Source organism: Synergistaceae bacterium (assembly GCA_012521675.1).
In the GTDB taxonomy this organism is placed as follows: domain Bacteria; phylum Synergistota; class Synergistia; order Synergistales; family Aminobacteriaceae; genus JAAYLU01.
Genome location: JAAYLU010000016.1, coordinates 1 through 45,900, shown reverse-complemented (window position 1 = coordinate 45,900; position 45,900 = coordinate 1). Strand labels below are relative to the sequence as shown.

Annotated in this window: 39 protein-coding genes and 1 riboswitch; of the genes, 7 read left to right on the top strand and 32 right to left on the bottom strand. The window is 63.1% G+C overall.

Annotated elements, in window-relative coordinates:
- The 3 genes from GX181_02010 to GX181_02000 all read left to right on the top strand — a co-directional run.
- A partial coding sequence (locus GX181_02010; protein ID NLM70721.1) for a 4Fe-4S binding protein occupies nt 1-865 on the top strand: 865 nt, incomplete at its 5' end.
- 22 nt (nt 866-887) lie between these two features.
- Nucleotides 888-4,196 carry an FAD-dependent oxidoreductase gene (locus GX181_02005; protein NLM70720.1) on the top strand — a complete coding sequence of 1,103 codons (3,309 nt, stop codon included), beginning with the start codon at nt 888-890 and terminating at the stop codon, nt 4,194-4,196.
- Nucleotides 4,197-4,350: 154 nt separating this feature from the next.
- Nucleotides 4,351-5,532: an ABC transporter substrate-binding protein gene (locus GX181_02000; protein ID NLM70719.1), complete on the top strand. Its 1,182-nt coding sequence runs from the start codon at nt 4,351-4,353 to the stop codon at nt 5,530-5,532.
- 52 nt (nt 5,533-5,584) lie between these two features.
- On the opposite strand, the gene GX181_01995 is transcribed toward GX181_02000, so the two are convergent.
- The 12 genes from GX181_01995 to miaB form a co-directional block, all read right to left on the bottom strand.
- Entirely contained in the window at nt 5,585-7,150 is a 1,566-nt protein-coding gene (locus tag GX181_01995; GenBank protein ID NLM70718.1) for an FAD-dependent oxidoreductase, read from the bottom strand.
- An 82-nt stretch (nt 7,151-7,232) separates the two neighbouring features.
- Nucleotides 7,233-9,314 (bottom strand): elongation factor G, encoded by a 2,082-nt coding sequence (fusA, locus tag GX181_01990; protein NLM70717.1) that lies wholly within the window; start codon nt 9,312-9,314, stop codon nt 7,233-7,235.
- 99 nt (nt 9,315-9,413) lie between these two features.
- Nucleotides 9,414-10,898, bottom strand: coding sequence for an Asp-tRNA(Asn)/Glu-tRNA(Gln) amidotransferase subunit GatB (gene gatB, locus GX181_01985; GenBank protein ID NLM70716.1), 1,485 nt, complete (start codon nt 10,896-10,898; stop codon nt 9,414-9,416).
- A 2-nt stretch (nt 10,899-10,900) separates the two neighbouring features.
- Nucleotides 10,901-12,319 (bottom strand): Asp-tRNA(Asn)/Glu-tRNA(Gln) amidotransferase subunit GatA, encoded by a 1,419-nt coding sequence (gatA, locus tag GX181_01980; protein NLM70715.1) that lies wholly within the window; start codon nt 12,317-12,319, stop codon nt 10,901-10,903.
- A 2-nt stretch (nt 12,320-12,321) separates the two neighbouring features.
- Nucleotides 12,322-12,636 carry a hypothetical protein gene (locus tag GX181_01975; protein ID NLM70714.1) on the bottom strand — a complete coding sequence of 105 codons (315 nt, stop codon included), beginning with the start codon at nt 12,634-12,636 and terminating at the stop codon, nt 12,322-12,324.
- Nucleotides 12,637-12,682: 46 nt separating this feature from the next.
- A complete protein-coding gene (gene ligA, locus GX181_01970) occupies nt 12,683-14,707 on the bottom strand; it encodes an NAD-dependent DNA ligase LigA (GenBank protein NLM70713.1) in 2,025 nt (674 codons plus the stop codon).
- Between the two features lie 7 nt (nt 14,708-14,714).
- A complete protein-coding gene (lysS, locus tag GX181_01965; protein NLM70712.1) occupies nt 14,715-16,289 on the bottom strand; it encodes a lysine--tRNA ligase in 1,575 nt (524 codons plus the stop codon).
- Nucleotides 16,273-17,301, bottom strand: coding sequence for a tRNA-dihydrouridine synthase family protein (locus GX181_01960; protein ID NLM70711.1), 1,029 nt, complete (start codon nt 17,299-17,301; stop codon nt 16,273-16,275). The genes lysS and GX181_01960 overlap by 17 nt, the downstream gene beginning before the upstream one ends.
- The gene (locus tag GX181_01955; protein ID NLM70710.1) at nt 17,298-18,065 is read right to left on the bottom strand and encodes a type III pantothenate kinase; all 768 of its coding nucleotides are present in this window, start codon (nt 18,063-18,065) and stop codon (nt 17,298-17,300) included. The genes GX181_01960 and GX181_01955 overlap by 4 nt, the downstream gene beginning before the upstream one ends.
- A 60-nt stretch (nt 18,066-18,125) precedes the next feature.
- Nucleotides 18,126-19,613, bottom strand: coding sequence for a ComEC/Rec2 family competence protein (locus tag GX181_01950; GenBank protein ID NLM70709.1), 1,488 nt, complete (start codon nt 19,611-19,613; stop codon nt 18,126-18,128).
- Nucleotides 19,610-20,314, bottom strand: coding sequence for a ComEA family DNA-binding protein (locus tag GX181_01945; protein NLM70708.1), 705 nt, complete (start codon nt 20,312-20,314; stop codon nt 19,610-19,612). Before GX181_01945 ends, GX181_01950 begins: the two co-directional genes overlap by 4 nt.
- A gap of 11 nt (nt 20,315-20,325) precedes the next feature.
- Complete coding sequence (gene miaB, locus GX181_01940) at nt 20,326-21,672, bottom strand: tRNA (N6-isopentenyl adenosine(37)-C2)-methylthiotransferase MiaB (GenBank protein ID NLM70707.1); 1,347 nt, start codon at nt 21,670-21,672, stop codon at nt 20,326-20,328.
- Between the two features lie 109 nt (nt 21,673-21,781).
- Between miaB and GX181_01935 the strand changes: the two genes are divergently transcribed.
- Entirely contained in the window at nt 21,782-22,246 is a 465-nt protein-coding gene (locus tag GX181_01935; protein ID NLM70706.1) for a hypothetical protein, read from the top strand.
- A gap of 52 nt (nt 22,247-22,298) precedes the next feature.
- Here the strand turns inward: GX181_01935 and GX181_01930 are convergent, their stop codons facing one another.
- The 14 genes from GX181_01930 to GX181_01865 all read right to left on the bottom strand — a co-directional run bounded on the left by GX181_01930 (nt 22,299) and on the right by GX181_01865 (nt 37,439).
- Nucleotides 22,299-22,460, bottom strand: coding sequence for a rubredoxin (locus tag GX181_01930; protein NLM70705.1), 162 nt, complete (start codon nt 22,458-22,460; stop codon nt 22,299-22,301).
- A 76-nt stretch (nt 22,461-22,536) separates the two neighbouring features.
- Nucleotides 22,537-23,643 (bottom strand): M24 family metallopeptidase, encoded by a 1,107-nt coding sequence (locus GX181_01925; protein ID NLM70704.1) that lies wholly within the window; start codon nt 23,641-23,643, stop codon nt 22,537-22,539.
- On the bottom strand, nt 23,640-24,230 hold the full coding sequence (locus tag GX181_01920) for an epoxyqueuosine reductase QueH (GenBank protein ID NLM70703.1): 591 nt from the start codon (nt 24,228-24,230) through the stop codon (nt 23,640-23,642). Before GX181_01920 ends, GX181_01925 begins: the two co-directional genes overlap by 4 nt.
- Before the next feature lie 34 nt (nt 24,231-24,264).
- Nucleotides 24,265-26,208, bottom strand: a complete 1,944-nt coding sequence (locus GX181_01915) for a transketolase (protein NLM70702.1) — start codon at nt 26,206-26,208, stop codon at nt 24,265-24,267.
- Nucleotides 26,209-26,215: 7 nt separating this feature from the next.
- Nucleotides 26,216-27,328, bottom strand: a complete 1,113-nt coding sequence (gene alr, locus GX181_01910) for an alanine racemase (GenBank protein NLM70701.1) — start codon at nt 27,326-27,328, stop codon at nt 26,216-26,218.
- A 78-nt stretch (nt 27,329-27,406) separates the two neighbouring features.
- On the bottom strand, nt 27,407-28,801 hold the full coding sequence (locus tag GX181_01905; protein ID NLM70700.1) for a sodium:alanine symporter family protein: 1,395 nt from the start codon (nt 28,799-28,801) through the stop codon (nt 27,407-27,409).
- Between the two features lie 239 nt (nt 28,802-29,040).
- Nucleotides 29,041-30,189 (bottom strand): glycine reductase, encoded by a 1,149-nt coding sequence (locus GX181_01900; GenBank protein ID NLM70699.1) that lies wholly within the window; start codon nt 30,187-30,189, stop codon nt 29,041-29,043.
- 15 nt (nt 30,190-30,204) lie between these two features.
- A complete protein-coding gene (locus GX181_01895) occupies nt 30,205-31,737 on the bottom strand; it encodes a glycine reductase (GenBank protein NLM70698.1) in 1,533 nt (510 codons plus the stop codon).
- Nucleotides 31,738-31,806: 69 nt separating this feature from the next.
- Complete coding sequence (gene grdB / locus GX181_01890) at nt 31,807-33,117, bottom strand: glycine reductase complex selenoprotein B (protein ID NLM70697.1); 1,311 nt, start codon at nt 33,115-33,117, stop codon at nt 31,807-31,809.
- 14 nt (nt 33,118-33,131) lie between these two features.
- Complete coding sequence (locus tag GX181_01885) at nt 33,132-33,608, bottom strand: glycine/sarcosine/betaine reductase complex selenoprotein A (protein ID NLM70696.1); 477 nt, start codon at nt 33,606-33,608, stop codon at nt 33,132-33,134.
- Nucleotides 33,609-33,673: 65 nt separating this feature from the next.
- Complete coding sequence (locus GX181_01880; protein NLM70695.1) at nt 33,674-34,960, bottom strand: beta-aspartyl-peptidase; 1,287 nt, start codon at nt 34,958-34,960, stop codon at nt 33,674-33,676.
- 34 nt (nt 34,961-34,994) lie between these two features.
- Complete coding sequence (locus GX181_01875; protein NLM70694.1) at nt 34,995-35,315, bottom strand: thioredoxin; 321 nt, start codon at nt 35,313-35,315, stop codon at nt 34,995-34,997.
- Nucleotides 35,316-35,355: 40 nt separating this feature from the next.
- Nucleotides 35,356-35,748: a GrdX protein gene (locus GX181_01870; GenBank protein ID NLM70693.1), complete on the bottom strand. Its 393-nt coding sequence runs from the start codon at nt 35,746-35,748 to the stop codon at nt 35,356-35,358.
- Nucleotides 35,749-35,839: 91 nt separating this feature from the next.
- Nucleotides 35,840-35,945, bottom strand: a riboswitch (glycine riboswitch).
- Between the two features lie 171 nt (nt 35,946-36,116).
- Nucleotides 36,117-37,439: a sodium-dependent transporter gene (locus GX181_01865; protein ID NLM70692.1), complete on the bottom strand. Its 1,323-nt coding sequence runs from the start codon at nt 37,437-37,439 to the stop codon at nt 36,117-36,119.
- Nucleotides 37,440-37,651: 212 nt separating this feature from the next.
- Here GX181_01865 and GX181_01860 point away from each other — a divergent pair, with 212 nt between their 5' ends.
- The 3 genes from GX181_01860 to hypE are packed head-to-tail and all read left to right on the top strand — an operon-like array spanning nt 37,652 to nt 39,962.
- On the top strand, nt 37,652-37,906 hold the full coding sequence (locus tag GX181_01860; protein NLM70691.1) for a HypC/HybG/HupF family hydrogenase formation chaperone: 255 nt from the start codon (nt 37,652-37,654) through the stop codon (nt 37,904-37,906).
- Nucleotides 37,903-38,982, top strand: coding sequence for a hydrogenase formation protein HypD (gene hypD, locus GX181_01855; GenBank protein NLM70690.1), 1,080 nt, complete (start codon nt 37,903-37,905; stop codon nt 38,980-38,982). Before GX181_01860 ends, hypD begins: the two co-directional genes overlap by 4 nt.
- Nucleotides 38,973-39,962 carry a hydrogenase expression/formation protein HypE gene (gene hypE, locus GX181_01850; GenBank protein ID NLM70689.1) on the top strand — a complete coding sequence of 330 codons (990 nt, stop codon included), beginning with the start codon at nt 38,973-38,975 and terminating at the stop codon, nt 39,960-39,962. The genes hypD and hypE overlap by 10 nt, the downstream gene beginning before the upstream one ends.
- A gap of 71 nt (nt 39,963-40,033) precedes the next feature.
- Here hypE and GX181_01845 read toward each other — a convergent pair whose 3' ends face one another.
- The 6 genes from GX181_01845 to GX181_01820 all read right to left on the bottom strand — a co-directional run bounded on the left by GX181_01845 (nt 40,034) and on the right by GX181_01820 (nt 45,821).
- On the bottom strand, nt 40,034-40,813 hold the full coding sequence (locus GX181_01845) for a TIGR00282 family metallophosphoesterase (GenBank protein ID NLM70688.1): 780 nt from the start codon (nt 40,811-40,813) through the stop codon (nt 40,034-40,036).
- 5 nt (nt 40,814-40,818) lie between these two features.
- A complete protein-coding gene (rny, locus tag GX181_01840; protein NLM70687.1) occupies nt 40,819-42,339 on the bottom strand; it encodes a ribonuclease Y in 1,521 nt (506 codons plus the stop codon).
- A 127-nt stretch (nt 42,340-42,466) separates the two neighbouring features.
- Nucleotides 42,467-42,904, bottom strand: coding sequence for a RecX family transcriptional regulator (locus GX181_01835; GenBank protein NLM70686.1), 438 nt, complete (start codon nt 42,902-42,904; stop codon nt 42,467-42,469).
- Nucleotides 42,888-44,960, bottom strand: coding sequence for an ATP-dependent DNA helicase RecG (recG, locus tag GX181_01830; GenBank protein ID NLM70685.1), 2,073 nt, complete (start codon nt 44,958-44,960; stop codon nt 42,888-42,890). Before recG ends, GX181_01835 begins: the two co-directional genes overlap by 17 nt.
- The gene (locus GX181_01825) at nt 44,957-45,451 is read right to left on the bottom strand and encodes a DivIVA domain-containing protein (GenBank protein ID NLM70684.1); all 495 of its coding nucleotides are present in this window, start codon (nt 45,449-45,451) and stop codon (nt 44,957-44,959) included. The genes recG and GX181_01825 overlap by 4 nt, the downstream gene beginning before the upstream one ends.
- A complete protein-coding gene (locus tag GX181_01820; protein NLM70683.1) occupies nt 45,444-45,821 on the bottom strand; it encodes a cell division protein SepF in 378 nt (125 codons plus the stop codon). The genes GX181_01825 and GX181_01820 overlap by 8 nt, the downstream gene beginning before the upstream one ends.
- Between the last annotated feature and the right edge of the window lie 79 nt (nt 45,822-45,900).

Sequence of the window (45,900 nt, the reverse complement as noted above, 5' to 3'; positions counted from 1 at the left end):
TTCCGGACTATGGGGCCGTCCGACCAACATAAACAACGTCGAGACCTGGGCCAACATCCCCCGGATAGTCGTCAACGGCGGCGAGTGGTACTCGTCGATGGGCACGGACAGGTCGAAGGGCACCAAGGTATTCGCCCTCACGGGCAAGGTGAGGCAGACCGGACTTGTCGAAGTGCCGATGGGCATCACGCTGCGCGAGATCATATACGAAATAGGCGGAGGCATACCCGACGACAGGGAATTCAAGGCGGTTCAGATAGGAGGACCAAGCGGCGGCTGTCTGACAGCCGACCACCTGGACACCCCGGTGAGCTACGAGTCCCTTACCGCTCTCGGTGCGATCATGGGCTCGGGGGGCCTCGTCGTCATGGACGATACCAACTGCATGGTGGACGTGGCCAAGTTCTTCCTCTCCTTCGTCCAGGAGGAGTCGTGCGGAAAGTGCCCCTTCTGCCGAATAGGCACGAAGAGGATGCTGGAGATCCTGGAGCGCATCACCGAGGGAAAGGGCGTCATGGAGGACTTGGACGCACTCTACGACCTGGCCCTCCAGGTAAAGGAGGGGTCGCTGTGCGGACTGGGACAGACAGCGCCCAACCCGGTGCTTACAACCTTGAAGTACTTCCGCGACGAGTACGAGGCGCACATCAGGGACAAGAAATGCCCTGCCAAGGTGTGCACGAACCTCATCCACTACGTCATAGACCCGGCGGTGTGCATCGGCTGCACCCTCTGCGCCAGGAACTGCCCGGTCTCCTGCATCGACGGGGCGCCGAAGAAGCCCCACGTGATCGACGACGAGAAGTGCATCAGGTGCGGCCAGTGCAAGAAGGTCTGCCCCGTGGGCGCTATTTCTGTGGAATAAGCGGCAGGAGGATTCGGCTGACATGAAGAAGAATATAAAAGTTACTCTAAACGGAAAGACCGTATACGGATACAAGGGGCAGCGCATCCTCGACCTGTGCGCCGAGTGCGGCATCGAGGTCCCGACCCTCTGCTACGACCCACACCTGAGTCTTCACGGAGGGTGCTCCGTATGCCTGGTGGAGGTCGAAGGAGCGAGGACCCTGCTGAGGGCCTGCGCCAATACTATAACCCCGGGCATGGTGATAAAAACCGATACACAGCGCGCCATCAGCGCCAGGCGCACGGCACTTGAACTGCTGCTCTCGGACCACGTGGGAGACTGCCGTCCCCCCTGCACCCTGGCCTGCCCGGGCCAGGGCAACGTGCAGGGCTACGTCAACCTGGCGGCCCAGGGAAAGTACGGCGAGTCGCTGGACGCGCTGCACCATCACGTCACACTCCCCTCCTGCATAGGGCGGGTCTGCCCCGCGCCGTGCGAGGAGGTCTGCCGCAGGCGTTTCGTGGACGACGCGCCCGTCTCCATCAGGGAGATAAAGCGCTTCGTCGGCGACTGGGGGATTGACAACGGCAGGATGGGCTTTGTGCCGGAGATCAAGGAGAACGGCAAACGAGTCGCGATTGTGGGCGGCGGCCCCGCAGGTGTATCCGCGGCCTACTATCTGAGGCTCAAGGGGTACAGGCCGGTGATCTTCGAGAAGGAGAAGCTGCTCGGCGGTATGATGCGCTACGGCATCCCCGACTACCGGCTGCCGCAGAAGATCCTGCAGACGGAGATAGACTGGCTGCTCTCCCACGGCATTGAAGTTCGTGCCGGGACGGCCCTGGGGAGGGACGTGACGCTGGACGAGCTGCGAAGGGACTTCGACGGTGTCATCCTTGCGATGGGGTGCTGGAGGTCCTCGCCGATGAGAGTATCGGGAGAGGAGCTCGACGGGGTCGTCGGCGGCATCGACTTCCTCTACAAGGTCAAAACCGACCCCGAAGTGAAGGTCGGCGCGAGGGTCGTGGTCGTTGGAGGCGGCAACACAGCTATGGATGCCGCCCGTTCGGCGAAACGCCTGGGTGCGGAGAAGGTCTCCGTGCTCTACCGTCGCTCGCGCGAGGAGATGCCCGCCGAGGAGATAGAGATAGTCGAAGCGGACGAGGAGGGAGTCGAGTTCATCTTCCTCGCGGCCCCTAAGACCATCGAGGGTTCCGGAAGGGTCGAGCGAATTCTCTGCGAGAAGATGGAGCTCGGCGAGCCGGACGCCTCCGGCAGGAGAAGCCCCGTGCCCACGGGCGAGACCTTCGTGCTTGAGGCCGATATGGTCATCGCCGCCATAGGCCAGGGCATAGACTTCACCGGACTGCCCTCCGACATTCACGACGGCAGAAGGATGAAGGTGGGCAAGGACTACGACACAGCGCTTCCGGGAGTGTTCGTCTGCGGCGACCAGCAGACCGGGCCCAAGATAGCGATAGAGGCCATCGGCAACGGCCACTGGGCGGCCGACTCGCTAGACCACTATCTGGCGCACGGAAAGCCGAAGAAACCCTTCTTCTACGACATAGTGCGCGAGGACTTGGGTCCCGAGGACTTCGCCCACATTGTCCGTTCCGTGCAGGAGGAGGTTCCGCATGTCCCGGGCGAGACCCGGCTAAAGATGAAGTTCGACGAGTACAGCGTCGGACTCTCCGAGGAGCAGACTTTGCGCGACGCCAACCGCTGCATGGAGTGCGGATGCCCGGACGTCTTCGAGTGCAAGCTGAGGGAGTACGCCATAACCCACGAGGTCCATCCGGAGAAGCTCGCGGGGGAGCATATCGAGAAGATCGAGGACGCGAACCCCTACTACGCGCGCAACCTGGACAAGTGCATCCTGTGCGCCAAGTGCGTGAGGGCGTGCGACGAGGTGGCGGGGTTCCACGCGATAGACTTCGCCAAGCGGGGATTCGAGTCGGTGCTGACCCCGCAGTTCTACCGCGACATGGAGGACTCCGACTGCACCTTCTGCGGCCTGTGCACACAGGTCTGCCCGGTCGGAGCTTTGATCGAGAACCGAGTCGACCGCTGGCCGCACCTGGAGGAGCCGGAGATAGTGAAGACCACCTGCCTCCTTTGCCCCGCAGGGTGCGAGCTGGAGCTCAATCTTGACCGGGGGAGGTCCCAGGTCGCGCGAGTAACCACCGACTTGGATGACCCCGAGGCGCCCACAGGTGGCAGCTGCTGCGTCAAGGGACGATACGGCTTCAAGGAGGTCGCTCTGGACGGAAACTTCGATCACGCCGTCAAGGGCGCGCCCGTGGAACCTGGCGAGGCGATCGCAGCCTTCGACGAACTGACATCGGAGGAGGAGAGTGCGTCCTTCGTGCTCGGCCCCTCCCTCACCGAGCAGGAGGTTCGGTCGATCTTAGAATACATTAAGCTGCGCGCTTCCGAAGCTCGGATCGCCATGACAGCCGACTCCGAACTTTCGCCGCACCTGAGGGAGGCGACAGGCCGCGAGGGGCTCAAGAGAGCCTCTTACTCCAGTCTCAGCGGAGTCTCGCCGGATGGAGTCTTCCGCTACGGCGAGAGCGACGCTTTCTTGCTCGTCGGCGCGAACACGGACGAGGACCAGCCGGTGCTGACATCCTGGCTCCGCAGGGCCGTGCGCCACAAGAAGAACGCGCTGGTATACGTGGGCGACACGCCAGGCCTGCTCGACAGGGGCGGCTCGCTGATACTCAGGCCGGCGGAGGGGAAGATGACGCGGGTGCTGCAGGCTCTTACTGCTGCCATCAAGGGGGAGGACGAACAGGGCTCTCGGCTTGAGGGCACCGGTGTCTCCGCGGAGCAGATAAAATCAGCCGCCAGCCGACTGTCAGGCGCGAAGAAACCGCTGACCCTGATCGGGGGGGCTGCCCCGGCGAAGGAGGCGTTCGATGCGGCGGCCTCGCTCAACGGCGAATACCTCCTCCTGTTCAAGGGAACCGGCAGCGCCTCCCTGCTCGCGGCGGGCGAGAGTATCGTCGACGCCGCCGAGCTGCGCTCGAAAGGCGAGGCACCGCTGGTCTTCCTGGGCACGACGCCAGAGGAGGCGGGCTTCGACGCCGCCGACCTCTCGGGCAGAAGGTACGCCGTAGCGGCCTCGAAGCTGACAAACCTCGCAGAGAAGGCCGATGTACTCATTCCGCTCCTCCCCTGGACGGAGAAGGACGGGGACACGGTCAACCTGGAGGGGCGGTGCCTGCCGGTGCGCAGAGGCCCTCTGGCCGAAAAGACCGGCACAAACCTCTGTGCTCTGCTGGCCGCGGCCGCCATCCCGCGCGGGGGCAGGCTCCACGCCAACCCGACGGCGACGGCGTAGGGTCAAAACAGGGCAAGAACCACGCGGGGCCGCTTAACTCAACAGCGGCTCCGCGTTTTTTCTCATTCACCGAAAGAGTGTTTGACAACGGCAGTGCGTCCGCTTAAAATTGACCGAACTTTTTCCAACACCACAAGGGGAGGTAGAGAGCTGTATGAGAAGAGTGCTGAACATTAGGGTTTTGGTGGTTGCCGCTGCATTTATGGTCTTCTTTTCCGTTGCGTCCTGCGCCGCTGTGCCGACCGGGGAGCCGATAAAGATCGGCTACCTGGCCATACTGACCGGGGACGGCTCCACGTGGGGGCAGCATGAGAAGGAGGGTGCGCAACTCGCGGTCAAGGAGTTCAACGAGGCGGGCGGGGTGCTGGGTCGCCCGCTGGAGCTCATCTGCTACGACGTGAGGGGACGGCAGGAGGACGCTATAAATGCCGCACGCAGGCTCATCTACGAGGACAAGGTCTGCGTCATCGGGGGGACGAACTACAGCGGTCTGAACCTTGCCACCGCCTCCGTGGTCGAGAACGGCAAGGTGGCCCAGATCGGGACCTCCGCGACCAACCCGACGGTCACAGTGGACCCGGAGACGAACAAAGTGCGCCCCTTTGCCTTCCGCCTCAGCTACACCGACCCCTACCAGGGCAAGGTCATGGCCGACTACTTTTTCAACAAGTTGAACATCAAGTCGGCAGCGGTCATCACCGACGTGGGGAGCGACTACTCCGAGGGGCTCAAGGAGTTCTTCGTTGAACGCTACGAGGAGTTGGGCGGCGATCTTAAGGGCATCTGGGGATTCCGCAGCGGGGATGTCGACTTCCGCGCGCTGCTGACCGAGATGAAGGCCTCCGGGGCTGAGGGGGTCGCACTACCTCTTCTGTACAAGGAGATGGGGCTCATCATGAAGCAGGCCGCCGAGCTCGACTGGACTCCCGCCTTCATCGGCGGGGACGGCTTCAGCCCGAGCATGCAGGAGATAGCGGGAGAGGCGATGGAGGGCAGCTACTGGGTCTACAACATGGACCTGCTCAACCCGCAGATGACCCTGCTGTTTTCACGCTTCGAGAAGGAGTACGGCAGGCCCGTGACCGAACCGAGCAACGTCGCCTACGCCTACGACCTGATAACCTGGGTGGCCGACGCCATCAGGAGGGCCGGCACGGACGACCCGGTCGCTGTCAGGGACGCGCTGGAGGACACGCAGGATCTGCGCCTGGTCCATTTCACCCTCACCGTGGACGAGGAGACGCACAACCCTCTGAACAAGCCGGCGGCCATGATGGTATGGAAGGACGGCAAGCTGAACTTCCTGGAGATGTGGGCGCCTCAGGACAACTTCTAGGGCACTTAAGTCAAGATACGATGGGAGCCTGCGATCAACGCAGGCTCCATTTTTATGCCTTGGCAACTACTTTGCCGTCGCAAAGCGAGACCCTGATTCGCCTCTTCCATTCCTCCCTCTCCTCAGGGAAATCGGCTCGAAAGTGAACCCCCCGGCTCTCCTCCCTGGCCAGGGCGGCCTTCGCCACAGCCCCTGCGGTCAGCTCGAGACCCCTCATCTCAAGCGCGTGCAGCCTGCCCATGGAGGAGGACAGACGCAACCTTCCGGCCGACTCGCTCCACTTATCCATCTCCGCGATGCATCTCCTGATCCCCTCTCCGTCCCTGCACGGGGAAAGCCCCCTCTGGACGATGCGCCGGAGCGCCCGCCTCGATTCGATCGGTAGGGTGCCGTCCCGGAACGAGCAAAGCGATTCCGGGGAAGAAATGTCGGAGCAAAGGGTTCCGGTGGCGGGCCCGGCCTCTTCTGCGGCGGCCCTGCCAGCGCGAAGCCCGAACACGACGATGTTCGTCAGGGCGTTTCCCCCCATGCGGCTCGCGCCGTCCACGCCCGCCGTGACCTCCCCGCAGGCGTACAGACCGGGGATGGCGCTCCTTCCGTCGCAGTCAACGGGTATTCCTCCGCAGAAGTAGTGCTGCAGCGGGCTTACCTGGACTGGAGCGGCACGCTTCTCCGGCGGAAGGTCGAACATGACCGCGACCCTGACATCGGGGTCGTTCAGGTCCTCCTCGCTCAGTTCCTCCAAGTGGAGAAGCGCCTTGCGCCCGCTCTGCACGTGCCCCGCAAGCAGAACCGCGGCCCTGTCGCGCGCGAACAGGTTCGCCTCCCTCCCCGAGGACACCCCCCAAGACGGGAAGGCCTCCCTCAAGAACTCCCTGCCGTCCTCGTCGGTCAGGGGTATGTAGTCGACCATGTTCAGCCCCACCATCCACATAGGATACCCCGGTTGATCCCATCCCATCGGGTAGAACTGGACATACTCCATGTCGACGAGGTCGAGCCCGGCCTCAAGTGCCAGTGCGTAACCGTCGCCCGTCATACGGGCCGGATTGTCGGTACGCTCGAAGATCGCGCCTCCACCGCCCGTGGCCAGCACCACCGCGGACCCCCGCAGGGAGACGACTCGCCCGCTCCTCCAGTCGACCGCCTCAACTCCCTCCACACCCCTCTCCCCTGTGAGGAGGCGAACAGCGGCATGGTACTCGAGGACATTCACCCCTTCATCGCGCGCGATCGAGGCCAGCTCACGCACCATCCCGCCGCCGCCCATTATCTCCGACGGGGCGGTGTCCCGCGCCGACGCCCTTCCCGAGCCGATATCCAATGTCACCCCCCAATCACGCAGTGTACGCAGGGACCTCTCGGACTCGTCGGCCAGGACCCTGACCATCTCCTTGTCGTTGACGAAACGCCCCGTCCGCGTGATTCGCTCGTAGTGGTCATCCGGTTTCACCTCGCCGGACGCGAGGGAGAAGAGTCCACCCGAGTAGGCGGTGCAGTTTGCGCTCTCGCAGGAGGTCTTGCACAGGAGAAGCACCTCCGCGCCACCTTTTCGCGCCGCTATCGCCGCTGTCAGACCGGCGCCCCCGGCGCCGACCACTATCACCCTTCCGCTCATGATTCTCACCCCTTTACCCTGGCAAGAGAGCCCCGCATATGCGGGGCTCTCTGTAAAACCTTTAAACGTCCCGGGAGAAGTACTACTCCTCCTCTTCCTCATCCTTGTGGGAGGCTATGACCTTCTTCGCTATCTCCGCAGGGACTTCTTCGTAGTGGTCGTACTCCATCGTGAAGGTGCCTCGGCCGGAGGTCATCGACCTGAGGATGATAGCGTAGCGGAACATCTCCGCCAGGGGAACCTGGGCCTTGACTATCTGCTGGTGTCCCTTGCTGTCTATGCCGAGGATGCGTCCGCGCCTGCCGTTGAAGTCGCCCATGACGTCGCCCAGGTATTCCTCCGGGACCATGACCTCGACGTTCATGATAGGCTCCAGCAGTATGGGGCCCGCGTCCATTATCCCCTTCCGGAACGACAGCCGCGCAGCGAGCTTGAAGGACATCTCGGAGCTGTCCACCTCGTGGTAGGAGCCGAAGTAGAGGGTGGCCTTGAAGTCCACGACCGGGAAGCCGGCCATCGGACCCTTGACCATGTTCTCGCGCAGGCCCTTCTCCACCGCCGGTATAAAGCCCTTGGGTATTGCGCCTCCGACTATGTTGTCCTCGAACTCGAAGCCGGCACCCCTCGCGATCGGAGTGTACCTTATGTGGACGTCACCGTACTGGCCGTGTCCTCCTGTCTGCTTCTTGTGCCTGCCCTGGGCCTCGGCGGTTTTGCGTATGGTCTCCCTGTACGGGACCTGGGGGGTGCTCGTGTCGAGGTCCACGCCGTAGCGCTCCTTCATCTTGGCAAGGACTATATCTATGTGCATGTCGCCCATGCCGGAGAGCACGCTGTCGTTGGTCTCGGGGTTCTTCTCGTAGCTTAGGCTGAGGTCCTCCTCCAGCGTCTTGTTGATGGCGTTGCCGAGCTTGTCCTCGTCGGCGCGGCTCTTCGCGGTTATGGCGACGCTGTAGACGGGCTTTGGGAACTCGATCGGCGGGAAGACGACCTTGGATCCCTTGACGCTCAGAGTATCGCCGATCTGCACGCTTTGCAGCTTCGGCATGGACAGTATGTCCCCGGCGACTATCTCCTTGACGTCCTTGCCCTCCTTGCCGGTCATGAACTTGAAGGAGCTGATTCGCTCGTCCTCCTGCTTGTTGACGTTGTAGATGCCATGGTCGGTCGTGAGGGATCCGGAGTTCACCCTGACGAAGGAGAGTTTGCCGACGAAGGGGTCGACCATGATCTTGAAGCAGGTGGCGGTGAATTCGGCCGAGGGATCGGCGACGATCTCGACTTCCTCGTCGCCCGATTTCGCCGGGCGCGGCCTTGCGTCGACGGGCGAGGGGAAGTACTCGACGATGAAGTCGAGCACCTGCTGCACGCCTATGTTATGCGTCGAGGCTCCCGGGAATACGGGCATCAGCTGGCGCTGGGCCATAGCCTTTCTCAGCACCGGGGCCAGCTCCTCGTCCGTGATGGTCTCGCCTTCGAGGTAGCGCATCATCATGTCGTCGTCGGCCTCGACCACGGCCTCGACCAAGGTCTCGTGGGCGGATGCCGCCGCGTCCGCCATATCGGCGGGTATGTCGCCCTCGACGAACTTGCCCGAGCCGTCCGGCTCGTAAGTGTAAGCCTTGCCGCGAAGGACGTCCACAACGCCCTTGAAGGAGACCTCCTTGCCTATGGGAAGGAGCACCGGTACGGCCTTGTCACTGTAGTCCGCCCTGATGTCCGCCAGGACCTTGTCGAAGTCCGAGTTCTCCCGGTCGAGCTTGGAGATGAAGAAGGCCACCGGAAGGCCGAACTCCTTGCCGGTGTCCCAGGCCTTGTCCGTCTGGACCTCGATGCCGCTGACTCCGTTGACGACGATCATCAATGAGTCCGCGACGCTGACCGCGGAGCGCATCTCGCCCACGAAGTCCGCGAATCCGGGGGTATCGAGCGCGAAGAGGGTCTTCTCTCCCCTCTCCATCGTGACGAGGGACGTGTTGATGGAGATCTGTCTCTTCTGCTCCTCCAGCGAGAAGTCGCTGACCGTGTTTCCGTCCTCGACCTTCCCCAGTCTGTTCGTGCCTCCGCAGTTGAAAAGCATGGCCTCCACGAGGCTGGTCTTACCAGCCCCTCCGTGGGCAGCCAAGGCGAAACTTCGAGTGTTCTCAGGCTGACGGGTTCCCATTGCCTACTACCTCCTCCGGCGTTCGATCCACCCTGCGTCCGCAGGGCAACTAGGATATCTTACTAATACCGCTGACGTTAGTCAATAAAATAATCGCGGTCATCGCTCCCTCAAGAGGGCCTCGATCATCTCCTCCACTTCCGACGATTCCGCCTGTCCCCGTGTCTCCCTCATCACGAGGCCGCACAGGAACTTCCTCTTCTTTCCCCTGGAGTCCTTGCCGCTCAGGATCTCGGCCAGCACGTCCGGGTTTTCGTCCACCACCTTGCGCACCACGGCCGCCAGCGACTCCCCGGACATCTCCCCGCCGACTCCGCACTTTTCAAGGGCCCGCTCAAGGGACGTTCCCTCCGTCATCTCCGCGTAGACTTCCTTGGCCGCCGTGGTCGAGAGTTTTCCTCCGTCCACCATGAGAACCAGCTCTCCCAGCGCACGCGGGGGGACGGGGAAGGACTCTATCGCCACGCCCCGCTCGTTCAGCACGCGCAGCACCTCGGTGCGCACCCAGTTCGAGGCCCGCACCGGGGCCGCACCCGATCGGACGCACTCCTCGTAGTAGTCCGCGAGGGCCGGCGTCTCGACCAAGATGGCCGCGTCGACCTCGCTCAACGAGTAGTCGGCTATGAAGCGTGCCTCCCTGGCCCACGGCAGCTCCGGCAGGGAGCTTTCGATCGCCTGGAGCATCTCCTCGGTCACTCTCACCGGGCCCAGGTCCGGGTCTGGCATGCATCGGTAGTCGAGCGCCGCCTCCTTGCTCCTCATCGATGTGGTGACCCCGTCGGCGTCGTTCCAGTGACGAGTCTCGCGCACAAGAGTCGCGCCTCGCTCCAGGGCCTCGGTCTGCCTGCGAATCTCGTACTCGAGGGCTCGCTCCACGGAGCGCATGGAGTTCATGTTCTTTATCTCCGCCCTCTCCCCCCTCAGCACTATCTTTCCCGTCTCCTCGTCAAGCTGGACCATGGAGATGTTGGCGTCCACCCTCATCGAGCCCTTGTCCATGTCGCCGTCGGACACTCCGAGGTAGCGAACCAGCCTCCTGAGCGAAGCGACGTACTCCCTGGCCTCTCTGGGCGAGCCTATGTCCGGGTCCGAGACTATCTCCGCGAGGGGCACCCCCGCTCGGTTGTAGTCCGCGAAGGACTCCTCCGCCCCCTCCAGCCTGCCGTCGGAGGCCGAGTGCACGAGCTTGCCCGCGTCCTCTTCAATGTGCAGGCGAGTAATGCCTATTCGCTTTGGCGAGCCGTCGTCGCCCGTTATGATCAGCTCTCCTTCCTCCGCGACCGGGCGGTCGAACTGGCTTACCTGGTAGGCCTTGGGGAGGTCGGCGTAGAAGTAGTGCTTCCTGTGGAAGATCGTGCCGTCCTTGACGGTGCAGGAGAGGCCGAGCGCGGCCTTCACGGCCAGCTCTACCGCTCTGGCGTTCAGCGACGGCAGCGCCCCCGGCAGTCCGAGGCATATCGGGCAGACGTTGCTGTTCGGCTCCGCCCCGATGTAGTCAGTGGAGCAGGAGCAGAAGAGCTTTGATTTCGTCGCGAGTTGGACGTGTATCTCGAGGCCGATGACCGGCTGATATGCGCGCCCCATGATCAGCGTCCCCTCTCCCGTTCGATGATCGATGCGGTGGCCAGCAGGGTCGCCTCTCCCCATCTCGAGGCTATGAACTGGACCCCCGCCGGCAGTCCTCCGTCAGAGCCGTCCATGACGAGAGCGGGCAGCCCCGCAAGGCTCGCCTGGACGGTGAAGGCCTGCGACGACCGCATGCCAAACGGGTCATCGGCGAACTCGCCCCTTTTGAAGGCGACGGTCGGCGTCGCCGGCAAGGCTGCAAGGTCGCACTTCGAGAGGGCCTCCGTCAGCTCGCGGGCGATCGCCGCCCTTGCCGAGGAGGCCCGAAGGTAGCAGTCCTCGTATCGCTCGCCACCGAGGATGTACGTCCCCGCGGCGGCCATCGTCTTGACCTTCGTCCCGAGGCCGGCCGCCCTGTTCTTCAGATAGAGGTCGTTCAGCGAGTCGGCGTCGGACGAGAGACCGTACCTTATGCCGTCGAACCTCGCGAGGCTGGAGCTCGCCTCCGCCGCCAGCAGAAGCTGGAAGCAGGGGAGAGAGTGCTTGAAGGAGAGCGGCAGCGACAGATCGACCACCTCCGCGCCCTGATCGCGGCAGAGGTCCGCGATCCTCTCGAGGGCCCGTGATATGTCGGACGATGAGTTGGCGTCCTGCGCCTCCCTGATGAGCGCTATCCTCTTTCCCTTCAGCGCACCCTCGGCTGCGGCCTGTTTGCAGATCGATAGATAGTCTGGGCGCTCCCCGCCGGCAGACGTCCCATCCCTTGAGTCGTGCCTCGACAGGACAGAAAGCGCGAGCGCGATGTCCTCGACCGTGAGTGAGAATATCCCGAGCTGGTCCATGGACGGAGCCAGTGCGGTGATGCCCCACCTGCTGACCAGGCCGTAGGTCGGCCTCAGGCCGTACACCCCGCAGAAGGACGCGGGTTGAAGCACGGAGCCTCCCGTGTCGCACGCTATTGCCAAGGGCGCGTACCCAGCCGCGACCGCTGCGGCGCATCCTCCCGCCGACCCCCCGGAGGTCCGCCCCGGATCGTGCGGGTTCGAAACCGGCCCGAAGACGGAGGTCTCGGTGGAGCAGCCTATGCCGAACTCGTCCATGTTGCACTTGCCGCAGATCGTAGCACCTGCCGCCTCCAGCAGCTCGACCGCTGCCGAGTTGTAAGGCGGAATCCAACCCTCGAGCATTCTGCTAGCGCAGGTCGTCGGCATTCCCGACGCGCAGATGCCGTCGTCCAGCAGCACCGGAACGCCGGCGAGGGGGCCCGTGCGTGCGCCGCCCTTGCTATCGCCTCCCTCGATCGAGTGAAGCAGTGCGTTGAGCCTCGGTTCATGTTCGCGGGAGATCTCTAGGAAGGCCGAGGTTGCGTCGGACACCGACATGGCGCCATCCCGAACGTCGGAGGCGATCTCGACCGCGGTAATGCACGCCCGGCTCATGTCTACGAATCCTCCCGTTCGTCAAGTATCCTGGGCACGACGAAGAAGGAGTCCCTTCTCGAGTGCGCGGCTTCCAGCACTGAGCTCCGGACGTCGGAGGGTATTACCACGTCCTCCCTCGCCTCGCCGCTTGAAGGCGCGTCCCCGATCTCCCCCGTCGGGGCGTCCGCCAGCCTGTCCGCGAAGTCCAGAAGCTCGTCCATGTACCGGGCAAGTGCCTCTATCTCCCCCTCGTCCATGCCAATCCTCGCCGTCTCGGCGGCGCGCGCCGCCGTCTCCGGCCCGGGCGCGCCCATGCTTCTCCTTTTGAGCGTCATTCAGTGCAACCTCCCGACTAAAGCGACCTCTTCCATCCTTATGCCCCTATTCCCCGGTCATCTGCAGAAACTCCCGCTCGTCCACGACCCTGACCCCGAGGGAGCGGGCCCTGTCAAGCTTGCTCCCGGCGTTCTCACCCGCGATGACCAGCGTGGTCCTGCCGGACACGCTGGACGTCACCGAGGCACCGAGCCTCTTCGCCATGGACTCGGCCTCCTGTCGCGTCATCGAGCTCAGTTCGCCGGTGAAGACCATTCGCATACCTTCGAGCGGCCTCGGCCCCGGCGCCTCCTCGCGCGCCTCCTCCGGAGCTGCCGACGCGCCCTTCACTCCCGCCGCCGCCAGCCGCTCGATCATGCTCCGGTTCTCCGGCTGATCGAAGAATGAGAGTATCGCGGCGGCCATCACCGGACCAACGCCGTCCACGGAGGCGAGCTCCTCCCCCGAGGCCTCGCTCAGAGCCGGCATGTCGCGGAAGGCCCCGGCCAGGATCTCCGCGCTGCGGACGCCGGTGAAGCGAATCCCAAGCGAAGCCAGCAGGCTCCTGAAAGGGCGCTCCTTGGACCGCTCAAGCCCGTCCAGCAGATTTTGCGCGGACTTCTCCCCCATCCTGTCGAGCGAGACGAGGTCGTCCTTCGTGAGATCGTACAGGTCGGCCAACGAGCGGACGATTCCTCTCTCCACGAGTTGGTCGACTATCTTCTCCCCCATCCCGCGGATGTCCATGCCGTTGCGAGCGGCAAAGTGCAGTATGCCCTCCTTGAGCTGAGCCGGGCAGGAGGAGCGGTTCTGGCAGCGAAGGGCGACCTCCCCCTCCAGCCGCACGGCGGGGCTTCCGCAGGCCGGGCACCTGTCCGGCATGACGAATTCGCGCTCCTCCCCGGTCCTCTCCTCCACGACGGGGCCCAGTATCTCCGGGATTATCTCCCCCGCCTTCCTGACTCGGACCAGGTCGCCGATTCGCACATCCTTGCGCCTCAGCTCGTCCTCGTTGTGCAGGCTCGCCCTGCGAACCGTAGTGCCGGAGACCACGACGGGGGCCAGAATCGCCACAGGAGTGAGAGCGCCGGTACGGCCGACCGAGACCAATATGTCCTCTACCCGCGTGACCCTCTCCTCCGGCGGGTACTTGAAGGCGACGGCCCACCGCGGGGCGTGCGACGTCGCACCCAGCTCGGCCCAGGACGAGAGGTGGTTCAGCTTGACGACCACTCCGTCCGTCGCGTAGGGCAGCTCGAACCGTCTCTCCCTCCACTGCTCCACGAAACCGGGCACATCCCCTGGGGGGCAGGCTCGCCAGGCGGGCTGCACCGGCAGGCCGAATCCGACCAGTCCTTCCAGGACCTCCTCCTGGGTGCGAAGCCCCAGGCCCTCGGGCCTGAGTATCGAATAAGCGAAGATCGAGAGGCGGCGCTCGGCGACCACGGCCGGGTCAAGCTGCCTGATGCTTCCCGCGGCCGCGTTGCGGGGGTTCGCGAAGAGGGGCTCGCCCTGCTCCTCGCGCACGTAGTTCAGCTCGGCGAAGTCGTCGCGCCGTATCAGCACCTCCCCGCGAACCTCCATGGAACGGGGGGCGTCTCCAGTCAGCCTAAGGGGCAGGTTCCTGATGGTGCGGATGTTGGCGGTCACGTCCTCGCCGACTCGCCCGTCGCCCCTGGTCGTACCGCGGACGAAGAGGCCGTCCTCATACAACAGGGAGACGGCGAGCCCGTCTATCTTGAGCTCGCAGACGTAGCCCCCGTCCGCGAAAGGTGCCGTCCTGATCAGGAAGGCCGAGAGGTCGTCCATACCCAGCGCGTTGTCCAGGCTCAGCATCGGCTCGGTCAGTTCGACCTTGGTGAATCCCTCCGCTGCCTTCCCTCCCACCCTCTGAGTCGGAGAGTCGGGCGTGAGTAGGGCCGGGTGGAGCTCCTCCAGCCTGGCGAGCTCGGCGTAGAGGGAATCGTACTCGTCGTCGGGGATCTCGGGTGAGTCGAGCACGTAGTAGAGCCTTCCGTGCCTCCGAATCTCCTCCCTTAGAAAAGCCGCCCGCTCGCGCGCCTCCTTCGGAACGCTCGCCGCGCCGCCCATGAAGGCCCTACTCCTCCGCCTCCCTGTCCCTCGTGGGCAGGGGCCTCATCGTCGGGAAGAGTATGACGTCGCGGATGGACCTCGAGTCGGTCAGGAACATCACCAGCCTGTCCACTCCGATGCCAAGACCGCCCGTCGGCGGCAGTCCGGACTCTATCGCGTTGATGAAGTCCTCGTCGAAGTCGTGCGCCTCGTCGTCGCCGGCCTCCTTCTTCTTGAGCTGATCCTCGAAGCGCGATCTCTGGTCGATCGGGTCGTTGAGCTCGCTGAACGCGTTCGCTACCTCCTTGCCGCAGATGAATAGCTCGAAACGGTGGGTGTAGTCCGGGTCGGACGGGTCGCGCTTGGCGAGCGGGGAGATCTCCGTCGGGTGGCCCGTCACGAAGGTCGGCTGTATCAGCTTCTCCTCCACGAAGGCCTCGAACATGAGGTTGAGCACCAGGAAGCGGCTCTCGTCGCCTTTCAGCTCGACTCCTCGCTCCTTGGCTATCCGACGGGCCTCCTCGTCTTCACGGATCTCCCTGAAGTCGATGCCTGTATACTCCCTCACGAGGTCCAGCATGGAGCTCCTCTTGAAAGGCTTCGTGAAATCAAGGTCGACGTCCTGGTAGCGGATGGGGCCCGAGAAGTCCGGCCCGTGCACGGAGGCGGCCGCGTTTCTTATGATCTCCTCGGTCAGAGCCATCATGTCCTCGTAGTCAGCGTAAGCCCAGTAGACCTCCATCGCGGTGAACTCCGGGTTGTGCATCGGGCTGAGCCCCTCGTTTCGGAAGTTCTTGCCCATCTCGTAGACCCTGCCGAACATACCTACGACCAAGCGCTTAAGGTAGAGCTCGGTGGCGATACGCAGGTACATCTCCATGCCGAGGGCGTTGTGAAAGGTCTTGAACGGCCGTGCGTTCGCACCGCCTGCGAGCACCGACAGTATCGGCGTCTCGACCTCGAGAGTGCCGTGGTCCTCCAAAGTCTTTCTGATGGAGGCGATGATCTTGGAGCGTTTCCGGAAGGTCTCGCGGACGTCCGGGTTGGCGATCAGGTCCGTGTAACGGCGGCGGTAGCGCAGCTCCGTGTCCTTCAGCCCGTGCCACTTCTCAGGTAGCGGTCGCAGCGCCTTGCTCAGCAGCACCAACTTCCTGACGTGAAGAGTGAGCTCTCCTCGCTGGGTCCTGAAGGGATAGCCGACCACTCCGACCCAATCCCCCGTGTCCACCCATTTCTTGGCGAAGGAGTACTCCTCCTCGCCCATCGCGTTGAGCTGGAGGTAGAGCTGCAGGGTGTCCGTCTCGTCTGCAAGGTTCGCGAACATCGCCCTGCCGTGCTTTCGGAGCGTCATCACCCTGCCGGCCGTGACTATCTCGGCGGACTCGTCGGTCTCGTCAACCGCGAGGTGGTCGAAGTTTTTTCGGACATAGTCGAGGTGGTGCCTCCACTCCCACTTCTCGTGGAGGAACGGGTTGTACCCCTCCTCCGAGCGGAGCCTCTCCAGCTTGTCCGTTCGCTGGCGCACTATCTCGTCCCCGAAGACCTCGTCGGCCTCCGCGGAGCGAGCGTTGAGGACGTCTCTTTCATTCTGCGCATCCACTATGAAACTCTCTCCTTTCGAAAAACCCTTCGGACTCCATAATCATCTCCCTGAGGTCGTCCCACGAGAGGACCGTCGCGGCGGCGCGCCTCAGAGCCCCCACCCCCGGCCGCCCCTTGAACATACCCGGGAGGAGGCGTTTCACCATCAGACAGGCTATGCGGGGATCGGCCTCGGAGCTCACATCGTCGCCGAAGCCCGTCAACATCTCTATCCGCATCTCCAGCGAGGGATCCAACAGCTCTGCAACCACGTCGCAGCCCAGGCGAGCAAGGATCCTAGGGACCAGGAAGGGGTCGGCTATCGCGCCCCTTGCGGGCATCACCGCCGAGCAGCCCCCGTCCAGGTACTCGATCGCTTGCTCGACCGAGAATATATCCCCGCTGGCGCATATCCTGCCGGGAAAGAGCCTCGCGAGCGTAACGGGCAGGGATACATCCGCCTCCCCCTCGTACCTCTGTGCAGGGGTGCGTCCGTGCACTGTCACGAGGGCCGCGCCCGCATTCAGCAGGCCCTCGCAGAAGGCCTCGGTGGACAGGGGCGCCGAGGGAGGGGACTTTCGGATCTTCGGCCATACGGGCATCCCGAACCCGGCCATCCGCCGCACCATTCCAAACGCCGTCTCCGGCCTGTCGAGAAGCCTGGAGCCGGCCCCCTTCTTCAAAACCTTGGGCATAGGACAGGCCATGTTGATCCCCAGGGCGGGGAAGCCGGGTCTCACCTCCAGGGCGAGCGAGGCGCCCCGATAGAGAGTCTCCTCGTCCCCGGCGAACAGTTGAAGCACCACCGGTGCCTCCCCCTCCATGACCGACAGCATCCGTTCCGTCTTCGTCGCGGGGCCTTTGGATCCGTCACCGCCCGCCAACAGCCCCGCGCAGCTTATCATCTCGGTGTGGGTCGCCCCCGCGCCAAGCCTAGCGAAGAGGCGTCGCAAGGGCGGTATGGTGATCCCGGCCATCGGCGCCAGCAGCACTGGGTTGGAGAGGCGAAGACCTCCTATGGTTACGGTCACCTATCGCTGTTCCTGTCGTGGATGATTCTCAGGCCCTCGAGCGCAAGCCACTGGTCCACATCCGTGATGGTCCGGGAAAGGGAGGCTATCTCGGACGAGTGTCCTCCCGTGGCGACCACCCTCGTCTCCGTCCCCATCTCGCTCCAGGCCCTCCCGACCAGCGCATCGACCAGGCCGGCGTTGCCGAACATTATCCCAGCCTGGATCGAGCCGATGGTGTTGTTGCCTATCACGCTCTTCGGCGGGACGAGCGAGACCTGCGGCAGCTTGGCCGTCCTGCCGAACAGGGCCTCCATGCCAGTGACCAGCCCAGGGGCTATGGCGCCCCCGATATATGCTCCCTCGGCATTCAGTATGTCCAGGGTTATGGCCGTGCCGAAGTCGACCACTATCAGGGGAGCGCCGTAGCGGGCTATCCCCGCCACGGAGTTCACCAGCCTGTCCGCGCCGACCTCGTGCCTGGGCGAGTAGGCTATCTCGATCCCGAGATCCAGATCCGCGGTAACCTTAACCGGCCGAACTCCCAGGTAGTTCTCCAGCCCCTCGCACAGGGCGCTGTCCAGAGAGGGAACGACGCTGGAGAATATCGCGCCGTCGATCTCCCTTTGGTCCATCCCGGATATGGACAGCAGGTTGAGCAGGTATATCCCCAGCTCGTCGGACGTGTGACGCTCGGATATAAGCCGCCAGTGGTATCTCAATTCCTCCCCGTCGTAGATCCCTATGACCGTGGTGGTGTTGCCGACGTCGATTACTAGAAGCATCTCCGCCTCCCTGATAATAAGACTTTGGACAACGAAATATTATACCACCTCGACGGTCGGTCACAGTATGAACACCCCGGCCAGCAGAATCATCCCCGCGCCGGCGACAGTCCTCCCGCGAAATGGATGAACTCCTCCCGCGAGGACGAGGACGAACATCCCGCCCCCGATCATCGCAAGAGCCGGGGTCCACCCGACGGACCAGGGCACGAGTCCCGCGATGAAGTCGGCGCAGGCCTCCCACAGGGTGAACAGGCCCTCGGCGGCGAAGGCCGGGGATCTTCCCCCCGGAATGCCAATGAGAAGGGGGAGGGAGAAGAAAAACGCTACCGGGTAGAGGGCCGAGAAGAGAGGCAGGGCGACCAGGTTCAGCAGCAGCCCTGCCGTCGGCACGCTTCCGAAGACCGATGTGACCTGGGGGGAGGTCGCGAGCCATACGAGTGCGCTCGACAGGGGAAGCAACCACAGGTTGATGATTCGCTGGGTCAGCGAGGCGAGGATCATGGCTGCGATGACCGACAGACGCCAGCCTACGTCGAAGAACCACGCGGGTCGCCACAGGAGCAGAAGCAGCGCCGCCAGGGAGACGGAGTTCACGGGGTTCCCCCTGCGCCCGAAGACCTCGCTAAGAAGGACCGTCTGAAGCATCAGAGCAGCCCTCAGAGCCCCCGGAGCACCTCCGGCCAGGAGGGCGTACCCCCACAGGACGAGGCTTGCTGCGAACGCCGCCCACCGTCGCGATACGGCGGCCCTGGCCCGGCTCGACGAAAGCAGCCTCCATACGCCGAGAGCGACCAGGCCGACGTGAAAACCGGACACTGCCAGGAGGTGGGACGTCCCCCAGCGCCTGTGAGCTTCGTTAAGGTCGGGGTCCCGGACGCCGAGCACCGCCGCGAGCAGATAGCCCCTCGTGCGCGGAGGCAGGGTCAGCAGCATGCGCCTGCGCAGAGAGGTCCTCCACCGGGGGAGGGAGGGGCCTCCCGACCTCTTAGAGACCTTCTCCGGGATTATCTCGATCCTCGTGCCCCTCGCGCTCCAGTAGTAGTCCTCTCGGAATGACGATCCGTCTCTCGGGGAGATTGCGCGGGCTGTTCCGGTGAACAAGAGGGTGTCCCCCTCCAACACGTGCCGGTCGGGATTGATCTTGAGCATGTACCTTCCTGTGGCGGCGTCTACCAGCACGGCTCGTCGGGTGCCCCACGAGCGTTCATATACGACGACGCCCTTTCCCTCGACCCTTCCCTCGGGCAGGGATGGCGGCCGCAGGAGCGACAGGCAGCAGAGCAGGGCCGCCGCTAGGGAGAGAAGTGCCACGCCCGACGCATACGACAGCAGGCGAAGCGGACGGGTCTCCGACAGCACTAAGGCCAGCCCCATTACCGTCAGAGGAGCTAGCAGAGCCGAAACGATCGGCGGGACGCCTCTATTGGTCGCGGCAAGAGAAAACGACAGCCCCGCGAGGATAAAAAGAAGCGGCGCTCGCGCCACTCCCTCGCGAGGGACGAACGGGACCTCGCTGTGATCCTCCGGCAGGCGCGTCCCGCTCATTGGACGACGACCATTCCCCTGATCGCCTCGAGCTTCTTCGGGCCGATGCCGCTGACGTCCATCAGCGACTCGAGCGAGCGGAAGGGACCGACCCTCTCCCTGTGCTCAATTATCGCCCTGGCCGTCACCGGGCCGATTCCCGGCAGGGTCTGCAGCTCTGCGGCGGAGGCCGAGTTCACGTTCACCATGGCACCATGCCCGCCCGAGGGGGACATGCTTGGAGCGAGCGACATCAGCGAGTGAGCGCTCCCCTCGGGGATGTCCATTATCCCGCCGCCGGGCCGTATCGAGGGAACATGGATGTGCATGCCGTCCGCGAGTGGCGACGCCATGTTTATCCTCACCGGGTCCGCCTGCGGCCCTATCCCCCCGGCGGCCTCGACCAGCTGAAAGACCCTGCTTCCAGGAGGCAGGTTGTAGACACCCGGATTTCTCACCTCTCCTGTGATATAGAGCACCCAATGGCTCTCCTCGCGAGGCTCCGTCCTCGCTCCCCCTCCGGCAGCCGGGTCGGCAGGCGCCGTGTCCTGCCTGACGTCCGATCTGTCGCGGAACGTGTGAGCAGGACCGGCGACCGCACCGGACGGAGTGTCCACGAACCTCCCGGAGAATTTGTAGACCAGCAAACCCGCCAGTAGAAAGCAGGCGACCCCTATGGCGAAGAAGCCCAGCCCCGCGTTGCGGCCGAGCTTTTCTTTCATCCCGCCACCCCTCATGGGACGCCGCCTCGGCCGGAGATCGATACCAAGCGTCCGTTCAAGCGCCAGCTCTCCCCGTCCGTTATCTCCACAGTGGCGAAGCGCCCCAACAGCTCCTCCCCGCCCTCCACCAGCACGACCTTGTCCGACGGGGTCCGGCCCTGGATCAGCCCTCGCCCCCTGGGGGCGACGTCGTCCAGCAGTATCTCGAACCTCCTGCCTATGAGGGCCCTGTTTATCTCCCTCGCTATCCTGGCCTGAAGGACGTTTACCTCGTTCAGGCGGCTCATCTTGACATCGTGCGGGACCTGGTCCTCCCTGGCCGCGGCGGATGTCCCCTCCCTGGGGGAGTAGGCGGCGGAGTGCACCAGGTCGAATCGGAACTCCTCCAGCGCGTTCAACGACAGTTGAAAGTCCTCCTCCGTCTCGCCCGGATGGCCGATAATCAGGTCCGTGGTCAGCCCTGCGTCCGGGAGCCTCTCCCGGATCGAGGCGACGGCGGCCCTGTAGCTCTGGAGATCGTAGCCCCTTCTCATCATCTTCAGCATCCTGTCGCTGCCCGACTGAATGGGAAGGTTGATCGAGGGGCATAGGACGTCGGAGCGCTCGGCCATGACGTCGACTATGTCGGGAGAGAAATCCCGGGGGTGGGAGGTGACGAAGCGCAGCAGGCGCACTCCCGTCCTCTCCGCGACGTCCCGCAGGAGGGAGGAGAACCTGTAGCCGTTCGAGAAATCGCTGCCGTAGCTGTTCACGTTCTGCCCAAGCAGAGTGACCTCGAGGACCCCGTCGGCGACGAGGGCCTTGACCTCGTCGATTATCTCCCTCGGCGCACGGGAGAGGAAGCGCCCCCTGACGTAGGGGACTATGCAGTAGGAGCAGAAGTTGTCGCAGCCGTGAGCTATCGTCACGAACGCCCTCCATCGGTTGCCCCTCTCGATCGGCGCGCCGGGCAGCTCGACGAACTCACTCGGGTCGTCGTCCATCAGAAAGACCGGGGCTCCCTCCACCTCGAAGAGGCGCGAGAGGGCGTCGGGGACTTCGCCGATATGCCTGGGGCCGGACACGAAGCGAACCCACGGAAAGCGAACCGCCATTCTGCGCCCGACCCTCTGGGCAACACATCCGACGACCGCCACGAGCGGCCTGCCCTCCCTGTTCCATCGCACAGCGTAGCGGCCCAGGTCGCTCCAGACCTTCTGCTCGGCCTTGTCGCGGATGCTGCACCCATTCAGTATGACCAGATCGGCCTCCTCCTCGGGGGCCTCCATCCAGCCGCGCTCGACGAGGGCGGTTTTTATCTTGTCCCCGTCGTAGACGTTCATCTGACACCCGTAGACTTTTATCGAGAACTTATGCAAGGAAAGACCTCCTTGGACGAATGACTGTTCAAAGCCATTATACCCTCGGAGGGAAAAAGCGGGCAAATGAGGTAAAATATGCTTCGGAACATGACAAGGGGGAGTTATTATGATGGAACGATGCTTGACCGCCTTGTTCGCCTCTCTCGTGATTTTTTGGGGAGGGGCCTCTTATGCGGGGGCAGGGCTTCCGGAGATCGCGGGCTACTCGGCCGGCCCCACGAAGGCGGTGCCTCTGGAGGCCCCCTCGGGGAACTTCGGCGAGTGGTTGTCTCGCACCTACGTGAACGCCTTCGGAGGGAGGATCGAGGCGACCCTGATGTCCGGTCCCGGGGCGGGGCCGCTGGTCAGCGCGCCAGTCGGGACGAGGACGGATGATCGACCGATAGGCTTCGGCGCCACCTACGAGGTCTTCGAGCTGGACGGGATGAGGTCCGTCTTCGAATCGTCCCCCGACCTTGGAAGCTCGCTCGCCGTGGCGGTGGACTCGGACGTCGTCCTCACGCTCGAGTCTCGCTCGCTCGGAAGGGAGGAGCTGGAGAGGGCCGCGATGGCGATGCTCCGCTCCGAGTAGAGTTCGAGGGAGGGGCGATCGCCCCTCCCTCGTGTTCGTCGTTCGATCGGGCCTAGTCCTCCGGCTCGAACATATCCTTCGCCACTGCGCAGACCGGGCAGAGCCAGTCCTCGGGGACATCTTCAAAGGCCGTCCCCGGCGCGACTCCGTTGTCCGGATCTCCCTCCGCAGGATCGTAGACGTAGCCGCAAACGGTGCAAACGTACTTCTTCATGACAGTTCCCCCTTTTCGGTTCAGGATCATCTCGGGGCTATTATATATGCCAGTGGCGAAAAAACAAGCCGCGATGTCAGACCGGTATCTCGACCGCCTCCCTGCCCCGGCAGCCGGATATGCACACTGCGCCCGAAGCGGTGACGAGGTAGTCGTCCTCTATCCTCATGCCGCCCCACCCGTCGATATAGATGCCCGGCTCGACCGTGACCACGTCCCCCTCACAGAGGACGTCCTTCGACAGGGGGGAGAGGCGAGGCGTCTCGTGCACCTCCAGCCCCAGTCCGTGACCGAGGCTGTGAATGAAGTACTTCCCCCAGCCCTTCTCGCCCAGTATATCGCGCGCAACCGAGTCCACGTATCTTCCCTCGACGCCGGGACGGATCTCGGCCACCGCGGCATCCGCCGCCTCCAGGAGGGCGGCCTCGATCTCGCGGCCCTTGGCCGGCATCGGACCGAGGCAGAAGTTCCTAGTTATGTCGGAGACATACCCGTCGACCGTGGCGCCGAAGTCCACCGTCACCATGTCCCCTCTTTGAAATAGCCTGTCCGACGCCCTTCCGTGAGGCAGAGCCCCCCTCTCGCCCGACGCGACAATGAACTTGCCGCCCTGCCAGCCCGACTCGGCGCCACCCTTTCTTACCAGGTACTCCAGAAGGGCATTGAACTCGTTCTCGGACATGCCGGGGCGGACCTCCTTCAGCGCCTCCTCGTAGGCGGAATAGGCTATCTCGGCGGCCTTGGCGATGGCGGCGACCTCGGCGTCGTCCTTGCGCCTGCGGAGCTCCGGCAGCAGGTTCGAACAGTCATTCCAATGGCTCAGAGACCCCTCCAGGGCTCTGTAGACGGACACGACAAGCCTCTCCCCCTCGTAGCCGCCGCGGCGCCACTTTCGCTCGCGCAACAGCTCTGCGGTCCTCTCCTGCAGTAGCTTCTGGCCCTGGTGGACGACCTCGAACGGCGACTGTTCCGCCGCTTGGAGCGAATAGCGACCATCCGTCACCAGCAGGGCCTCGTCGGCCGAAATCACCGCCGCTCCGCTGCTGCCGCGGAAGCCCGATATGTAAGACAGCGACTCGCCATTGAAATTCTCGTGGGCCAGGACGACCATGACGTCAGTTCCCTCCTCCGCCATGCGCGTCCGGAGCCGCGAGAGACGGCCCTCTATATGATCGAATGTCATCTGCACTCCTCCTTCGAAAGTTCGACGTCCCGGCGAATGCTGTGGATGCATCCGCAGTATTTCTGCCTGTACAGCCCGTACTCCCTCGACAGGGCCACCGAGCGAAGGAAGCCGGCCCTCCTGCGGAAGACGCGGAGCAGCCATTCAAGCCCGTGCCGGGCAGCGCACTCGGTGCCGATCCTGTTGATCTCGTCGACGTCCTTGTGCGGGCTGATCGTGAGAGTGGTGCATAACATGCCGATCCCCGCGGCTGCGGCCGCCGAGGCCGCCGCATCAAGCTGGAGCCTGAAGCAGAGGGAGCACCTTCGCCCCCCCTCTGGCTCGTCCGCGAGGTGGGCTACCGCCTCAAGCCACGACTCGGGACGGTATTCCTCTATTATCGCCTCTCCTCCCATGATGGACTTGAGCCTGACCATGGAGTCGCGCCTTCTCGCCTCCTCATCGGCCGGGTGGATGTTGCACCCGTACCAGTAGGGCAGCACCTCGTACCCCTCGGATTCAAGATCGGCCCAGGGCACCGTGGCGTCCGGGGCGCAGCAGACGTGCAGAAGGATCCTCCTTCCTGCCGCCGGTCCTTCTCGTGTCATGATTTACCCATTTTTCGTCCCGGGCGCCCGTCCCTCACGCAAGAGACTCGAAGCACGCGGCCAGCGATAGAGGATCCAGCCCCATGGCCCGGATGACGTCCCCTGACGGGCCGGAATCGCCGTATCGGTGCACACCGACCGACCGGAACGATGGGTGCAGCCCCAGCTCCATCATCCTGGCCGCGATGATCGAGCCCATTCCGCTGTTCACATTGTGATCCTCGCAGGTGAGCACCCTCCCCGTGGCAGCAGCGGCTCTAAGCGCTTCGTCGTCCGTCTCCAACGGGCAGGAGACGGCGTAGACCGACACTTCGATCCCCTTTTCCATGAGAATCCCAGCGGCTTCCATGGCCCTCCCCGACATCGCCCCGAGGGCGAATATCGCGCCGTCAGCTCCCTTCCGCAACTGGTCGGCCCTACCGTAATCGAAGGAGTAGTCGCCCGCGAAGAGGGGCATTCCATCTCCGTCGACTAGGACTTTCAGCCTGCTCCTCCCCATGGCGAGGCAGGCGCACCCCGGCGCCCCGAGGGCCCAGCGCGTCGCCCTGTCCGTCTGGTTCGGATCGCAAGGGACGACGAGTTTGTACCCGAACATGTTTCTGAGCAGCCCGACGTAGTCTATCGCCTGGTGGGTAGCGCCGTCCTCCCCGACGTCCAGCCCCACATGGGTAAGCACCGTCTTCAGGTCCGCCTTGTTTATGTCGTTGAGCCTCTGCTGATTATAGGTCTCGGACAGTCCGAACACCCCGAACCCGGCCCAAAGGGCGGCAACTCCTGCTATGGAGGCTGCGCCGGCGGCTGTCGCGGTGGCGTGCTCCTGGATGCCTGTCTGGACGAACCACTCGGGGCAGGCGGTCGCAAAGTCCGAGGTCTTGACGGAAGACGCCAGGTCGCAGTCGAAGACCAGGATCGGGGTAGCTCCATCCTTCTTGTAGTTCAGCTCACCTATGTCCGCCAGCGCCCTGCCGAATGCCGACCGGTTGTCGGTGGGCTTCGCGTCGTACTCGTAGGTGCGCGGCTCGCCGGTGTCCAGTCGGTGCGCCGAAGGTGTGACACTGCGCCCGGCGGGAGGGGGATCCGCCCTCCTGGCACGCGCGTCCTCGAGCATTGCCGGGTCGCCGCCGAGATCGCTCATCGCCTTGGTGTACAGTTCGTCCCGCGGGGCCTTGCCGTGGTACTCCGGCGTGCCCTCCATGAAGGGGACTCCCTTGCCCATCACCGTCCTGCACAGTATCATGGTGAGAGTCGGGGAGGACTCCGCCTCCTTAAGGGCCGCGTAGAGCTCCTGGAAGGAGTGCCCGTCGCACTCGAGAACGTTCCAGCCGTCCGCTGCCCACAGGGCCTTTATGTCTGCCGGCATCACCTTGTCGAGAGTGCCGGATATCTGGATGTTGTTCCAGTCGATCAGGGCGGTGATGTTGGAGAGCCCCTCCTTGGCGGCAATCCTGCGCGCCTCCGCGCTCTGGCCCTTCGTCTGTCCTCCGTCGCCCATCAGAACGTAGGTCCTCTTGCCGCTTCCCCGGGCCCTCTGCGCCAGGGCGAAGCCGACGCCGGCCGACAGTCCCTGGCCCAGGTTTCCGCTTCCCCAGTCGATGCCCGGGACCGATCGCTCCACGTGCCCCTGGAAGGGGGAGCCGCACTGCCTGAAGTGGGCCACCGCATCCATCGGGTCGAAAAAGCCCCAGGCCGCGAGGGCTGTGTAGGCCGCCGGGGAGGTATGCCCGTGGCTTATTGCGACGTAGTCCCGGTCGAAAGAATCACAGTTCTCCGGGGTGATGTCCGCGACCCCGTAGACCGCGAGGTACATCTCCATGCTGGAGAGAGACCCCGCCGGGTGGCCGCTGTTCGGCAGCACGACCATCGTCACCGCCTCAGCGCGGCACTTCGCCGCGGCCGCCTCAAGCGAACGAACGGCTGAACCTGAGAGAACATCCACGGGAAAGTTCTTCAGTAACGGGAGATTGGTACTCACACGCATCGCCTCCTTAGGGGATATAGACCCTCGGCACCCTCTTGAGGAACGCGTTGGGGACCTCGTAGTTGATCGTGTTCCTCGCAGCGCCAATCTCCTCCGGGGTGATGACCTCGTCGCCCTGCCTGCCGATCAGAACCACCTCGTCCCCGACCTTCGCGTCCAAGCCGGTGACGTCTATCATGGTCTGGTCCATGCAGATGTTGCCCCTCATGGGGACTCGCCTGCCCTTGACCAGCACCGGGACTTTCATCGATAGGGCCCGGGAGTAGCCGTCCGCGTAACCGACGGGCAGAACGGCGATCTCCTCGTGGCCGCGGGTCATGTAGCGCAGGCCGTAGCCGACCCCGCTGCGCGGCGGGAGCTGCTTGACGAACGCTATTTCCGTCTTCACCTCGAAGGTCGGCTTCAGCTCGATCGGTCTCGGGCATTCCTCCGACGGCCACATCCCGTAGAGGATCAGCCCCGGCCGAACCGCGTCCAGGAACTTGTCCGGGCAAGCCAGCAGCCCGGCGCTGTTGCAGGCGTGACGCATCGGGATCCGTACGCCTCGCTCCTCGGCCGCCTTCAAGGCCCTCGTCAGGCCGGAGAACTGGTAGTCGGTGTACTCGAGGCGGCTCTCGTCGGCCACTGCGAAGTGGGTGAACATCCCCTCGATCTTCAGGCCGGGGATCGTAAGCAGCTCATCGAGGACGGACGGGATATCCTCGGGGAGGAAGCCGATCCGCCCCATGCCGCTGTCCACCTTGACGTGCACCGCAGCCTGCCTGCCGCGCCGTGAGGCCGCCTCGCCCAATGCCCTGGCGAAATGCAGGTCGGTGACCGAGGAGGCTATGTCATGGCTCACATACTCGTCGGCGGATTTCTCCGGCGACGGGCCAAGCACCAGTATCGGCTCGCCGATCCCGGCCTCTCGAAGCCCGAGCCCCTCGTCCGGCGTGGCCACGGCGAATCTCCTGCATCCGGCCTCCGCCAGCGCCCTGCAGACGATGACGGCGCCGTGTCCATATCCGTTGGCCTTCACAACGCCAAATATCTCGGGCCCGTCTCCAACGTGCCGTCGTATGGCCGAAAAGTTGGTCTTCAGGTTGCCCAGGTGAACTTCCATTCTTGTCGCCCGCTGCATCTGCCGTCTCTCCTTTCAGACACAGTTAAGGGGCGGCGAGCCGCCCCTTCTGATATACCTGTTTTGATGCGAGTATCCTTAGACCTTGAGCTCTCCGCTCTTGCGCTTGGTGTCGAAGTCCGCCACGAGCTTGCGAACCTCTCCCGAGACTATGAGCAGGGCCACAAGGTTGGGCACAGCCATCAGTCCGTTCAGAGTGTCTGACATATCCCACAAATGCTCCAGGAATCCCATCGCGTCGCCGAGGAAGACTCCGCCGGTGGCGCCTATGAACAGGACAACGATCCAGAGGATCTTCAGCACCGGGATGAGCTTCGTGCCGAAAATGTAGGATCCGCAGGTCTCGCAATACCAGTACCAGCCGAGGATCGTCGAGAAGGCGAACAGGGCCAGTCCGATCGAGAGGATGATCGTGCCCGTGTTGCCGAGGACCACCTCGAAGCCGGAGAGGGTGAGCTGAGCTCCGGAGAGATCCGGTCTTCCGGTGAGCATTCCGCTGGTCATGATCACAAGGGCGGTCAGGGTGCAGACCACGATGGTGTCGACGAACACCTCGAATATCCCGTACAGGCCCTGGCGGCAGGGGTGATCGACAACGGCGGCGGCGTGCGCCATCGGGGCGGAGCCAAGTCCGGCCTCGTTGGAGAAGACGCCCCTCGCCACTCCCCTGACCATGGCTTGCTTTATCGTCCAGCCCGCTATCGCTCCCGGCATGGCCATCGGATCGGTGATCGCGTAGTTGAATGCGCTTGCGAACGCGGGGCCTATCTGGTCGCTCTTCGTGACTACGACGATTATCGCGCCGATGATGTAGAAGACCGCCATGAAGGGCACAAGGTAGGTGGTGACGTCGGAGATCCTCTTGAGGCCTCCGATGATCACGAGCGCCGTGAGTATGGCGACCGCTATGCCACTGTACAGGTAGGGGATGCCGAAGCCCATCTCGAAGCCCTCGGCGACCGAGTTGGACTGAACAGCGCATCCGATTCCGAAGGAGGCAAGGAACCCGAATAGGGCGAAGAGCCAGGCGAGCCACTTGGCGTTCGCGCCCTTCTCGAGTATGTACATCGTGCCTCCGCGCCAGTCGCCTATGTCGTCCTTCTCGCGGAAGTGGACGGCGAGGATGACCTCCGCCATCTTCGTCGCCATGCCGAAGAACGCGGACACGAGCATCCAGAAGAGAGCTCCGGGGCCGCCGAGGTGAATCGCCGTGGCCACGCCGGCGATGTTGCCGGTGCCGATCGTGGACGCCATGGCGGTGGACAGGGCCGCAAAGGATGATATGGCGCCCTCTCCCTCCTTCCTCTTGCCTAGGTTACCAAAGATCTCCTTGAAGCTGAGGAAGAAGTAGCGAAGCTGCGGAAAGCCGAGAATGACGGTGAGATAGACGCCGGTCCCGACCAGCAGGGCCAACATCCAGGGCCCCCAAACAATACCGTTGACAAAACTGTTGATCTCCATGATCTTTTCCATGCTGTCAATTCCCCCTTTGTTAAATAGAAAGAGCTAAGTGAAAGCATTTCCGCCCCTTGAAAAGCAAGGGGTTTCACTGGATCGACCGCGGAACGTATCCGCGCCCTAAAGCCGGCAGGTCTTCATCGACCACCCCCCTCAAGGAATTCTATAAAGAGAAACGCCCGCGTCCGGAATGGAGTATACCACAACAATCGGTAAAACAGGACAACAATGGCGCCCTCAATCCCTCATTATCATCAGATATAGCCGCCCTTTTTCAGGATCGCCTCGGCCTTCTCAAGGTTTTTTGCCGCGACCTTGATGACAGGGCCGGTGCAGCCCATGGAGGACTCCGCGTATATGTCCTCCTTCCACAGGGCCTTGACCCCGTCCTCGATCGACAGCACGTCGATACCGCCGATCTCGTCGTCCGTGGGCTCTGCGGGAGGCGCTTCCACCTCCTCGGAGGCGACAGCCTTCGGCGTCAGCGAATCGATTATATCCAGCATCCCGGCCCTCTTCGCAGCCTTCAGCTCGGACGCGACCTTCTCCGGAAGGCCACCCGCGACGACCTTGGCGGTGTACTCGAGCGCGCCCGCTATCACCGGCGCACCCGAGGCGCGCGAGATGATGGATATGACCTTGCTCCACCCCTCGCCGACCGACGGGCCGTACCCCCATCCGAGCGACTCGTACGAGCCGCCCGTGGTGAAGGACGAGAAGAGCTTCATCAGCACGTTGCCCGTCAATGTGTCTGCCACGCAGACGTCGACCGCTCCGGCGAGAAGATCGTTGCCGCGCAGCACGGCGCCCCCGTCCTTCCTGACGCTCGTCCCGAAGGAGAACGAGTAGCCTTTCTCCTTCATCTTCGCCAGGGCCTTGTGTACTATCTGCGCCCCGTCGACGTTCAGGATGCCCACCGTGGGATCGGCGATCCCGAGGGCCTTGGCGACCGCAGTTCCGTACACGGCGTTGCGCACCATCGCCTCCACCCTGCCCACGGCGGACGTGCCGGTGGAGGAGGCAATTATCATCGGTCTGCCCCTTCCGGGGGTAAGCACCCTGCCGATCGTCGTAACGCCAAGCGGGAAGGGGTAGTGAAGAGCCACCGCTCCCGCGATGCGCCCGTCGGACAGAGCCTTCTCCATCGCGCTGGAGACCTCCTCCTCGCACGGCCCGGTCTCAATCCATTGGAGCTGCTCGAAGCCGGGGACCCTGGGGCCTATCATGACCACCTCTACCCGGGAACCCCCGTCCAATGCCTGGGTCGCGCCCCGGGCCAGCTCCTCCCCGCCCATCTCGCTGCCCATGGACATGAGCCCCACCGGGACGCTCGGCCCGCCCGAACGGGCCTCGGCCACGATATCGGCAAGCGCCTTTCCTACAAGAGTTTTAATCTCCGACATCTCCGTCACCGCCGCTTATTCGAGCTTGCTCGCAAGCTCGGACAGGACCTCGAGGAGAAGGGACTTGATGTCGTCCTTTGAGACGGCCGACACCCCGCCCTTCGCACCGGTCGGCGGCTCTATCAGGAAGGAGGCGCCGTCGGCGAGGTTGGTGAGGCGAGCGAGGAAGAGGCTTCCCTTGCCGATGACCATGGCCCTCTTCATCCTGCCCTCCTTCATCGCGTCACATGCGTGACCTATGAAGGGCACGCCCGAGGGAATGTGCCCCTGGGTGTGGGCTATTCCGGGGACCCCGCGCTCCTCCACGAACTTCATCATGTCGGCCCTCTCTATCGCCTTCTTGGTGACGGCAAGAGCCGCTGTAATCTTGATGTTGGCCAGCGGGACGTCACCCGCGCCCGCGGGCAGGGTGATCTCGTTGATGTGCATCTCGGAGGCGTACTTGTCAACGTCAAGGAAGGAGAGACCGGCCTTCTCGAGGGGCTCGAGGATGAGGGCTGTCGTCACCGCCTGGGGGGACGACCCGGCACCGACCGAGTGCTTGCCGAGCACGTCGAGTCGCATGACGGGCAGAGTGCCATCGTCGGGCGTCAGCAGGACGGCGAAGCTTCCCAGACAGTCCTCGAGCGCGGGGAGCTTCTTCTTCACGTGATCCCGGCCATTCATGAAGAGTTTCGGCACAGCCCCTCCGGCGACTACGATGCAGTTGTCCCGGGCACCGCAGGCGACCTGGGTCGCCGCCGCGATCATGCCGTTTACAGGACCGGCGCAGAAACTCCTGACGTCGAAGCCGCTGGCGTTCACGCATCCGGCTATCTCGGCTATCGCCTTGGCGAAGTTGCCCCCTCCGCGCTGGTTCATGTCGCCGGCGGCCTCCTCGGAGCACTCGACGATGAAGTCGACCTCCTCCGGGGCCATGCCGGTGTTCTTCAGCAGGTGCAGCAGCGAGAGCAGCGCGCTAGTCTTGCTGGCAAGGTTCTCAAGCAGGACGTAGGCAAACAAACAGTCGTCTATATCATGCCCGTTGCGCACGCATCCGACCGTCTTCCCTCCGTGGAAGAGAGGCACCGCCTTGCGGTTGGTCGTCTCATTTTCTATCTCGGAGAGGTCGTGTCCCTCCTCCAGCCGCGAGAGGATGGCGTCGTTCATCACGGGGCTCTGCTTCAACTTCTCCCTCACGGACGCCGCGAAGCCCTTCTCCAACCAGATTATGTCGAAGACATCGCATATATCCATCAGTCCGAGGAACTCGTCCTCGGGCATGATCTCACCATAAGCACCGTAACGGCTGGAATCCGGAAGCCTGTTCTCGTACCAGGGCTGCGGGGTATCCCCGAGCTTCTCTATGGGGATCCCGCCGATGTAGGCCTGGTTCGGGGCGTAATCCCTGGCCTCCTCGAAGCTCTGCATGAACGAGGGCAGTTCTTTTAAAAACTCCGTCTCTCCCTTCGTCATCCTCTCCACGTAAGGTGTGTTCCCGTAGTGAAGACCGGTCTCGGGGGCGTGGTTAAGGCAGTAGGCGTATCCTTTGATACCTACTGTTGCCATGGCGTACCAACCTCCTTGTACTTTTCTCGCGCGGCCGGGCCTGGTGGCCCGGCCGCATACGCAACGGAATCAGTCGGTGAATACCGTCTGTTCCGTTATCTCCGTCTGAAGCGCCTTTAGGGACTTCTCCACCAAGTGACGCCTGATCTCCTTCTCTTCGGCCATGGTCCTGGACGGGTCGCCCAGCGGGTAGGGTATCGCCACCGCCGGGACTATCCTGTTGGCGCCCACCGTCAGGGATATCGGGACGATGGTGCACACGTGAACCACCGGAAGCCCCGCTCTCTCTATCTCCTTCACCATCGTTGCACCGCAACGAGTGCAGGTGCCTCAGGTGGAGGTGAGGATCACGGCGGTGACCCCGTCGGCAATGAGCCTCTCGGCTATCTCGACAGCGAAGCGCTTGGAGCTGGCGACGGCGGTGCCGTTGCCTACCGTCGAGTAGAACTTGTTGTGCAGCTTCTTGAAGACGCCCTCTCTCTCCATCTCGCGCAGAACGTCGACCGGAAGCACTCTGTCGGCGTCCTGGTCCGCGTAGGTGGCGTCGTAGCCGCCGTGCGCAGTGCAGTATGCGTCGCACGTGAGGTCGTCCACGCCGGTGATGTCGTACTCGCCGAACTTGCTGGCGCTGGAGGCCTCGATGTGGTCCGGGTTGCCGACCGGGCAGATGCCGCCCGACGTGACGAGGGCGATGACCGCTTCCTTCATGTCCTTTATGGCCGGACTGGGTGGAACCCGGTCGAAGACGGGCATCGGATACTCGGTGACGAAGGGCTCGCCCTTGAGCTTGGCTACGAACATGTCGACCGCCCGCTCGGCGGCGAGCTTCTCGTAGAACTTGTTCTTCCTGATGCCTCGCTCGATGTAGCCCTCCTCTGTCGGGGTCCCGAGCTCCTCTCCCTTGAGCAGCTTGAGCACGAGAGCGGCCATCGCGGGGACGGCCTTCCTCATCCCGGCGGCGCTGTCGGGAGTCTCGACGATGAAGAAGCTCTTCTTGTACATCTCTGCGCCGGGGTTCTCCGGGTACATTCCGGAAACGACCGGTATGCCCAGCTCCTTGACTACCGCCTCGCCAAGAGCGCCGCACGCGGTTCCGTAGCGGCCCGCGTTGAAGGCGGGGCCGGCGATTACCGCATCGGGCTTGTACTTTTTCATCATACCCAGAATTTCGTCCGCGGTCTTCTCCATGTTCGATGCGAAGTAGGAGTCGCCGCAGATCACTGTAGCTACGATCTCGGCATCGGCGCCGAGCGCGGCCTTGAACGCCTGCCCGGGCCCGACAATGCCCTCGCGGATCTCGGGGGCGATGTCCGCCTTCTCCTCTCCACCTATGCCGGCGTAAAACTGGTTGATGTAGTGAATGATCCGGTATGACACGATGACGACCTCCCCTCCTACAGGGCGAACTTGCTGAACTGCGACCTGATGCCGCTAACGGACTCCGCCAGCTTCTCGGGGTCGAGCACCATCTCCATCATGCTGATCTGCTCCTCCCAAGCGGCCGCGTCGCACTCGTCCCTAATCTCCTGCTCGAACACGTGGTATACAGCGAGTCCAGACTGGACTCCGGCCAATGGACCTGCAAATGTCGGGTCTCCGTTGCTCACCGTCTCGGCGTAGATCTCCGCGCCCTCGGCGTCGGACGATCCCAAGACGACGACCAGATTCTCCGGCCCGTACTTCTCAGCGGCGTCTTTGATGCGCTGCTGATTCTGCAGATCCATGGCGCCTGCGGCGGTTCATACGAAGCACTCGGTGACCGAGAAGGTGATCTCCGCTCCGCTATCCTTGAGGCAAGCCTCCATAGCGGGGCCGGGGACGCCGTCTCTTTCACCGAGGAGAAGCAATTTCTTTCCTGCGAGCTTTCCCATGCTCTCGTACCTCCTGGTTTATTCTCTATTGACTGTTTTGGTTGCCCGTCGTTCGTGCAACCGGATCAGATTGTGTACGCCCCGAGCTTGGTAAAACCGAGCTCGTTAGTGGAACCAAGTATCGCCTGGAGCTCGACCGTGATCGTGCCGTCGTCGGCGAGGGACCCCTGCCAACCTCCGGCTATCACGTTAGCCTCCTCCGGGAACCCTATGACCTTTTCCATCGGAGGCAGAACTATGACCTCGTTGGCGTTCCCCGCCGTCACGCAGGCGTCCCCCTCCGGGCAGGAGTCGGCGAGCGACTGGCTCGCTCCGTCCTGGCCGGCGTACTCGTCGGTGAGAAGAGTGGTCTTGATGCCGGAGCGCTCCGCCTTCCAGCAGTTCATGATCAGGTCGGCGTCCGGGTTGCCGAAGCCCTCTTCGGAGATCAGCAGTCCCTCGACTCCCAGGGTCTTCGCCAGGTTTATCGAGTAGGAGGAGCTTCTCTTCTTGTCGGCCAGTGTCACGTTCTCGTTGGTGATTATGCAGCCGAGGAAGTTGAAGTCCTTGCCGTGGCGCTTGAACATATTATAGATGATGGGGTTGTTCTGGTGCGAGTATGTGTTGTTCTTGTCGCACGCCGAGACGCAGTTTCCGGACACTATCGCGCCGTCCATGACCTCCGTCGGGTTGATCAGAGTAGGCAGTATCTTCTTGGCGTCCACTCCGTAGACGTAGGTGTCGTGCAGAAGCCCCTGCGATTGCAGCATGTAGAGATAGGCGACCTTGGGCAGCCCGGGGTGGGCGTGCATGGCGTCCTTGAGCGGCGGTGTCTCGTAGGTCTCGACCGAATCCACCTTCGCGTCGAGGCACTTCTCCGCCAGGTAGGCGGCCGCCTTCAACCCGGCTATCCTGCATGCGGTTTCGTGATCGTGCTTATCGATTCCGTCCACGTTCTCGAGTATGACGACAATGTTGCAGGTGCCGGAATAGGGGGTGTACTCCGCCCCCGGCCCCTTCATGTCGATTATGCCCTCCTGGAAGCGCACTATCTTTCCGGTGGTGACCACCGCCGCTCCGGTGAGGACAAGAGTCTTGCCCTCGCCCACCGTGTCCACGTCGGATATCATTCCCGGGAAGACCCCTCCGGGGCCATCCATCTTGAACCTCGGCTCGATAACGTCCTTGACCGGCAGTATCCTCACGCTCTCCCCGGGCATGGCGAAGTCGACGTCGACCTTGGCCAGGCGTTCGTCGCCCGAGAGCACGGAGAGCAGCTCCTGCTTGTCGACCGTTAGAACTCCGTTCTCGGCAAAGGTCCTGTCGCCCCAGGCCAGCCTGTTCACCTTCACCCTGTGCAGCTCTAGTTTCATGCTGTCTTTTTCCCCCCTTTTCAGATGCCGAAGGCTACTTCAAAAGCCCCTCGACGTTCTCCTTGATCTTCTCCAGAGTGACCTCGCCACCGCTGATGCGGGCCACCTCCTCTCCCCCCTTCCAGAACAGGAAGGCTGGAAGCCCCATGACCTTGTTGGCGATCGCGACCCTGCGGTTCCCGGAAATATCCACGGAGCAGAACTTGACCTTGCCCTCGTACTCCTTCGCCATCTCCTTGACGTTGGGAAGCAGCGCCATGCAGGGACCGCATTTCGGGCCCCAGAAGTCAACCAGCACCGGAAGGGCGCTCTCCTTGACCTCGGCGTCGAAGTTCTCCTTTGTCAGTTCGACCATTGACATTCACCCCCTTTGTTAAGAACTGAAACAGTGACAATCAGACAATCCCGTACCGGGAAAGACTCTCTTTCATCAGCTCCGCGTCGATGAGTGCAAAATCCCCCCTGACATCGGGCGGGGCGTCCTCCGGCCTCATGATGCGCGCCGAGGGCGCGGAGAAGACGGCTATCGCGTTTTCAATGTACTCAAGCGACAGCTGATCCGTCGAGGCTGCGCCGCCTCGGGGCCCTTCCAAAAGTACAGAGCGATAGGGGTGTTGATGCGGCCTAAGGTTGCCATACAGAGGGTGCGTGAGGAGGACCCATCCCATGTGAACCAGGTCCCTTGTTCGTCTCAGGACATCCAGAGATGAACCGTCGATGAAATCGCATGCCGACGATCTGTTTTTAAGAAATGGATTGTTGGTCACAAGAACGCTGCGACAGGCCATCCTAACGCCTCCTCGAAGAAGCGGAGCAAGGTTGGTTCAACTCTCTGTCGCATAGCCCCTTCGGGGGGAGCTATTATATTCTTCAGAGGCCCGTCCAGCCGCAATCCTTTCGCCTGAGAGTTTCCGCCCCCTCCCGGGTGGCATTGCCCCTTCGGCGCTCTCCTACTTTGCAGGAGAGTCTCTCTTGCTGCCTTCATCCGTAGGCGCACTCATTTTCACACATAGAAAAAAGCGCGTCAAGCCTTTTCGCCAAACCAACATAAAAAAAGCGGGCGGCGTCGCTCCCCTCACAGGGTTCGATCGCCGCCCAGGCCTCCTAATGGAAGCGCATCATACTTGTCTTGCCTTATCCACTCGCCGCGGTGTGGTTACCACTTAAGGCCGGTGTAGAAGATGTAGAGGATGGCCGCAGGGGCAACCACGCGGCATATCCAGATCCAGATCTCCATGAGACCGAATCCAATCGTGCCCTCGTTGGTGACCTCCTTGCGGGCGTCGTCCGTCCAGAACCAGCCCACGAACAGGGAGATGAAGACTCCGCCGAGCGGAAGGAGGACGTTGGAGGAAAGGAAGTCCATCGCGTCGAAGAAGTCCTTGCCGTAGACCTTGGGTGCTCCCGACAGGGAGGTAGCGCAAGGCACGCCCAGTAGGAAAATGAGGAAACCCATGATGACTGCGGCCTTGGGCCTGGTCCATCCCTGGTCGATGAAGTACGCGGCGCAGACCTCGAGAAGCGAGATGGCCGAGGTGAGGGCGGCGATAAAGAGGAGCAGGAAGAAGAGGGCGGACCAGATCATTCCGCCGGGCATCATGGCGAAGACCGAGGGAAGAGTGACGAAGGTCAGACCGGGGCCCGCACCAGCGTCAACTCCGAACGCAAAGACCGCCGGGAAGATGACGAGTCCGGCGAGGAAGGCCACGAGGCTGTCGATGACGCAGACCTGCACCGCCGAGCTTGGCAGGGCCGTCTGCTTGTCTACGTAGCTTCCGTAGGTGATCATGCAGCCCATGCCGAGAGATAGCGAGAAGAACGCCTGTCCCAGCGCGACCGCTATTGTCGTTCCGGTGATCTTTGAGAAGTCCGGCTTAAGGTAGAAGTCGAGCCCCGCGCCGGCACCTTCGAGAGTCACGGATCTCGCGATCAGAACTATCAGGATGAGGAAGAGGGCCGGCATGAGGAACTTGCAGTACTTCTCGATTCCCTCGCCCACGCCCCTGTAGACCACCCAGATCGTCACTGCCATGAAGACCGCCTGGTAGGCGACGACCAGCATCTGGTTGGACACGAATTCGCCGAACACGGTCCCGGCGTCCGCGGCCATCAGGCCGGTGAAGGAGTGGAAGAAGTACTTGATCGTCCATCCGCCGATGACCCCGTAGAACGACAGAATGGTGAAGCCGGAGACGATCCCCATCCAGCCGACGACCGGCCAGAGGCCTCCTGCAAGCTTCTGGAAGGAGCCGACCGCGTTGAGGCGTGCCTTTCTGCCTATCGCCACCTCCGCCAGCATCACGGAGGAACCGATGATGATCACAAGTGCCAAGTAGACCACGACGAAGGCCGCTCCGCCGCTCTGCCCGGTCACATACGGGAAGCGCCATATGTTCCCAAGTCCGACCGCGGAGCCGGCCGCTGCCAGGATGAATCCTAACTTGCTACCCCACTGCTCTCTTTCTGCATTCTGTGTCATTATTCCGATACCCCTCCTTTGTAATCGATTAGTACGTCAAGCAAAACGTTGCATACAAAACATTCTTTCTCCCGCCCACCTCCCTCAGCGTCATAGTACTTACAATGCCCTATAATCGAGTCGTATTATACACCAGAACTCCATTCTTCCAAGCGAAAGATGCATTTTTTCATTTCTGGAGTACAATGACCCCCTGAAGGGGAGTGGTTTTTATGTGTCTTGCAGTTCCTCACGTTATCTCCGAGATCCTGGGGGAGGGCAGGGCGATTGCCGCGGCGGGCGCCGTGGCCGCGGAGATCAGGACGGACCTGCTGGACTCTCCCGCGCCGGGGGACGTCGTCCTGGTTCACGCCGGCTTCGCCATAGAGAGGCTGTCCCCCTCCGAGTCGGACGAGCTTTTGGCTCTGTGGGACGAGGTGAGGAGGCTGGCCGAGGCGTCGCGACTACCCGAAGCTCCGCAGAGATGAAGTCCTTCGTGTCCGAGGCGTCCCTGGCGCTTCACCGCGTTATATCATCGCCGATCTCCGTGATGGAGGTCTGCGGCACCCACACAGTGTCGATCTTCCGCGCCGGGCTCAGGTGCCTCCTGCCGCCGGAGCTGCGCTTGGTCTCCGGCCCCGGATGCCCTGTGTGCGTAACGGATCAGGGGGAGGTGGACTGCGCCCTGTCGCTTCTCGACCGAGGCTTCATAGTCGCGGCCTACGGAGATATGTTCCGCGTTCCCGGAGAGTCGGGCTCGCTCGCCTCGAGGCGCGAGAAGGGCTTCGACGCGCGCGTCGTCACCAGCGCCATGGACCCGCTGGAGATCGCGCTGAACTCGCCCGGCAGGGAGGTCGTCTTTCTGGCGGTCGGCTTCGAGACGACCGCTCCCGCCACGGCCGCGCTGGTGCTGGAGGCATCCAGGCGAGGAATACCCAACCTGTCGGTCCTGTCCTTCCACAAGCGCACCCCTCCTGCCCTGGCGGCCCTCTCGTCCGACCAGGAGCTGGAGCTGTCCGGCTTTCTTCTGCCTGGTCATGTAAGCGTGATACTCGGGCACGAGCCATTTCGCTTTCTCGCCGATGATAGGGGAATTCCCTCGGTGATCGCGGGATTCGATCCCGGGCAGATAATGGCGGGACTGGTCGAGATAGCGCTGCAGGTTCAAAAAGGAGAGCCTCGCCTCGCCTCCGTGTACGGACGAGCCGTCCGCCCGGAGGGGAACAGCAGGGCGCGCGCCTTGATGGACCGGATCTTCGAAGGGCGCGACTCCTGTTGGAGAGGGCTCGGCGTGCTGCCAGAATCGGGCATGGCGCTTCGCGAGGAGTTCTCGCAGTTCGACGCGGAGAGACGATTCTCGCTTGCGCCGTCTCCGGGAAGAACGCCGCCCGGCTGCAGATGCGGCGAGGTGTTGACGGGCAGGATATCCCCACCGGAGTGCGATCTGTTCGGCACGAGCTGCACCCCGGCCTCCCCTGTCGGGCCGTGCATGGTCTCGGCGGAGGGGTCGTGCGGCGCTTTCTTCCGTTTTTACCGAAAAGAGGGAGGTTCGCGATGCTTATAGGGCTTGGGCACGGAAGCGGCGGAAGGCAGAGCCAGAAGCTGGTTCAGGCCCTGCTGGCGCCCTTTTACCGGCGAGGGATAGGGCCGGAGCTGGAGGACTCCGCACTGCTCCCCGGAGGGTACGCCATGACGGTGGACGGCTTCACAGTCTCACCTAGGACCTTCCCCGGCGGCGACATGGGGCATCTCTGCGTCTGCGGCTGTGTAAACGATCTTGCCGTGAGAGGGGCATCACCGGATTTCCTCGGCATCGGCCTGATCATCGAGGAGGGTTTTCCAGCGGATGAGCTGGCGACGTACATGGAGAGCGCCGCGCGAACCTGCGAATCGATAGGGATGAGTTTGGCGGCGGGGGACACCAAGGTGGTTCCCTCCGGGGCGATCGACGGTGTCTATTTCTTCGGGACCGCCTTCGGGAAGGTCAAAAGCCGCGCCCCTCTGCAGGCGGGAAACATCAGGCCCGGGGACTCGCTCATCGTATCCGGCCCCGTCGGACGCCACGGGGCGACCATCGCCGCTGCCCGCTACAACCTCTCTGTATCCGGCCTGATCAGCGACTGCGCCCCGCTTTGGTCCGCGCTCGAGCCACTGCTCGCCCTCGATGGACTGCGCTGCATGAGGGACTGCACGCGGGGGGGGCTCGGGGCAGTGCTCTGCGAGTGGGCCGAGGCCTCCGGGCTGCACCTCTCCCTCGACGAGGAGAGCATCCCCATCGACGACGAGGTGTGGTCCGTGTGCGACGTCCTTGGCTTCGACCCTGTCTACATGGCGTGCGAGGGGTGCGCAGTGGCGGCGTGCGACCCGTCCGACGCGGACGCCGTCCTCTCCCTCCTGTCCGAGTCCCCCCTCTGTTCGGGGGCCTCTCTGATCGGCGAGGTCACGGCCGGCGAACCGAGAGGGATGGTGTCCATGAGGACATCGATCGGCGGAGAGCGGCTGGTTGACATGCCGTTCGGGGAGCTACTGCCCCGAATCTGCTGAAAAAAGAAGACGAGCGGAAAGCTGCTCACCGCTCGTCTCGGTCTGTCATCGTAAAGTCCGGGGCTCCTCTTCTAGAAGGAAAGCCTCTCGAACACCCTTGTTATACCGGTCGCCCTACCGGTCTCGTCGTCCAGAGTTATTATCACCCCGTTCAACGCAAGCCCGTCGGAGGAGACCTCGTACTTCGCCGGCATGCCGGTGAGGTACCTTGAGATGACGCCTTCGAGCTTCACGCCGATCGAGCTTCTGTGCCCGCCGGTCATCCCCGCGTCGGTGATGAAGGCCGTCCCCCCGGGGAGGATCTCCTCGTCCGCGGTCTGCACATGAGTGTGCGTGCCCACGAACGCGGCGACCCTTCCGTCGAGGTAGTAGCCGAGGGCCCTCTTCTCTGACGTCGCCTCTGCGTGAAAATCGACGAACACCGGCAGATCGCCGGCGGCGGCCACTATCTCGTCCGCCTTCCTGAAGGGGCAGTCCAGCGGTGCCATGAAGACCCTTCCGATAAGGTTGGCCACCACCAGCTTGCGATCCCCCTTCTCAAGGGTCATCCACCCCTGGCCGGGGCAGGCGTCCGGGTAGTTCGCGGGGCGCACGACCCTCGGCTCCTCCGCCATGAACTGGATCCCCTCGGGCTTGTCCCAGATATGATTGCCCGATGTCAAGCCCGATATGCCGGCCGCGAAGAGCTCGTCCGCGACCTTTCTTGTTATACCCTTGCCGGCCGCCGCGTTCTCGCAGTTGGCCAGGACGAAGTCGAAGCCTCCCTCCCTCTCGGCCAGTCGCGGCAGAACCTCCGCCACGACCTTCCTGCCGGGACGACCAATGATGTCGCCTATGAAGAGTATCTTCATAACCGCTACTTTGCGTACTCGGTGGCGCGGGTCTCCTTGGTCGCCGTGACCTTTATCTGCCCCGGGTACTTCAGCTCCTCCTCGATCTTCCGCGCCACGTCGAATGCGATCTTGTGCACAATCGCGTCGTCGGAGATGTTGGGGCTCACCACCACCCGTATCTCGCGGCCCGCCTGTATGGCGTAGGCCTTGCTTACGCCGTTGAAAGTCTTCGCAAGTTCCTCGAGCTTCTCGAGCCTCTTGACGTACGCGTCCAAACTCTCGCGCCTTGCTCCCGGCCGTGACGCGCTCACCGCGTCCGCCGCGGCCACTATCACGTCGTAGACGCTCTTGGCCTCCTGGTCCTCATGGTGCGCGGCTATGGCGTTCACTACCTCGGGGCTCTCGTTGAACCTCTTCGCCAGGTCAGCCCCGATCAGGGCGTGCGGCCCCTCTATCTTGTGGTCCACCGCCTTGCCCAGGTCGTGCAGCAGCCCGGCTCGGCGGGCGATCTCCTCGTCTATCCCCAGTTCGGCCGCTATCATGCCGGACAGGTAGGCCACCTCGAGGCTATGTTGCAGGGCGTTCTGCCCGTAGCTGAAGCGGAACTTAAGCTGACCTAGAGTGTGGACCAGCTCCGGGTGCATGTTCTTGACGCCGGTGTCCAGAAGGGCACCCTCTCCTGCCTCCACTATCTGCGCCTCGACGTCGCGTGTCGCCTTTTCTATCAGCTCCTCTATCCGGGCGGGATGTATCCTCCCGTCGACCACCAAGCGCTCCAGCGCAATCCTGGCTATCTCGCGCCTTACGGGATCGAAGCTGCTGAGAGTCACCGCCTCGGGGGTGTCGTCCACTATGAGGTCGACACCGGCGATGGTCTCGAACGTCCTTATGTTTCTGCCTTCCCTGCCTATTATGCGCCCCTTCATCTCGTCGGAAGGCAGGTGAACCACGCTGACCGCCGCCTCCGACGTGTGCTCGACCGCGCAGCGCTGAACCGCGGTCACTATTATCTCCCGTGCCTTCCTGTCGGCCTCTCTCTTCGACTTCTCCTCCAGCTCCTTCAGACGAAGGCCCAGAATATGCTGCGCCTCCTCCTCCGTCCTCCGAAGGAGAAGATCCCTCGCCTCGTCCGAGGTCATCCTAGCGATCTCCTCGAGGCGCTCTAGCTGCCTCTTTTTGATCCCGTCGACCTCGATCATCCTGGAGTCGAGCTCCTCCTGCCTGGCCTTCAGCTCGTCCTCGCGGTGAGCCACCCTGTCGAGCTTGCGATCCAGGTTCTCCTCCTTTTGCTCCAGCCGCCGCTCCGCTCGCTGAAGCTCCGATCGGCGCTCCTTGCCCTCGCGCTCTATCTCCTGGCGAAGCCTGAAGGCCTCCTCTTTCGCCTCGGTGAGCCTCTCGCGCTTCGCCTGTTCGGCCGCTATCGACGCCTCTCTAAGTATCACCTGGGCCTGCACCTTGGCGTTCATTATGTTCTTCTTCCCGAAGGACTTTGAGAACAGGAAGCCTGCTCCGGCGCCGGCGGCGATACCAAGTAAAAACGCCATTATCACGTTGAAAAGATTCATTGCGCAACTATCACTCCTCGATTTTATTTTCAAGGTGCCATAAGTCTACAAGACATGGGGGGCACTCTCCTCCATGCCACTGATATTGTACAGTTGATATTCGCCCCTAACAAGCCCCGTCAAGTGAATTTCTGCAGACGGAGGGGGAAAAACCGCGCCGCAGCAGCCTGCCCTCCATCTTCGAACGCTCCATACCCAGGCTCGACCACTCCTCCACGAGAGCGGCCGCCCGATCCTCCTCGTCGACCTCCTCCAACGCCCTCTCTACCAGGTCGCGAGCGACCCCCCTCGCGGCGAGCTCGTCGCGCAGCCTGCGGAGGCCCCACTCTTCGTGGGAGTCCACGAACAGCACGGCGTAGGCGGCGTCGTCGATCCAGCCGGCCTGCTCGAACCTGTCGAGCAGCTCCTCCGCCTCATCTCGCGGAACGCCCCTTCGAAGAAGCTTCTCCAGGGCGACTCCCCTGGTCTGGGGGGAGTGATCGAGCAGCGATACGAGGTAATCCTCGGGCGATCTGCCCCTCCTCCTATCACGCTGTCTCGACAAGGTTCAGCGACCTCCCCAGCACGTGATTCACCCTCTGTGCTAGCAACGGACTGCCCTGCAGCGCCCCATCCCTATCCACCAGGGAGAAGGCCTCTTTGCGGGCGAGAAGCAGCAGCTCCTGGTCCCTTCTCAGGTCGGCGATCCTGAAGTCCGTGATGCCCGACTGGCGGACGCCGCACACCTCGCCGGGGCCCCTGAGCCTCAGGTCCGCCTCCGCTATCTCGAAGCCGTCGGATGTGGAGCTGAAAGCTCTGACCCTCTGATAACTCTCCGGCGACTTCGGCGAACAGATCAGGATGCAGCAGCCCTCCCTGTCTCCCCTGCCCACCCGGCCCCGAAGCTGGTGCAGCTGCGAGAGGCCGAACCGCTCCGCGTCCTCGATGACCATCACCGTGGCCTCCGGCACGTCCACCCCGACCTCCACCACGGTGGTCGCGACCAGCAGGGAGGAGGCGCCGCCCGTGAAGTCATCCATGGCCCGCTCCTTTTCCTCCATGCCGAGCCTACCGTGCACCAGCCCCACTCCGAAGCCCGACAGCTCCTTGGACAGGTGATCGAAGCGCTCCGTGGCAGCCGCGAGATCGGATTCGCTCTCCTCGATGAGAGGGCAGATCCAAAAGGCCCTCTCTCCCGCCGCGAAGCGCTTCTTCAGGAAGCCGATCACCCCGGGCAGTTGACTCGGGGGGACGACGCGAGTCGCGACACCCTTCCTCCCCGGCGGCATGTCGGGTATCCTGGAGACGGAGAGGTCTCCGTACACGGTCAAAGTAAGAGTCCTCGGTATTGGTGTGGCCGTCATGACAAGCACGTGGGGGGACTCCCCCTTGGTGCGGAAGCTGTGCTTCTGCAGGACGCCGAATCGGTGCTGCTCATCCACTATGGCGAGCCCGAGCTTCGAGAATGAGACTCCCTCGGAGAGCAGGGCGTGCGTGCCTATCACGGCCGCGATCTCACCTGACTCCAGCCCTGCGTGGGCCTCCCTCTTCTCCCTTGCTCCGGTCGATCCCGTGAGCAGGGAGCAGGGCAGGCCGAGTGACTCGAATACAGGGCGCAGGTTGAGATAGTGCTGGCGGGCAAGTATCTCCGTGGGCGCCAGCAGGGCCCCCTGGCAGCCACCGTCGATGGCGGCGAGCAGCGCGACCAGGGCCACAACCGTCTTTCCCGAGCCTACATCCCCTTGGAGCAGGCGGTTCATCGGCACTGTCCTCTCCATGTCGGAGAGTATCTCGTCAAGCACCACTTTCTGTCCGGGGGTGAGTTCGAACGGGACGAGCCTCGCCAGGTACTCGGCCACGTGTCGGCCCCTCGCGATGGAGGGGGCGGGCGATCCGATCCCGCCTCTCGCCCGGCGCAGTGCCAGTCCGGCCTGGAGCAGAAAAAACTCGTCGAATACGAGCCGCCTCCTGGCCTCCTTCCATGCATCTCTCGACGTGGGATAGTGCATCTCCATCATGCAGGGAGCGAGGTCCTTGAACGAGTGGCGGTTTTTTACGTCTTCGGGAAGATAATCATCGAGCTGCGGGAGGTATCTCTCAAGGGCGTTTCTGACTATTCGTCGGAGAGTCTTCTGGTGAAGCCCCGCCGTCGTGGGATATATCGGGACTATGGATAGGAAGCCATCGTCCGGGTCGTCCTCGTCGAGCACCTCGAAGTCGGGGGACGTCAACTGGACTCCGCCCCCTCTCGACTCGACCCTGCCGTAGAGAGCGACCCTCATCCCGGGGATGAATATATTCTCGAGGCCCTTGCGGTTGAACCACACGGCCCTAACCATGCTTCGCCCGTCCGTCACCAGGAGGGTCGAAAGAGACAGGTTCCTTTTGGCGGTTCGTCTCTTCTCCAGCGCGACCACCCGGGCGATGACGGAGGCCGTCGTCCCCGGGTCGAGGGAGGAAAGGGGCGTGAGCGACCTTCTGTCCTCGTAGCGACGAGGGAAAAGGAAGAGTAAATCCTCCGCCGTGAGGACATCAAGATTAGCCAGTTTTCTTTCCCTTACCGGGCCCACACCCTTGACGTAGCGCACCGGATCGGACAGAGAGGGGGCCGCGCTCGTCAACTGGGAAGCGCTTCCTCCGTCGCGGCCTCCTCGTCCTCGTATATCGTGTCCATCTCTATAAGCGAGGCGAAACGGGATAAAAGTGCCTTGAAGTCGGCTTTGAACTCCTGCCTGAGCTTGAGGAAGTGGTCGATCTCCTTCTTCGTGCGCTCCTTTCGCGCCTCCGCCTCGAGGTAGAGGCGCTCGGCCTTCGACTTGGCCGTCTCTATGATGTTTTTCGCCTCCGTCTCGGCGGCCTCGGCCTTGGCGTCAGCTGTCTTCTGAGCCATCAGCAGAGTGCCCGAGAGAGTCTCCTTGAGCTCCTCATGCTCCCGGATCTTGTCCTCCAGGCGCGCCGCGTAGCGCTCGAGATCGGCGTACTGAATGCAGTACTTCTGGATGTCCTCCGCCACCCGGTCCAAAAACCTGTCCACCTCCGTGGCGGAGTAGCCTCTAACCGCCCTGGAGAACCGCTTGCTTTCGATGTCGCGAGCTGTCAGCAGATCAGGCACCGTCCTCCTCCTCCCATTCCTCAATCATGCTCTTCCTAGGCGCCGCGATGAAGACCCCCCCCGCTGCGCGAATGACAGTACCCCTGTTGGCGAAGGCCGCTCCGCAGAGAAAGTCGAGCAGGCTCTGGCCTGTCTCCCGCTCGAGGCCCCTTAGGTCGACCAGAACCATCCTGCCCCTGCGAAGCTCCTGGACGAGGTCCTCCTTCCGGCGGATGCCCTCGGCGCCCCTGGCGACAATAATGGCCGCGCTCTCCGAGAGAGGCTGGAGGACACGTTCCTCCCTCGCCTCAAGCTCGGCGGACTCGGCGGAGGCCTCTTCGTCGATCGATCTGTCCACAAGCCCCAAAAGCGACATCACCCTGTCCAGCACGACCCTAGGCTCCCGGCGCTCAGTGTCGGCTTCCGAAAACGGCCGAACCTATCCTGACCATTGTAGATCCCTCTTGGAT

What these genes read in the sequence shown, in the direction of transcription:
- GX181_02005 (NLM70720.1), top strand. Translation starts at nt 888, where the DNA reads ATGAAGAAGAATATAAAAGTTACTCTAAACGGAAAGACCGTATACGGA.
- GX181_02000 (NLM70719.1), top strand. Translation starts at nt 4,351, where the DNA reads ATGAGAAGAGTGCTGAACATTAGGGTTTTGGTGGTTGCCGCTGCATTT.
- GX181_01995 (NLM70718.1), bottom strand. Translation starts at nt 7,150, where the DNA reads ATGAGCGGAAGGGTGATAGTGGTCGGCGCCGGGGGCGCCGGTCTGACA.
- fusA (NLM70717.1), bottom strand. Translation starts at nt 9,314, where the DNA reads ATGGGAACCCGTCAGCCTGAGAACACTCGAAGTTTCGCCTTGGCTGCC.
- gatB (NLM70716.1), bottom strand. Translation starts at nt 10,898, where the DNA reads ATGGGGCGCGCATATCAGCCGGTCATCGGCCTCGAGATACACGTCCAA.
- gatA (NLM70715.1), bottom strand. Translation starts at nt 12,319, where the DNA reads ATGAGCCGGGCGTGCATTACCGCGGTCGAGATCGCCTCCGACGTTCGG.
- GX181_01975 (NLM70714.1), bottom strand. Translation starts at nt 12,636, where the DNA reads ATGACGCTCAAAAGGAGAAGCATGGGCGCGCCCGGGCCGGAGACGGCG.
- ligA (NLM70713.1), bottom strand. Translation starts at nt 14,707, where the DNA reads ATGGGCGGCGCGGCGAGCGTTCCGAAGGAGGCGCGCGAGCGGGCGGCT.
- GX181_01955 (NLM70710.1), bottom strand. Translation starts at nt 18,065, where the DNA reads ATGCTTCTAGTAATCGACGTCGGCAACACCACCACGGTCATAGGGATC.
- GX181_01950 (NLM70709.1), bottom strand. Translation starts at nt 19,613, where the DNA reads ATGAGCGGGACGCGCCTGCCGGAGGATCACAGCGAGGTCCCGTTCGTC.
- GX181_01945 (NLM70708.1), bottom strand. Translation starts at nt 20,314, where the DNA reads ATGAAAGAAAAGCTCGGCCGCAACGCGGGGCTGGGCTTCTTCGCCATA.
- GX181_01935 (NLM70706.1), top strand. Translation starts at nt 21,782, where the DNA reads ATGATGGAACGATGCTTGACCGCCTTGTTCGCCTCTCTCGTGATTTTT.
- GX181_01930 (NLM70705.1), bottom strand. Translation starts at nt 22,460, where the DNA reads ATGAAGAAGTACGTTTGCACCGTTTGCGGCTACGTCTACGATCCTGCG.
- GX181_01925 (NLM70704.1), bottom strand. Translation starts at nt 23,643, where the DNA reads ATGACATTCGATCATATAGAGGGCCGTCTCTCGCGGCTCCGGACGCGC.
- GX181_01920 (NLM70703.1), bottom strand. Translation starts at nt 24,230, where the DNA reads ATGACACGAGAAGGACCGGCGGCAGGAAGGAGGATCCTTCTGCACGTC.
- GX181_01915 (NLM70702.1), bottom strand. Translation starts at nt 26,208, where the DNA reads ATGCGTGTGAGTACCAATCTCCCGTTACTGAAGAACTTTCCCGTGGAT.
- alr (NLM70701.1), bottom strand. Translation starts at nt 27,328, where the DNA reads ATGCAGCGGGCGACAAGAATGGAAGTTCACCTGGGCAACCTGAAGACC.
- GX181_01905 (NLM70700.1), bottom strand. Translation starts at nt 28,801, where the DNA reads ATGGAAAAGATCATGGAGATCAACAGTTTTGTCAACGGTATTGTTTGG.
- GX181_01900 (NLM70699.1), bottom strand. Translation starts at nt 30,189, where the DNA reads ATGTCGGAGATTAAAACTCTTGTAGGAAAGGCGCTTGCCGATATCGTG.
- GX181_01895 (NLM70698.1), bottom strand. Translation starts at nt 31,737, where the DNA reads ATGGCAACAGTAGGTATCAAAGGATACGCCTACTGCCTTAACCACGCC.
- GX181_01880 (NLM70695.1), bottom strand. Translation starts at nt 34,960, where the DNA reads ATGAAACTAGAGCTGCACAGGGTGAAGGTGAACAGGCTGGCCTGGGGC.
- GX181_01875 (NLM70694.1), bottom strand. Translation starts at nt 35,315, where the DNA reads ATGGTCGAACTGACAAAGGAGAACTTCGACGCCGAGGTCAAGGAGAGC.
- GX181_01870 (NLM70693.1), bottom strand. Translation starts at nt 35,748, where the DNA reads ATGGCCTGTCGCAGCGTTCTTGTGACCAACAATCCATTTCTTAAAAAC.
- GX181_01865 (NLM70692.1), bottom strand. Translation starts at nt 37,439, where the DNA reads ATGACACAGAATGCAGAAAGAGAGCAGTGGGGTAGCAAGTTAGGATTC.
- GX181_01860 (NLM70691.1), top strand. Translation starts at nt 37,652, where the DNA reads ATGTGTCTTGCAGTTCCTCACGTTATCTCCGAGATCCTGGGGGAGGGC.
- hypD (NLM70690.1), top strand. Translation starts at nt 37,903, where the DNA reads ATGAAGTCCTTCGTGTCCGAGGCGTCCCTGGCGCTTCACCGCGTTATA.
- hypE (NLM70689.1), top strand. Translation starts at nt 38,973, where the DNA reads ATGCTTATAGGGCTTGGGCACGGAAGCGGCGGAAGGCAGAGCCAGAAG.
- GX181_01845 (NLM70688.1), bottom strand. Translation starts at nt 40,813, where the DNA reads ATGAAGATACTCTTCATAGGCGACATCATTGGTCGTCCCGGCAGGAAG.
- rny (NLM70687.1), bottom strand. Translation starts at nt 42,339, where the DNA reads ATGGCGTTTTTACTTGGTATCGCCGCCGGCGCCGGAGCAGGCTTCCTG.